Genomic DNA, 57,671 nt, shown 5'->3' with positions numbered 1-57,671 from the left:
TTTTATTTTCGATTTCCTCGCTTCTTAACAATGAAGATAAAGGTAAAGAATACAATCCAAATAAGAACGAGTACCGCGATAAACATAAAGTTAATACCTTTTTTTTCTACAACCTTATAAATTTCAGCGGATTCTCTGTCTAAAGCAAGTTTAAAGGTTCCTTTCTCTGCACGAACAACCCCACCATTTAATAAACCTCTAAATTCTTCTTTATAATTATTTATTTGATCTGTTGTTAGTTTAACAACCTGTGTTTGGTTTGTATTGTTAATTGCGACAATATTTGTTTCATCTTTATATTGCCTTTTATATATAATCATTCCATCTTTTTCATAGAGAACTTTCATTGATCCTTTTGTCAACGCTGGCTGCTGCTGACGAACTCTCCCAATCATTGTCATATCATCAATCAATTCTTTTTGTGTTCTGAAATTCATCATTTTTCGATTATCAGGGATATTGCCCCCATCAATTGCAATTTCAGAACCATAATAGACAATTGGTATTTGTTCTTGAGTATATAAATAGGTTAACGCTAATTTCCACCGTGTACCTGGAAATTGATTATTATTAACCATATCTCTTGTATATCTTTTCATGTAATGATTATCGAAAAAGGCTCCCATTACTGTGGAATTTAGATTGTTTTTATTCTCTTCTTCAATAGCAAGCACAGGTTTCATCGATTGATTTATCGTTGAAAATGCATCACGTAATGGCTGATTTAATCGATGATCTAATGTCCCATCTATCCCAGCTTGTTGATAATTTTTCATTTGCTTAATATCTTTTGTATCTATGTCCGCTAATAAATAGAAATCTTTTTTTGTTGATTTTACAGCTTTAGAAAATTGCTTCCAAAACTGAGTAGGAGATTGATTTGCATTACTTAGTAAATATCCATCTATATTTGTTTTTGTTATCCACCATTTTGCAGCATCAATTAAATATTGATTTACATTAGGATTAGTTTGATCTATTGCAAAAACATGTTCTGCAGCTTTTTCTTTAAACCAATCCTTCTTATCTGGTTCGTTAACTAAAGGACTTTCTGCACTTACTTGATTCGTAGGAAAATCGATGATGATTTTTAAGTTTCTTTTATGTGCCTCATCAACAAGTTTTTTAAACTCTTTTATTGACCCAAAATGCTCATCCGTTTTATAAAAATCTGTGATTCTATATCCATCATATCCCTTATCATCATTTTTAAAGATCGGGCTAAGCATTACTGTGGTGAAACCAAGGTCTTTTAAGTAATCTAATTTATCAATAATACCCTGAAAATCTCCACCTTGAAAACTAAGTGGATCAAGAACATTAATATTTTGATCATTTTTAGAATCACCATTGTTAAATCGATCAATCATTAAGAAATATATTGTCTCATCCTGCCAGGTCCGATTCTCTTTAACTTCAGCATGTGAGGGTAAAGAATAGAAACAAAGAATCGTCATAAGACAAAATGTCAAAGCTTTTTTTAACATTTTCCCCCTCCTAAATATTTCTTCACGAATAAAGTTATGCCTTTCTGAAATGTAACGTGAAGGTTTCCAACTTTCTCTTCTTAATTTATGAATTAATTTTCAGGTTCTTGTTTTGCAAGTTCCTGCATTAAACCTCTTATTTTTTCTACCATTGGAGCTGGCGCTTTCTTTGGTGAACCCGAATCAAACGGAGGAATAGGATCGTATTCCAAAATTAGTTGAGCGGATTTACTGATATCCTCTCCAAATTCCCATGCTACTAGCTGAAGGGCCATGTCTATTCCAGAGGAAACTCCAGCTGCTGTAACTATTTTTCCACTACGAACCACTCTATTTTCGCTTGGGATGGTACCAAGAGAACGAAGAAGGTCGTAGAAACCCCAATGACAGGTTGCTTCAACTCCATTTAACAAACCAACGGTACTTAAAATCAGAGAACCAGTACACACGGATGTAGTCCACTTTGTCGTTTTATGTATTTTTCGAATCCAATTTAATGTGTCTTCATCATTCATTGGAGATTTATAATTTGGCGGACTGCAACCTGGAACAACAAGAATATCAGCTGAAGTTACTTCAGAAAAACAGTAATCGGCATGCAAATACCCCATATTTGAGTCCAATTTAATTAACCCTTTTTTCTTAGCGACAAACTTCACTTCACATTTCGCTGTAGCAGAAAATACTTCGTATGGACCGATTGCATCAAGGGATGTAATCCCATCGTAAAGTAAAATTGCTATTTTCATAATAATCACCTCTTTAAATATCATTACACAGACCGGACCGTCTGGTCTGTGTAATATATTGTACATGATTATCATTTGTTTGCCATCATGTATTTATCACATTTTAATGAACATAATGAAAAAGAACCAAGAGGAATTTAATATTATTCCCTTAGTTCTTAGCAGAGTAGTGCTGTAAAATTATTTTTATTTGCTTAATACTATGGTGCATATGTTCATTATTTAAAGATAAACGACTTACCATAACGGATCCTTCAAAAGTAGAAAATAAAAAAGATGCTAAAGAATAGGAATCCAAATCCGGAAGAAATTCTTTTGAACGAATCCCCTCATCAATGATAGATTGTATAAAAAGTATAATTTGATTAAGGGTCTCAGCAGCTTTATCATGAAGTTCTGGAAAACCATAGTCAGTTTCTATTGCTGTATTAAGCAAAGGACAGCCTCCAGCAACAGGTGGACTATTAACAGCATCTTGATAAACATGAAATATAGCTATTATCTTATCTATAGCCATAACTTTAGATTTCGTTCCTTCTAAAAAGTGCACCCAGATAATACTCAATGAGTATTCAAATGCAGCAATAGCAATTTCGTTCTTATTTTCAAATCGTCTATATATTGCACCTTTAGGTAATCCTGATGCATTCATAATATCTTGGATAGAAGTTTGACTGTAGCCTTTTTTATTAAATAAGGCTAAGGAAGTTTGAATAATAAGATCACGTGTATTATCTACCTTATCCATTTATTTGTTCCTCCATATGCGAGTGTAACACTTATTATATCTAAAAATGAAATAACTTTAAATTAAGAAGTGTTTTTGATATCTTACTTCAATTTATAGTAATGATGGTAGTATAGTCTTGTGGACACAACTAAGTTAAGTCAGAAAAATGTACTTAAAGAAGGAGTGTCCAAAAAATGAAACAAAATTTTAATATTAATATTACTCGGAAAAGAACCAGAATTAGGCTTTTAACTTCAATTGGTTCTGTTTCTTTTCGTTCACAAAAAATTAATAATTCTTATGTAGAAATATTGTTATGCGAGTGTATGATTAATTTATCAAACCGAACGGTCCGGTCTGTTGTTGATTTAAGAATAGAGATAAAGTACCATTTCCACTCCTATTGGTAAACTCTCCGTTTTATTTGATTTCTTACATAGAAGGAACTGCAAAGAAAAGGCAATTAATAATCTATTTTCACTTTTAGGTAATGAATTGAAAGAAGCACTAAAAATGGTATTGAGTTCACTCGTTCTGGTCATTGTGCTTTAGTCCTTTTAATGATCTCTGGAGGTTGGCTGATAGTAGAGCATTTATCTTATCCTTCAATCTTATGGGTAGGGATTGCACTGCTGCTTCTTGTGCTTATCAGCAGCCTGTTAGGAATGATTCATAAAAACATTAAAATTATTAATCTAGCAGAAAAATCCGAGGAAAAATTATTACATAACGTGTTAAAGTTATAATCGTATGGCTTGATAACGTATTTATTCATAATGGCTGCTGTCTTTATTTATGACAAATCGTAGTTTATTTTTTTTATACGTTTAACGGAGGTATATAAAATGAATAAAATTATTAGGGTAAGTATTTTAATCATATCGATCATGTGGGTACTGCATACATTTTCAAAGAATTTTATTGTTGACCCTACTTTTCATGAATTTATTTCTAGAAAGGATCAACTTATAGCAAATGAATCCCTATGGGTATTAATGATTCGTATTCATATTTTTCTGGCCATTATTTCTCTTCTCACTGGCCCTTTAGGAGTCATAAAGAGAATTCGAGTTAAATCTTTAAAGTTTCACCGTTGGAGTGGCCGCTTATATGTCTTGTCAATCATTTTAAATTTCATTCCGGGAGTCTATGTCTCTTTCTTTGCAACAGGTGGATTTCTGAGTACAATTGGGTTTCTAATATTAGATACATTATGGATTGGAACGACGATCCTTGGCTATTTGAATATTAAAAAACAAAACGTAATCTTACATAGTCAATGGATGATTCGAAGCTTCTTTCTTTGTTTTGCGAATATGACCATTTATATCATTGTGGCTCTTGCGTATAAAGTATTGAATTTCCCCTACGGAACTTCCTACACAATAGCAGTCTGGTTATGCTGGATTCTTAACCTACTTATAGCAGAATTAATGATTAGAAAAAAAACTTTCTTATAAAAAATTTTATGATGTGAATGTCCATCACATAACACGAGCTACCATACTAGTTTGGTAAAGCTAAAGAACTATTAATATTTGAAGCTATTTTTTAAATAAATGAACTAAAATGGTAAAAAATGTTTCTTTTGTTCAGTAATCGGTCATTTAATTGAATACTAATGAAACCAAAATAAACATACATTATGCGAACATAATCAGAGGAGAGGAGTTTGAAGTTGATGAGCGATTTGAGTAACGAAAAAATACCAAAGCAAGCGATGCAAGCATTAAAAATCGTAGAGGAGTTGCTTGGTAGTTCGATAGTCGGGGTATATCTATTTGGTTCTGCAGTAAATGGTGGCTTACGCATTAACAGTGATGTAGATGTCCTAGTGGTCGTGAATCATAGTTTACCTGAAGTAACTCGAAAAAAACTAACAGAAAGACTAATGCTTATATCTGGAAAGATAGGAAATACAGATTCTATGAGACCACTTGAAGTCACGGTTATAAACCATAACGATGTTGTACCTTGGCGATATCCACCAAGAAATGAATTTATCTATGGTGAGTGGCTCAGAAGTGAGTTTGAGAAAGGACAAATTCAGGAACCAACCTATGACCCTGATTTGGCTATTGTCTTAGCACAATTAAGAATGAATAGTATTTCTCTATTTGGTCCTGATGCTTCAGATATACTTGACCCCGTTCCGATGATAGATATTCGAGAAGCGATTAAGGAGTCTTTGCCAGGGTTGATTGAGGGTATTAAAGGTGATGAGCGTAATGTAATTTTAACCCTGGCTCGAATGTGGCAGACAGTATCTATCGGTGAAATTTCTCCAAAAGATGTGGCTGCAAAATGGGCTTTACCTCGGTTGCCCAAAGAATATTCGACTTTACTCGACTTAGCCAGAAAAGCCTATCGAGGAGAATATGTTGATAAGTGGGAAGGACTGGAGTCTGAGGTGACAGCATTCGTTAATCATATGAAAAACTCTATAGAATCTTGTCTTAGCCAGACCCAGGGAAAGCGATAACAATACAATCTAAGCCAGTTACTTTGATCACTAATAACCCGAAAAAGTTAGCTGCTTTGAAGGAAGCTGGGCTGACAAAGGATGAACATATCCCGCTTTGGGGTGGAAAAACAGATTTAACTAAAACTAATAGTTTTTCAATATTTTTCAATGAGAATCTTAAAAATCAAATCAAATAACCTTCCGTTAATCTGAAATAGGAAGGTTTTTCGTTATTTAGTTAGACTTAGGTTCTAAGCTACATCTTGGAAAGTAGATCTGCTTTTTAGTAAGGCATATATCCAATGTAAGAGCTTATTTGCACATGCAATAACAGCTATGAGGGAACTAAACGTTGATATTTGATATTGAATTACTTGAAACCTATACAAGAAATCGCTATCTAAATAAAAGTAAGGTGGTTGTTAGAAAAAACGGGGTATTTCTTAAATAAGGACTACCTCGTTTTCTTAAATGGCTTGCTAAAGGAGCAGACTACCCCAAAATTAAACACCGACTAATTTCACTTAGTCGGTGTTTAATTTTATCTAAGTAACTCATGAGGATTATTAGCGAGCGACTGAATGCTATTCATAAACACTCCTGCATGGTAACCATCACAGACAGAATGATGAATTTGTAAAGATAGCGGTAAATAAATTGAACTGTTTTTATTGATAAATCCACCTGCAGTGACAATTGGTAAGAGATAATTAGGGTTGTTATTTATATTTAAGTTGAAACCAGTAAAGGAAGTCCATGGAATCATAGAAATGTTAACGACGTTTTCAGGTATTGGTGTTTTAGGAAACATTTTTCCTGCACCATTGTATAATTCAACATCAGAAACATACATATCATAAAACTTTTTAAAGTTTCCATTTGCATTTGTCGAAATAGCTGAAAATAACTCTGATTTTTTATCAAAGATAGTATACATAGGATCTAGTTTATCCCAGTATCCAAATTCTCCTTCAGAATTAAAGCACATTCTAAAAGCTTTACTTGAATTTACTACTTGAGTAACTAAAAAAATGAATGCAGGATAGAATTTATATCCTTTTTCTTTTGTCATTCGATAAAGTTCACTAATATCAATGTCTCTAGTTATACTAAAGCTCGTTTGTTGATTCAGGTAATGATTAAAAATTTCTTTTCGTTCCCAACAATTTATATCAATTCTATTGAATTTCATCTTCAAAACGCCTCCTAAAATTTAAATACTAGATTAAATTTAGGAGGCTAATTTGACAGCTTTTTTCATTAGATTCATTCCTTTACTTAGAATAAGACAATTATAACAAATTATTTAATATGCTTAAAACTTCTCCTCTTGATAAGCGACACCCCTTCAAGGACTTGGAGTTTTTTTTTAATTGGCAATTAGATAAATTAGCTCTATGAAGCCCATACAAATTAAATCATTTTCACTTTTAATCAGTGGACTTGAGCTTCACGCCGTGTGAGGCATTATATGACTGGGCTCACACGAATGGGTATCAATTTGATCGCCCTTTTATGGAAAAATATTATACAGATGAATTTATTACATTAGATAAAGATGAATATGTCACTGAAGTTGGTATTACTATAAAAAAAGCTAATTATATAATACGAAAAAACTTGACCTTCACACTGTGTGAAGCTTTATAATTTAGCCATCAACTTTTATGAAATTTAGATAAGGCCTGGTTTACTGACTCTCCCTGAATATGATAGTGTGAATTTGAAATAAAGGTGATGATTTGAATAAAGTCGCAATTGTTACGAAGCTTTATCCCCCTTTAGATATGATTGTCTACAGGGGGATTTTTTTGTCTCCAACATAAAAAGAACACCTGATGTTTGAAAAGCAGATTAAAGAATGTTGCATAAATTGTACTCTTTTCAAGTAATATTTTGGAAGAAATCTCATTTATCAATCAAATAGCTCCCTTGGAATCATTTTTTTTGATTCTCGAATTGTAAAAAAATTTATAGGTAATTTTTCTATTGGTACTTCCTCAATTTTTTCTAATCTATCATTGTTAATAGGTAAAAAAGCTATCCCATTCCCCTCAGTGATGTATTCCTCTATAAGTGAATAAGAATCTAACAGTTGAAGTTGGTTTTTAGAGAGATTATTTTCCTTCATGAATTCAATTGTATAGTTTCTAAAGGGACATTGTTTATCATTGCTAACAAAAAAGTACTCTTTTGAATAGTCAATATTAGATTTTCCTTTTGCTTTTAGTAACCCTATAGAAATAGTTGTACTGAATACTTTTTGAAATGCTGGATCGGAATAAATTCCATAAGTTATGACCAAATCAACTTTTTGCTTCTTTAATAATTGTTGCAGGTGACTACTATTTTCCATGTATATTTGATAATTTCTGAAATTCTCTTTGATACGCATACTTAAATAATTTGACAAAATAGATTGTGATGTCGCTATTCGATAAGAATTACCGTACATTTTAATTTCATTTTTTGCTTCATCTACTAAATTTAATATTTTATTTGTGTAATCTAGCAACATTTCACCTGATGGTAATAGTGAAATACCTTTGTTATATCTATGTAGTAGCTGTGTTCCTAATTCTTGCTCTAATATTTTTATTCTTTCAGTTACATTTGGTTGAACATATCCTAGTTCTTTTGCAGCTTTACTGATTGAACCTTCATTTGCTACCTCTTTAAATATGATAAGATCATTTATTTCCATTCATTTCAACCCCTTATTGGATATCATTATAAATGATATCAGGCATAATTTATACCTATTTTACAGTGCTTTATTCCCGAATTATCATAATTTATATAAGAACGAAAGTGAGTGATAAACATGATTGGAATGCAATATAAGGTAATTTTACCAAGAGATTATGATATGGGAATTATTAGAAAAAGGGTGCAAGAAAATGGTCATAAAACGAATGGTTTTCCAGGGCTTAATTTTAAAGCGTATTTAATCACCAAGGCAGAGGAAAATGAAAACTTATACAATTCCTATGCACCGTTATATATTTGGAATAACTATCAAGGAATGAACAAATTTATCTTTGAGGGCTTTTATGACAATATTTTAAAATCCTTTGGGTGGCAACAAATTAATATCGGTGTTCCTTTATCTATTAATTTAGGCAAAGATTTTAATAAAAGTAGATATGTAGTTGAATATGTAGGAAATATTCCAGAAAGCATAACATTAACCAAAACACCATTTAATCCTATTAATCAATATGTGAAAAATGTAGAAAAAAGTTTAGGGGATTTATTGGTTTATAATCCAGATAAGTGGGGCTATAGCCAATTCAGTTTTTATCAAGAAAAACCAAAAATTGACTCATCAGACCACCTTAAATTATATGAAGTTTTATATATTTCACAATAGTAATTAACCTGAAAAACACTTGAATGTTTTGGAGTTTCTGAAAATGATTACTTTCTAATGTTTACTTTCTAATGTTTTCAATATACTTAAGAAAATGAGCTCCGGATTTTGTTGATTATAGCTAAAATATAATTTTCGAAAAAATATGGGGAGATCCTACTTTAACATCCAGAAGAAGTTTATGTACAATATCTGCTTTAATTAGTATCGGTAGTACTGAACATAACTATCAATAAATTACTGTTATTCAACAATCAGGTGCTCTTTAATGGTATACTGGCATTGTGTTGTAATAAGGCATAACTTTTAAGCGATAAATGAAGAAATTAGCTTTCTATATTAACTGGATCATATGTTATATACGGTAATTTATATTAAACAGCATCGATAAGGACACGTAACATCATCGAATATCTATAGAATTTATATATTTATCTTTTCCGTGTTTTGATAGTAGACAAAGGTTTGGGGTCATGATATTATCAGTTTTATGATTTGATCAATAAACTTTTACAAAAGATAAAATTTGTATTATCGCACACTATAAAGAAAGGGAGTGTTCAAGTCATGAAGAAAAAAATACTTATGTTTTTACCTAGGGGCTATGGATACTCTACTGCTGTTTTCTTTTAGATTTTCAGAAATTGGTGAAGTCTGTCTAATTTATTAAGAAAATCAGTAAATAATTTATAGTAAGTGAGGTAATATTGTGCAAAAAATCACTAGAACAAATCCAGAGTTTATGCCTAAACCAGTAGGCAACTACAGTCATATCACTAGAGTGCCAAAAGGTGCGAGTTTAGTTGTAACCTCTGGTCAAGTAGGAACTGATATGGATGGTAATGTTCCTTCAAGTTTAAACGACCAAATAACAAATACTTTTGCAAACATAAAAAAGGTACTTGAATCAGAAGGATTTACTGAAGAGAACGTTATAAAGGTTAACATTTGGGCAACAGAAGAAATAGATTGGGATCATTTTTATCCTCAGTGGGATGAGTTATTTGGAACTGCATTTCCATCTATGACAGTTGCGTATATTTCTGCATTAGGATGGCCTGAATTGAAAATTGAAATTGAACTTTGGTGCGCTGAAGTTTAATAATATGTAAAAGGAACAGTATTGACACTGTTCCTTTTTCAATTTACGAGCAGAAAGAGCAATGCTTTTCTTAAAATACTCCCCATGACTTGATACTCTCAAGGACAAAATTGGCTCGATCACAAACATGGTCTTTAGAGACTTTTATTTGTTCATAATCAAGTTTACGATACATTTCATATATAACTTCAAAAGTTTTAATAGTCTCATCAAATCCTTGTTTCTTTTCATCATCCTTTTTTTAAATAGTTTCCCATAGGGGTAAAATAAAGACTCTTTTGTTATTTTACTCCATCGACATTCATGATGGTTGTAATAATTTTTCTTAACTCAATATTATTAGGTATACTTCCATTAGCATCGTCTCCTTCATCCAAGAGCAAATCCTCTACGAAGTTACAAAGGTAAATCAAGAATTCTTTAAGTAATGCTTCATAGATAAGTCGGCTTGGCAGCTATAATTACATTAACATCATAAATCATTCGTAACTCCTTAATATTATTGCGTGAATATATGTACATATAACGATGTATGTTCAAATAAATATTTTGTCAATTAATTTATTTAGATTTATTATGTTTTAATGAAAAAATAATATATATGAGCAATTCATTATTCTAATGTAAATAAAAGATGGTATTATATCTATTAAAGAGTCTTAATGTATGTGATTTTCAAGTGGTAAGAAAAAAGTCCTCACAATGCAATAAAGATTCAAAGAATATATAAGAAACTTAGAAAAAAATAAAGAAGGAGAGAAGGATCATGACAATTTATAAAATTAAATATATAAAAGAATGCGAATATATCATGGAAGTCAAAGCGGATTCTAAAGAAGAGGCGTTAAAAAAGTTCGTAACTTTTAATTATATTAAAGATTATGAACACCAATGCTTGCATGAAGAAATAATTGATATAGAATACAAATGATATTTTTGGGCGTAAGGAAACCATTTTTTGCTTTTATACATAAGAAAATTTGTCAGTGATGATAGTTTAAAGTTGTTAATCTATTAACTTCAAAAATCAGTAAATCAAATGAATCCATTATAGATTATAAAGGCATATTTGACCGTTCTAGTTATGATAACAGTGCTTTATATGACTGAGTTCATTCAAGTGGATATCGTAGATGGCCCTTTATTTAAAAATATTATTTAGATAAGTTTATTACATTGGATAAATATAAATATGTGAAGTTAGTATCGCTACAAAAACCTACTAATGCTTTTTTAATTTTTAGGTTTGGAAGTGAGGCTTTTTACTTAGAATGGTATAGGCGAGATAAAGAAACTTGTTTGCCAAGCAATTACAATAACCTTGTAGGGGTTTTCCCTCTTTTCTTTTTCTGTATGGAAAGCGACAATACACAAAGACTTGAGTTTCACACAGTGTGAAGCTTTATAATTCATTTATGGCGAACTTAGATGATATCCATTTGATTCGTAATTCACTAGGGGAAGTTATCTGTATTTCACATTAGTATTAACAGGAAGCTATTTTCTATACTGAAGAATTAGAAACGATTGTCCTAATGAAGGAAGAGGAAGATACTCTGCATATTTTTGATATCATTTCATTAACTGCACCAAATGTTGAAACTGTATTAGCAAACCTCATTTTATTTATCGTTACTTTTTTTACTCATATCGGTATAGAAGCATACCGTTTGCAAATGATTCCTGCTTATTTATCACCTGTAGTTTTAGGAGCTTACTATGGCTTGGCTCGTCGTAAAAAACAAAAAGGAGGACGCATTTATTTATGTATCACTGTTACATTACCTTTAATTATGCCTATGATTAATTTTGAAAAACCAACAGGTTCTTATGCAGTTGGCACAACAGTATATCACTGGGTAGATTTAAATCGAGAGGAATGGTATACAAAAAAACCTAAAGATAAACGAGAGTTAATGGTCCAATTGTGGTACCCTGCAAAAGATGATGGAAGCAAACCATTAGCATCTTATATTACGTGAAGGAGATTGCGACCCTAAAGAAACACACCAAATCATTAATGAATTTAGCTTGGCATTTTTCAACCGATATATTAAGGAATTTGATGACGGTCAAGCATTGGAAAAACTCGCGAAGAAATATTCAAAAGTGAATTTCACTTACACTAATCCAAAGTAAGTATCTCTCGCTTCTACCGGAGGTTTCTTATTTACTGTAAAATGCAGATTTATTCGATATTTTTGATCAAATTTTACTTTATTCCAACAGCAGGAAGTCTGATTGCCGCATAGTATCAATGATGTCGGGTAATGACGATAAAGGTAAGGCAGGAGTTACTTCGACATCAATCTAACAAGGGACACATTTACTACACACGGAGGTAGAAGAAGAATTGGAAACAAAACTTGCTACGAATGATACCATATTTTAGAAAGCAAGTTCTCGAACTACTTAGCGAGTTGTCAATTTTATAGAAGGTAAAACATATGTAGTATTCAAATTAGTATAGTTATGGGTTGATGAACATTATCGACATCACGGTTTAGAAAAAAATATAATAGAAAAATTCAGAGTTTTTATGGTACTATTAAACAGAATATCAATTACGGGAGGTAATAAGTATGTCTTTATTTCCTCAAACGATAACTGACTTTTGGCGAGGACAATTCTTGAACGGAGACGTTCTCTATAGCGATGAAGTTTTTACTGTCGCCATCAATCCTAATCTGAGCGAAGACAGTCGAGTCATGGTTCTAGAAACCTCCGACGGCCGGGTTATGGCGGTCCTGACGCCTGCTATGGCAGATAAGATAGGCCTACATCAAGGACAAGATCTGTCTGAGCGGACCTTCCGCCAGAAATTGAATGAAGCGGGAGTCACTCTGCATGGCGCAGATTATCTTTTTTATTTTTCAGAAACAGATAAAAAGGTTTTACTACAAGAGAACTTGGATGGTGGCTTACGCCAATTAACAGAGGAAGATGACACTGTTTTCTCCGAGTTCCAGTCCTCTGCCTCAGAACAAGACTTGGATGATGCTTATGTGGAATTGGATCACTGGGCGGTGTTCGGCTCTTTTGATCAAGACCGCCTGGTCAGCGCCGCCAGCATGTATCCCTGGGAGAATTCACAAATTGCGGATCTCGGTGTACTGACTCTGGCTCCTTTTAGAGGAAAAGGTCACGCCCGCAAAGTGGTACGTGCAATCTGCAAATACGCCTGTAATCAGGGATATGAACCCCAGTACCGATGTCAGCTTGATAACCAGGCATCTGCGTTGCTTGCTAAAGCAGCGGGTTTGACACTTTTTGGAAAGTGGGATGTGATTTCTCCTGACTCCACTGATTGAGCATTTCATCGACAGTCAATTTGATTAATTTAAAAATAACCATTGAATTTTAAACAACTTAATTGTTTCACACATTCCAATTGATACTTCCTAATAGAAATTAATATACCAAAAAGGATGGAGTTATAATTTATGAATCATAAAGAGTTAAAAAAGATCGCAACTACAATTACTTCACCAACAGAATTAAATGATTTTGTAGCGTACGGAGGTGTTGGTGCAGCCATTGAAACCGTAGATGGTAATATATATACAGGGATTAGCTTAGATACAGCTTGTTCTATGGGTTTTTGTGCAGAGCATGCAGCCGTTGCAGACATGTTGAAACATGGTGAGTATCAAATAAAAGCTTTTGTAGCAGTGGACACCGAAGGAAATGCTGTTCCTCCATGTGGAAGGTGCCGTGAATTGATCAGTCAGCTTTCAAAAGAAAATTTAGAAGCTGTTGTAGAGGTTGAAAATGACACGTTTGTTTTATTGAAAGAAATTTTACCGTATGATTGGAAAACCAATCGAGGTAGAGAGTGGTAATTGTTAATTCAGTATTTAATTTTAAATAATTTTAGAGATAGGTATTTTTGAATATTTCTAAAATCAGTTAAGCTATTAAGGTGGGCTATAAACATGATGAATAAAAACTATAATATTCTTGAAATATACAATGATTATACTGATTTACAACAAGAAAAGCTAATCGAACTCAAACAATTGATTATGAATGTTGCTAATAATTTGGGAGATATAACTATTCAAGAGAATTTAAAGTGGAAACAATTATCTTTTTCATCCAAAAACGGTACACCTATTAGAATCGATCGTTTTTCAGAATCACAAATAGGTCTTTTCGTACATTGTCAAACAACTTTAGTTGAAGAATGGAGAGAACTATTTGGTAACTCTCTAGACTTTTCTAAGAACAGAGTAATCTTACTTTCAGTTAACAGTGAGCTACCAATTGAAGAATTAACAATTTGTATTCAAATGGCGTTGACTTATCATAAAAAATAAAGATATTAAAAAACTCGTTCAACCCTAATATTTTAATTATATTTTGATTTATATAAAATAATGTAATTGATGATTCTTCTATGCCGGGGAACGTTGAAAAAAAGAGTGGACAAATACGTCTGCTTTTTCGAGGTTCGGTGGGCGCTAGAGGCTGTTTTGACGTTTGAATATATGCTTTCATACAATATTTAAATAGATTTCTCAATCTTTAGATTTGACATGTGCATGTTCATGCATATATTATATGTACAGGTGGTGAGACAAAAATGAGTAGGGATGAAAAACTTAAATGTTCAAACGAAATTAATAATGCTATTGATTTTGACTTTTATAAAACATTATTTGATCCTGTTAGAATTGAAATTATTAGATATTTAGCTGTTTATGGAGCGAAAAATATAACTGAAATTGCTGAAAATCTCCCACAGGATAGATCGGTTATTTCAAGACATTTAGATTTAATGCATAGATTTGAAATCGTTTCAAAAACTAAAATAGGCAGAAATATTTTCTACGATGTAAATAGCAAAATGATATTTGATAAGTTTAAATTTACGACTGATCAATTAGAAAAACTCTTAAATAATTGCTAACCTTGAGTTTTTCTGCTCAATAGGTGCAAACGTGTGCACCAAAACATATTTGGTAACCGCCTTAATTAAAAGGTAAAGGAGAAAAAGTATGAAAACTATAATATATGTTCACCCATGGGATGGAAGTTATAATCATGCAATTTTATCTAAAGTAGTAGATACATTTAAGGAAAGAAATAAACAGTTTCAATTGATTGATTTGTATCAAGATAAGTTTGATCCAACTTATCACGCAAGTGAGTTGAAATTATATTCGAAGGGTAAGTATGGTAATGAATTAGTGGGTAAGTATCAGTCAATGTTAAAGTCTAGTAATGAGGTAATTTTTATATTTCCAATCTGGTGGTATAATGTTCCAGCTATATTAAAAGGATTTCTAGATAAAGTACTTCTAAAAGATTTTGCTTATATTGAAAATAAGAATGGAACAATGAAAGGGCTACTAAATAATATCCATTCAGTAAAAGTTATCACAACCGGCCAAGCTCCTAAATGGTATATTCAATTTTTAGGAGGTAATGGTATAAAAAAATCTTTTATTAATGCTACATTGAAAGCTGTAGGAATGAAAAACATTCAATGGATACACTGTGGATATGTATCTATAGGTAAGAATAAAAATCGGGTGAAATTTTTAAATTCATTACCTACCAAACTATAAATTTGTTTTAAAAATATAGTGGAGAAGACTACGAAAAAATCACATGCAAAATGTTCGAGTTTTAATGAAGACTTATTGTACCAGATGTCATCTTTTAGGCTGGGAACATATTAAATTACTAGGAGAATACCATTTCAATTCGGTGAAAATGGTCTAATTGGATTCTTTTAGACGACTGAACATTTCTTAACGTTGTTAAAAACTGGGGAGTCGTCTTGATCCGCATTTTCCTTTTACGATATTCTTGGTTGAATATCACTTTAACACAACTGGATGGAAAAACAGGCTGGAACAAGAGTTCAAAGATTCTTATGGTGGCAGATACAAGATTAAGAATCTTGACAAGATAATCCTACCAGGAAAATCTAATAAAAAGGTAGAAAAGTTGTTTCCAATGATTCGCTATGAGAAAGGAATTACTAAAAGTAAAATAATTTTTAATTCTGAAATAGGTAATTCAAGTGAAAAACTAGTGTCACTCAATAATAGTTCGTTGAATTTTGAAATATATATAGTAGACCAAGCTATAAAAGGAATGCAGCCTACATTCAGGAAATTTTGTACGCTTAGCAAAAACGATACTAAAAAAGCCAAATACCTGTACCTTAAGGAATTTGGCTTTTGCTATAGTATTAATTTTTATTTAAGCGTCTTAGTTGAAATAACGGGTAATCTATTTGAATCGGTAATTGATCTTGTATGCCACGTTCTCTAAATTTATCACTTTCATCAAAAAATAAAGCTCTATAATAACGTTTGTGTTAATCCTACCTCGAAGTATGCCTTTTATGTTTGGATAATCATTTGGAGAGTAAATGGTATATAATTTTGCATCACTTATATCTCTTAGACACTCCACATGTGTAGCATGCACCATTTAGTTTGTAGTGAAAACGGGCCCCGTAATAGAATTAATATCCAAATTCCATAGGGATTGCATAAGACTTAAACATATAAAGGAGAGTTTTTCTTTTTTGCTTCAACATTCGTTCTCCATATCCATGGCGATGTTTTTTGAAAATTTATTTTTACGTTGCAATTGTTGAAATTAATTTTCGTTTGATTGATTAAATAATATTATAAATGAATTATATTATGTACATTCAAAGCTAAAAATCGAAGGAGGAGACTTCTATATGACTAATAATAAATTATATAGAGATGATTTTTTTGTAATAACTGGTGGACCTGGTTCCGGTAAAACTACAGTATTGGAAGAAATACAGAAAAACGGCTATAAGTTCGTTGCTGAAGTAGCAAGAGAAATCATTCAAACACAGGTTTCTTCTAATGGTGATTCACTACCTTGGAAGAATGTAAAGAAATATCGGGATCTAATGTTAGATAAATCAGTGGATAGTTATCTATCAGCAGTATCGAATCCTATAAACCAACCCTTGTTTTTTGATAGAGGCATTCCAGATACACTTGGCTATTCACACTTAATTAATCTCCCAATTTCAGAAAAACTTGAACATACAGCTCGGAAATACAGGTATAACAAACATGTTATGATATTACCACCTTGGGAAGAAATATATATTAATGATCAAGAAAGAAAACAGGATTTTGACGAAGCAGTAGAAACTTATTATGTAATGATTGATACTTATAAACAACTTGATTATGAACTAATTGAAGTTCCTAGAATGGGGATTAAACAAAGAGCAAACTATATTATTGAGAATGTTTTACATAACTTTATATAAAATATAAAATATTATTCCACAAAAATATAAACTACTATGTCAAAAAAATCCGCCAAAAGGTGAATATAAACGTTTCAAATGGGATTGGCGTGATGAATTCCAATTTGAGAGGACCAAAAAGGGAATATAATGCTTAAAATTCTGCAAAAAGTTGTCACTTTCTGAAATAATTTGTTTAAATGATATAATATAATTAACAACAAACGACAGATATTTTTTATTAGCAATGAAAAAATAGAAAGGAGCCTTCCAAATGATGACTTTGACTCGGACTAAACCAAGAAAATATAGAATAGGCAAAACTAATTCTATAGTTGAAAATAGATTCCTTTGTTGACATTCTTTTTTCATGTTTTAAGTGAAAAAGAGTATCCCAAGGAAAAGCTATGGTCGTCTTTTCCTTGGGATTTTGTATATGTTGATGAATAATCTAGGTTGATATAATGTTGGTACTTAGAGCAACAGTTAAGAAGAGATTATTAATGAAACTAATATGTATAGGGTGGACAATCAATTATCAATTACGCCAAGGCGAAATTGAAAAACTTAAATCATCTTTTTCAGAACCGAATATAAAAACTCAGCATCTTTTCCTACTCCACAAATAAGTGCCGATCCTCTTTGATGTTGCCACGGTAGTCCAATATAATATAACCCTTGTGTTGGACTCACACCTCTTTTATGAAGAGGAAAACCATTTGCATCTAAAATTCCCTCTATGTCTATCCATTTGTAGTCAGGAACAAATCCTGTTGACCAAATAATATTTTGCACGTTTCTTTTACTATGATCGCTAAAAGTTATTTCTCTTCCTTGTGTTTGTATGACTCTTGGTTTAATATTAATTTTCTCTTTACGAATCAGATGCTTTAATTCAAGACCAAAAATAGGGTCACTTTGTTTTCGAAACCATGATCCGCGCCTTGTATCAGTTCCTGCATATAAGAGACCAATCTTTTCTAACCAGTAAAAAATGCTTTTGCCCATAATATTAAGTGGTAAAAATTTAAATGAATGGCTAATAGCAATGGTTACTTCCCTCTTTTCTGCAAGTTCAGTCGCAATTTGCGTACCAGAATTTCCTCCTCCAATCACAAGAACAGGACCATCTGGAATCATCTCAGGTGATTGGTATTGGGAAGAATGAATTTGAAACACCTCTTGTGAAAGACTTTGGGAAATTGAAGGAATGAATGGCCTCTGAAAAGCACCAGATGCGATGATAACATGTTTAGAATGAAATATCCCCTTATCGGTAAAGACTTCAAATGTACTTTTTATTTTTTGTACTTTAAGTACAGTTGTCTCCATTTTCACCGGTAACAAAAAACGGTTAGCATATGCTTCAAGATAATCCGCGATTTCATCCTTTGTAGGCAATGCGTTTCCATCTCCTTCCAATCTCATCCCTGGCAGTGAACTATATGATTTAGGTGTAAATAGGATCAAGGAATCATACCTATTTCTCCATGTATCTCCAATTCTTTTTTCTCCATCAAGTATTACAAAATTATAGCCTCCTTGTTGCAAATAATACCCCATACTTAATCCAGCTTGGCCAGCACCAATAACAATAATATCTAACATCTCTTTATCTCACTTCCTATTTTAATATTAATACATGATTATCTATTCATATATTCATATATTCTTGTTCATTATAACAATTTCTTCTTACACGTCAAGTAGTTTTCATCAATAGTTCGGAGGTAAATAAATAACTAGGTATAGAAGTAATCTATATACCCAGTTATTTTTTTTTATACAATCGTAACCATATACGATTATAACTATACGAGAATGGACCGAGTCGATGTAATGAGGAGAAGTAGATGCTTTAAAGGGTCATCAATCATGCGTAAACTCCCATATCAGGTTCATAACTAGCGTTTCTTCCAAGGTAATCCATTCATTTCATCGAGGATTTCACCGTCTTCTCATGAAAATTGATTAGTACTGATCACACCAGCTTTACGTAATTCATTGAGCGTCGCATCGTCATTATCATGATCATGATCAATCTCCTCTGGCAAATGGGCCAATTCCCATTCAATTGTTTTTTTTAATCCTTCCTTAAAGGAGAAAGTTTCTCGGTAGCCTAGTTCCTCCCGAACTCGACTGGATTCGACGATGATATTTTGTTGTGTGCGCAAGGGGATACCTAGCTCATCTGGAAGGTGCCCGGATGGGACTTGGATGATTTCACCCTGCCAATCCAGCTGATCACCAATAGCCTGAATGAAATCTAGCATCGTTCTAGTCTGCAGCTCTGCTATGTTGTAGATGCGTCCCGCTGCACGCTCATTCGTAATAGCTAACGCAATACCATAAGCAACATCTTCCACATATCCGTGTGACCAATGCCAATTTGCATAACCTTCATCCAGTAAAATAAATGGACGGTCATTATGCAATGGTTTTAATTTGAAATAATGAAACAGTCTATGCTGCGGATCGTTTGGTCCGTAAACTGCAGGTAGGCGTACAACGGTTGCTGTTAGGTAAGGGTCGTTCATGACTATCTCTTCTAGAGGGATTTTGTCATAACGATTGCACCAATCATCGGGATTCTTGGCAGGGTCTTGGTATGGGTAACGATTGTTTCTAACTGCAGAATCTTCCGAAATCGGCAACGGTTCTAACGGTCCATTGTCAGCCTGTCTGACTACACCATAGGCACGATAAACATCCTGACTACTGATCATCACAAGCCGTTTCGTAATGCCGCGGAATGTATGCAATATTGGCTCGATATCTGTTTCTGTGTAAGCGATCATATCTACTACAACATCGGGAGACAAGGATTGAAATGCCGCCTTATGTTGCTCCAAGTGCATTTTGTCCCCATATATATGCTTTACAGTGAAAGGCAGGTCGACTTCAGTTTTGCCACGATGGAATAAGGTAATATCATGATAACCCATATCATGAAGTTGGCGAATTACGTATGGCCCGATAAAATTAGTTCCTCCAATAATAAGAATTTTCATTCTGGATCCCTCTACTTTCCATTGTTTGTCACTTATTATAACACTGGATTTCTTAGAGAAAGCAAGAACTATTTGAATAAAAGAACTGAACAGAAATTTTAGAAACAGGAGATTAATCGAAGGGGTAGACTGATTTACAGCTAAGATACCCATATTTCTCTTTATCGAGAAATTTACTACAATAGAAAACATAAATGTATTGTCATAAAAAATAGCCAAAGCTTTTTTAGATTGTGCCTATGATCAAGTAAAGGCTTGGGGTGTCCTTTTTTCAGGAAAAATCTTGAGGTTCACAATGTGTGAAGCTTTATAATATTCTTTTACGGGCAGTAAGACTTCCACCTCAAAATTCAACGAAAACAGAGAAAGTAGGTGGGGCTACCCGTTAAAGCCCGATTAGTGAAAACTAATAATCAGTTGGAATGAAAAAACCCCACTGATTTTTAGTTTTCACTACATAATGAAATACACCAAGGCGAAATTGATTTAAGAGATAATAAATGAGTATTAATTTCTTAGACAATCAATAAGGGGAAACTAGATTGGAAATTGAAAAAATTTGAATATGAAATAATGGTCAATTAATAACTAAAAAACAACAATTATTAGTAGAATGCTTTACAGAAGATTATCCAAAAGATAGTATTTACTTTAAGCAATTACCTCATTTTAGGTTCATAGCAATCGATGACAAAAATCAACTTGTTGGACAAGTGGGCTTGGATTATAGAGTAATGAACTTAAACGGGAAACCTATATGGGTTCTTGGCATAATCGACTTATAAAGCAAAAGTGAGGAAAAATGCAATTTGGTTGAGACAATAGAATTTATTATAAAGCGTCTTAGATAAAGGAGAAATGTGATTATGAACGAAAGTGAGTTTGATAAAATTTTCGCGCTTATGGAAGTATCATTCCCAGAAAGCGAGCGAAGAACTTATGGGGGACAGAAGGAGCTAATGGCCGATCCACATTACCGTCTCATTACGGAATCGGATAACAACAACCAAATTGTAGCTTTTTTAGCTGCATGGGAATTTCCTTTGTTCCGATTTGTGGAACATATTGCTGTCAATCCAATTATGCGTGGAAGTGGAGTAGGTGGAAAAATGATGACTGCGTATTTGGAAGAGTTAAAAAAGCCTGTTCTATTGGAAGTAGAGCATCCTGACACGGAATTGGCACAACGGAGAATAGGCTTTTATGAGCGATTGGGTTTTCACCTCAATCCTTTCGAATATGTACAGCCTCCTCTTCAAAAAGGACAAGATAATTTACCGCTTAAACTCATGAGCTATCCTCAACTTTTAACGGACGAGGAGTTTATTCTTTATAGAGAAACCTTGTATAGAAATGTATATAAGATAAAGGATTAACATTACTTCTTATATCCATAAATAAATCGAATCCAATTTTGAAGGAAAACATTTTGTGATTTTTCATTCAATGGAGGAGGGAGTAAGGATACTAGAATAAAATTTTTTGAGGAAGCAAATTATATCTATACCATATATATAGGTTTTAATGACAGTATAAGTTATGCTCATAGTGCTTTATATGACTGGGCTCATACGAATGGGTATCAATTTGATGTCCCTTATGTGGAAAAATATTATACAGTTGAATATTAACAAGTTTGATTGTGAGGCTTTCCTTGAGGAAGTCATTTTAACAAAAAAATTGAATAAAGTAATGGAACAATAAAAAGCCGCATTTAACTAAAAATAAATGCAGCTTTTTTATTACAGTTAATACCAAATATATCTATTACCGCATAAGATGGACTTACTTTTTATTTCACGATTTCTTTTAATGATTTACCTGGTTTAAATGCAGGCATTTTACTAGCTGCTATTTCAATCTCTTCACCAGTTTGGGGGTTCCGTCCTTTACGAGCGGCACGTTCACGAACTTCAAAGTTACCAAAACCGATTAGAGAAACTTTATCTCCGTTTTTAAGAGCTGTTTCAATTGTGCTAAATAAAGCGTCAACCGCTTTAGTAGCATCTTTTTTAGTCAGTTCTGTTGCTTCGGCAACACTATTAATTAGATCAGTTTTATTCATTTTATTCTCTCCCATTTAACAAAATTTCCAATCAAACAAATGACTGTACATTATTTTTATCACATAAGATAGCATGTTCGCAAATTTACTATCTTAATTTAAGAGTTTTTTCTTACCTTCTGGATTTATAGAATAGTTAGAATGCGGATGAGAACCGCCATCTGGTTTATATAAAGCGATCTATTCTTTACTTTGACTCTATTCATTCATCCATGGGCCCTTCTGCTCTTCTAAAAGCGTAAGGAAAGATTGCAACACGGGGGATACCCGTCTAATTTATGATAAATAGCATGACTCTTTATAAATAATGGTGTTCAAAAGGTTTCCATCTTTGGATTGTATCAGATAACTTGTTAAAAAGAGCGGCTTGGAATTCGGTTTAGATTGCAGAGACAATGGTGGAGGAAGACAGGATTTATTATCTTGACCATACTATGTGCTTGTATGCAATAAGATAAAAACTAAGGGATAAAAATAAACAATATCATAATAAAATAAACCAGAATATTGTCTAGTGTTTATATGAACTAAATTAAAAGGAGCTTCTAAATACCAATAAAGGCGATTAGGGAGTTCCTTTTGACATGAATATGTCACTGGATTTGGTATGACCATAAAAACTAACCAAATTTTTCAAGGGCTGACTTTACTTAGATTAGTAGAGAATTGATGAAGATACTTTTTGGCGCTAACAATATCCACCACCTTAAAGACTTTGCCCTCTTATTTATCATTTTTGTATAGATAATACAAAAAAACATGAGGTTCACACTGTGTGAAGCTTTATAATGTGGCAATACCCTTCATGGTAAAAATATTAATAAAATTCTTTTTGAGGTAATGTATATGAATAGCCTAAATAATCAAGTAGCACATGCTACGATTAGACAATTATTTAACAATCTCTCACCAAATGATTCAGGTTGTGCATATATTGCGAGTTTCGATGATTGTGTAACTACCAGATACCAGTAATTGAAAAAGGTATTCAAACTATAGCTTTAAAAATTAATTAGAAATCAATCACTTATAACAGCAAAATGAATCCCTCATTAAATTGGTGATAAGGAGATAAGGCGGAATTATTTCATTGATTGTAAAAATAAGAACTTGGGATTGAATTATCAGGAAGGTTTATTCAAGAAAAAAATATAATACAATTAGTTGTTAAATGTAGTAAGGCAATTAACGAAGTTTCAGTTGATGATGAAGATGGTAATCTTCTATCAGCACCCGAAAGGTACTGAATATAAAAAAACAGAAGGATACCTTTAGTGAGACAATATAAGAAGATAGAATTTGTTAACCATTTAAGAAAACCACCTAATACCCGTAAGTCACTCCTTCCTCTTATAAAAATCCCAATAAAATCCTAAATAATCTAGATCCTCTTATTCTTTCTATGCTATAATTAATTTTCAAATTTTAGTAGATTAATAGAATCGAAGGTGAATAAATGAAGAAACTAACTTGGATGACGATATGTATTCTTTTGATCGCTCTTTTTCCCTTACAACAAACGAATGCTGCTGTTCTTAACCCTAACAAGATGAATACTTATGAGCAATTATCGAAGGATGTCAAACTGTTATCTCAGAAATACCCTTCCATTATTTCTGTTCGTTCCATTGGTAAAACACCTTATGGACGTACGATATGGGCAGTCAAGCTTGGGAAGGGTGATGCAACGCTGCTAATAAATGCAGCACACCATGCGAGGGAATGGCCAACGACAAACTTAACGATGAAAATGATTGAGCAGTATGCGAACGCCTATATGAAAAATACAAACATTTCAGGATATTCTGTGAGAAATGTGTTAAATCAAACCTCGATTTGGTTTGTGCCAATGGTTAATCCTGATGGCGTAACGTTGCAGCAAAAAGGTGTCAATGCCTTTCCGCAAAAGGTACGTAAGTCACTTATTGCCATGAATGATGGCAGTACTAATTTTAAAAGATGGAAGGCAAATGCCCAAGGGATTGATTTAAATCGTCAATATCCTGGTGGGTGGTATAAAAGCTCCATTAAACATAGCTGGTATATGAACTACTCTGGTACACGTCCTCTTCAAGCTCCTGAGGCAAAGGCGATGTACGATTTTACGATGTGGGTAAATCCAGAGACAGAAGTATCTTATCATTCTAGTGGACATATTTTATATTGGGGATATAAACAAACTGGAAGCCAGTACAAACGGGATCTTTCCATAGCTAATAAATTACATAATATAACAGGATATAAGATTGTGAAACCAACTCCAAATCAAAAAGGCGGAGGCTTTACGGATTGGTTTACATACACATTGAAGAAACCAGGATTTACTCCTGAAATCTCGTCCATTGTGAATAACTCAAACCCGCCATTAAGTATTATGGGGGATGAATGGAACCGTAATAAGAAGGTGGGTCTTTACCTGGCTTCCTTAAGCAGTTCATACTGGGAAAAACGTTTAACACAGGTCAAAAAAGTGATTACAACATTTAGCGAAAAACGAATATATAATCGTCCAGAGAAGGAACAAGCGACTAATCAAACACTTCCAGCTGGTACTTATCAGGTGAATGCTACAAAGAGTGGTTGGTATCGTATTTCAAATCCGAAATTAGGACCAATTTGGATTGATGGAAAGCATGTATTGAATGGTGCTCCAAAAAATATAGATGAAACGGTATTGATCAATCAAGATACAACGGTGAAGGATGAACCAACAACAAACTCACATGCTACAGCGATTGGTGTTCAAGTAATTAAAGCTGTACAAACGTGGGGATCTTATATAGGTATTCGAACACAAAGTGGACTAAAATGGATATCTTCTAAAAATGTAACACGAAATTATAATCCAACATCTACTCAAATCACTTTAACAGTAGATGAAAATGTGGATACTTATTCCTATCCGACTACTCGTGCTGAAAAAGTGGGCTCCATTCAGGCAGGAACAACCGTTAAAAGTATCGCTATCTGGAATGGATGGATACAAATAAAAACAGGGCATACTACAGGTTGGATAAAATGGGATGAAAAGTAAGGATAAGGAGTATACTCCTTATCCTTTTTGTGTCTTTAAAAATAACTTATCGCTTGGTTTCCGAATTGCTTCCAGCATTCGATGAAGGATTTCATCGATAGTTTTTTATTTTTCTTGCAGTCAAGAGCTAGGAGTTAAAAAGATTCCTTGCTTTTTTTAATTTGGCATCTTAATATTTATTGTAAACAAGAACATTTGTTTGTATAATTAAGTTAGGATATAAATATGAGATAATAATGTAGTTATTGTACATCAGGTATTATATCAATTAACAAAATTAATTATATATAGGTAACAGGGAGGAGTAATTATGCCAAGAAATCTAGGCATAACAGACGAAAGTATCATTAAGATGTACAAAAGCGGGATGGCGTTCAAAGAGATGATTCCTATAATCGGACTTACAGACCGTGCTATTCGAAATGTTTGTACAAGCATGGAGTGGAAATGAATCGAGAGCAATCGTCAGGACAGCCACGAAAGCATAAAGTTAATGAAGATTTCTTTAAGGTGTGGTCACATGATATGGCTTGGGTTTTAGGGTTATTTGTGACAGATGGACATGTAAGTAATCACCAGCACAGTATCTTCTTTTCTCAGAAGGATGAAAGGATCCTCCGATTGGTATCGAAATACATGAAGGCAGATTATGTTTTAGCACCTAATGGTCCAACGAAATCGACACCAACATTAATTATTAATTCAAAGGAAATCAAAAAAGATCTTGAAGGATTCGGTATCTATGCGAAGAAGTCACTCACGGTTCCATTTCCCCAAGTTCCACAGGAATTTTTATCATCCTTTGTAAGAGGGGTAATTGATGGGGATGGGTGGGTAGGAAGAGAAGGTTATGAGATGAATGTTACTTCAGGCAGCTTGAATTTTGCACAAGGTCTCTTATCAGTCTTTCAATCATGGAAATTGAAATCTGGGATTACGATACAAAAAGGAGTAAAAGGTAACCCGATATATCGTATATGGGTAAAAGGGAAATCCGACCTTCCCAAACTTTCTAAAATTATTTATAGCAATGAAAGTTCTGATAATTTTCATATATATAAAAGAGTCTATATGACCCAGCATTCGGATAATCCCTATGTTATTGAAGACAACATTAGTGTACCTAGATGGAAATTAGAAAATGGAAAAATAGTTCATAAAACAATCAGTTTAAGAACACCTTTCAGAACAAATATAAGTCAAGCAATTTTACAGTCATTAAGCGTAATCGCACAAGAATATGATACAAATATTAATCATTTATTAGAAAATGGTTTAGAAAATCTTCTGCTTCAAAATGTTAATACAAATTTTACAATAACAAGACCTGCTGATCGAATTCAATACAAAACAACATATGATAAAGAGTTACTAGATAATGTTAAGCTGTTTGCTAAAAAACATAAATTATTTATGAATGAAGTAATTGAATATAGTGTGAATTTTATTGATTATAAAAAATTGATTACTATGAAAAGTAGGAGATAGAGATAAATTTACTAACTATTTTATTTTTTTAATTCTAGTTTACATAATATATATACAAAGGACATATTTCGGTGAATTGTGCGAAGGTTACATAATAAGTTGTCTAAATTTCGGGAGTTATGTAGAAGTGCATTAATAATAAGGATTTTAATAAATCCTAATATCAAAATAATACTCTTTACCATTTAAGGTTGCCATTATAAAATTTTTCCATTCAAAGTAGCAAAATTTTTAGTTTAATTTTTCTTACTTGGTCAGGTACAAAAATAACTGATTGATAACGAGCATTACCGGTAGGTATTGCTTTTTTCTTCTACGATTAACTATAATATTGGAAACGAAAAGACAAACATAATAAGAATGAATGTTTTCAGTAGTTCAACAGCTACCGCTATTATGTTCTTCCAAACCTAGTCGTGTTTTTAAAGATTTTTTGCCAAAGTTGTTGCAAAAGTTCTTTTTGTATCTCCTCAACACCTTTTTTAATAATAGGATCAGAATCTTTTGCTGGCCTACTACCTCTTATATTATTGAATTTCCAGCCTACTAATCGCACATTTCCATCAAAATAACCAATATTGTTGTCAATTCGATCTGGAGATACACGCAAGGCACTTCCTTTTTTAAAGTTCATCTGGAGACCGGTAATGGCACATTTGCCCTCTTGTTGTTCCCAAATTTCTTCCAATTTTTGTTCCCAATTGATATTCTCATCGCAACCATTCCGTGAACGACTCATTCTATATGCCAAAACATGGAAATAGTTATTTTCTCTAAAAATATCATTATTAAAGTGACGACATTCCTTGCATTCATGTCTTAAACGACCTCTAGAATTATCCATCAAAAAATGGGTAAGTGGTTTCCAAGAATCTTCATTATCACGACATAAGATCCCGGTACAGGTTTTTCCTTCAATCCCGTTTCTCAAAGTAATTTCCGTTTTTCTTCCTCTCAATTTCATCACCTCATATGTATCTTGAGATGTTTAAGGTCTTTTTATACAAAAATTGTGGAAATATTCCTGTTTATTACAAGGGGGGCTTTTAATTGTTTTTAAAATTATGATATGTGATAGTATGCCAAGTTAAAGGGAGTCTTCTTTACACGATTAAGTCTACTTGATAAGTGGAATTTCAATTATTTTCCATGAATTGAAAATTTGTTTGTTCGCAATAACATTCCGGTTTTTAATATAACTCCAAAAATTTTACATCACTTCTATATCGGGTATTTTTGTTGAGAATGTATGAATTTGTTTAAAATCATACATTCATGGCACTGTTAATATTGCGTTTGTCCATTTTTTGGATTATAATGAAAATATAACAAAAAATCGTACATTCAAAATATTGATTTAATAGCGTTGTCATTACTTGTAGAGAAAAGAGGATAAAAAATGAATCAATTGAAAGATGTACAGCCAATTAGAGATAAGCAACAGCTGGAGGACATGCGATGGGCATTACGAAGACATTGCTCAGAACGGGATTACATTCTTTTTGTATTAGGTTGTGAAACTGGGTTACGAGTAGGTGACTTACTTAAATTAAAAAGAAAACAAATCGTAGAACTGAAATGTAGGAAACAAAAGATGTTAAAAGTGAAGGAGGGGAAAACCCAAAAGATTAGGGAAATATATATTGGAAATTGTTTTGCAGAAGTCTTTAAGTATGCTTCAGAATTAGAAAGTGAATGGCTTTTCCCTTCAAGAAAAGGAAGCAAAGCAATCACTCCTACCCAGGCATACCGTCAATTAAATAATGCAGCTGACTTTGCTGGGGTGGAAAGCGTCGGTAATCATACTTTACGTAAAACGTTTGGGTATTGGTTTTATAAGGCTACAAAGGATATTGCAATGCTTCAGGGAATCCTAAATCACTCTCATCCATCGATAACGCTACGCTATATAGGAATTACCGAAGAAGAGACAAATAATGTTCTAAAAAATTTCAGTGTTTTCAATTGAAAAATTCACAATGGAGGCCACACAAGCTAGTCTCCTTTCTTTTTCATTTATTCAGTAAAATTTACAGATATTTCAAAACTTATAAAATGTGATACATAGTTGATAGTACCACTCTTTGAGGGTGGTTTATCTGTTTTTGTAGAAAAGAAACAAGGTTGGATGGTCTTAATTACCAGTACTGAGAATAGGATTAATTTAAAGATTTTAGACGGGGGATTAAGATATGCTAAATTGGTTGTTTAGTTCAAAAGAAAGGGAAATTATCACAATAAGTGTGGATTATTACGACTCGCCAGCTGATTTAAACTTGTATTGGGACGATGTATTAGAGGTGTTAGCATTAGCTGAGGATGGCAGTAAGGAAAGTGTTACGAAACTAAAAGAAAAATACAAACTCGAAATCCTGTATGGTGACCATTTATATGTAACACTTACTGCTCCTAAAAGCGAAAATTATTCATCTTCAAGAGATCATTATCCTGGGGATTCATATGACTTTTCAGTTAAAATGATACAAGACATTTATGAACAGGAAGTAAAGAATAGGGCCAGAAAAAAGGAATTGGAAGACAAAAAGGAAAAAGAGAAAATGGTGGAACAAGAACGTAATTCAATTGAAAATTTACAAAAACAGTTAACAAAGCTGAATATTAAGAAAAGACCGAACCCTTATCACTAATATGAGTAACCCGCTTCTGATAAAACAGATAGCGGGTTTTGATTTGGCATCCGATAAATCTAAAGTGCATTTGGGATAAGTTTCAATCCTTAGGGTTACGTATGAAAAATAAGTTCTGCATGAGGTTGGCCTTGCTTCATATATCGTGCTGGAATTATCTAATAAAAACGGACATTTAACATCTTGACTTGTATATGCTTGCAACAACCAGAACACTTATTATTACAAAAAGGATAGATATCTATTGTTGTATCTTTACTTTGAATATAACTAACTAGTAATCGTAATTGCTTCATATGAATTTCTACTAGGTAATATTCTTTAGTCCAGAACTGTTAATTATCTACGATATTTGATTTTTTGATAAAACATGCATTACTTCAGAAGCGTTCTGTAAATGAATCTTTTTATCTTTATTCAATAGTATGCCCTCTAATATTCCTATAATTAATACAAAATATCCAATAAAGGACAATATATTCTGCAATTTGTTTCGAAGCTAGAATGGTTTTTGGAATATAAGAAAGGGGTGGACTGTGATATTAATTTAGGATTTTTAATTACATGTATATTTGTATTGTTTTGTGTTTAATATGTTTATGGAGGTGTTATATATTTATGGAAAAAAATATTGAAACTAAATTACACGGAATATTCGATTTACCTGATGAGACAATTTTACATCCGGAGGAAATTTCAGAATTGATAAATATGCATGTCGAGAGTGTCAGAAGATGGTGTCGAAATGGAAAGTTACCTTCTTATAGTTTTGGAGGAAAATACATAATTGTGGGAGAGGATTTTAAAGAATTTATGATGAAGGCAAAAGTAGAGCCTCATTGGTCTAGAGAATAGAATGGGCAAAGAATATGCAATATTATCATTCTTTAAAAAGGAGAAAATTGATTATTTTTATCAACCCTTTATTAGTATAGTAACTTTTCCTTGTCCAATTTGTAATTGTCCGGTAGACATGTGTCTAATTACGTCAGAATGGGATTGTTTGTACTGTATTACAAAAGGAAATTTACTTACATTGATAAAATGCATTGAGGAAAAATCAATAGAAGCTAAAATTTATAATCCAATCCGTGAAAGGAAAGAGATTCTACACCAATTAAATAATCTATATAAAAGTTCAAAAGATGATAAAATATTAAACCTAGTAAAAAAAGTAGATAGAATTATTCAATACTATAAAAAGACTAACCAATAAAATTATTTGATGCGCACCCCAAAAGTTAGACCAAAAATCTTTAACTTTTGGGGTTCAGTACAATTGGCTAGTCTTTTTTTAGAAAGTCGTTCCTATACCATTGATAAATAAAGTCTTTTAAATCTTCACCTAGCACTTTATATGAACCGACTGGGGAGATAATTCTTAATTTATGTTGCCGACACCATCTTCTTACAGTTTCTTCACTAATTACAAGAAGTTCGCTGATATCTTTTGTTTTAAGTATCATATCATCATCTATCATTTCAAAAATTCTAGGTATTTGCCCCGGAAACTCACCAACATTATTTTCAAATTCCTTCCAAGTTGAATAATGTAATAAATCACTGTAGTTATTCCCCATAGTAGTCCCCCAATATTTTACTTTAAGCATTGTATTTTTGAATTTCTTTCTTTAAGCGATTTCTTTCAACTGTCCATTCTTTAACAGTCATTGATTTTGGTCGGGAAGTAAGTTTTTCCAATTGGCTATTTAGCTCTAAAACTATTTTATTTAGTGTGTTTTCGGAGATTTCAATATCTTTTTCAATTGCTGAATTCACTAGATGAGGTTTAGAAATAGTGTTTTCATCCTCATTCTTATAACCATATTGTATTTCCCAATTATTAAGACTTTTTGTAGACCAAGGAAAACCAATTGTGTGTTCTAATACCTCGTAAAATTCGTCTTCCGATATCATTTCTGTATAATGCTTTTTACTAATAGATAGTCTGGGCTTATGTCGCATTTGATAGTTTGCGGCAATTTCTAGAATATCTTTATCGAGCTCGCTTTTATTTAGTTTTACTCTTGGTCCCATAATTAAATTATTCATACTTCTTCTCGCGGCTTTTAATTCAAAGTCTTTGCGTTGATCTAGATCAAGGAAATGTAATTTCGTTTTTATCTTCCTTATGATAGGCTTCATAAAATTAGTTTTGTAAGGTAAATGAATCTCATTAATATCTGGACGGAAAAGATATCCTTTTCCACGAGGCACACTTTTCTCTTGTTTACTATATAGATTCTTTAAATAACGATTTAGTATTGCGACAGTATCATTTGATACAAGCGTTTTGTAAAGAGGATGGGATGGACTTCTTCCTTGTTTACTTGCTGATGCAGGAAGGTTTAAAATGCCCCATCCTTTTTCATTAATTTTTATAAAACCTTGTTCATCGATGTGAAAATACTCAATACGAAGATTCACTAACTCTTCTGGTCGAATTCCGGTTGAACAGGATAACTGCCATGCACATGAATCTCGAAGTGGGTTATGAGATCTAATATGGTTTAGCAATAAATCCCTAACAATGATCATTTGCTCTCTTGTTAGAAAGGATTTAACCTTATGTTTAATTTCAACATGAATTGGGTATTCACTTTCGTTCGTGGGGAACTGATCCAAGAAACTTATAGTATTCTTTTGAACAGTTCTAAACTTTTCGAACTTCTCTTTATCAATATCTGCCTCTTTATCAAGTTTACTTAATATCCAGTAGAAAAATGGTTTAACTTCTTTATATATAGAATGAAGAGTTGAAGGGGATCTTTTATTATCGAGATAAAAGTAATCTTCTTCCTTGATGTCTTGGTGACTGAAAACATCTGGATTAAACCTTTTCTTTTCATCTTCTGTTAATTCCTCATAATGACTTTTGGAACTATCAATAGAGCACCTGCCACAAATAATTCTAAAAAACATACTTCCAATCTGTCCTTTTAATAAATGCAACTGTACATCAATATTTGAGATGTATTTTTTAGCCTTGAATCCGTTAAAAGAGACTACACCTCCTTTTTTTCGAAACTCTAAATATTCCGAAATAATATTTTGCTGGTTTAAATTGAGATAATCAAAATTTAATAATTTGCCCATTAACTATCACCTCATCTACATTCTTTCTATTGTCTTAAAAAACATACTCACACAAATCACATAATTCACATTAAAAGCTACAAGTTTTGTATTTTTGCTTTGCAGGGAAGTAATCTATTTTATAATGGTTTGTGTGTTTTGTGTCTAAATGCGGTTTTATAAAAAATAAAAAAGCACGCAAAAATCTCATAGTGAGATTCTTGCGTGCTTCGCAATCAAAATATTTATTTCGTTGATTTTATTGTAATCCATTAATATCCTGATTTCAAATAGTAGGGAGGGATTTAAAAAAACATTGGCTTATAAAGCAATATTATCAGTAAGAATCCAGCAACATGAAACACAAAAATAATTTCGCTTATCTTAAACAAAAGAAATCCCTAATATACTTAACATGGGTAGAGGGGATATATGGAAATGTATTAAGAAACTTCGAAAAGTACAGTTTATAGCTAAATGTGAAAATGGGTCTATGATAAATCCACACCTTTTTTCAGTTGGGTTAACAAATAGGGATATAGTGAAGATCTTCGTGGGAAATTTGATGATTTGCAAAATACAATATATATGAAGTAAATGAGGATAAGTTTGTTCTAATGGTAAATGTAACTGATTGATATGAAATTGCTGAAGAGTAGATCATTAGTCCGTATTAAGAAGGAGGAAAGACCTTGAAGTATATAAAAGGTAAAAGCAACCTTGTCCCGATCCTTGTAGAGTTAAATAGCTCTAATGTGGTAGTAAACAAAAGAAAATCCAACGCTAAAAATAATTCTAGGGATACGGATAATCGTGGTGGTAGACATAGTAGCAGTAGGGATGATGCAGAACGTGGGAGAGATGCATAAATAAATGGAGCCTTAAATGTAAAACGAAGGAATTAGTCTGAATTATGAACCACATTTAAAAATGTTTTTAGTCAAAAAGTCTCAAAATTTCCTACTATTCCCACTACTTTTGTCGTATAATGATAGATAAGTAGGAATGGAGAAGATATTATGAGTAAAAATGAGTTATCAATTTTAGATAAATTTATTAAAAATAATGTTAAAGAAACTATAATTGAAAATTACGAAAATCGAGCTATTATAAGAACTTTAATCCAACTAATTCCTTACGGAGGAGTAATGGATACTTATCTTACTACTACTTTCAACAATATACTCATCGAAAGGTCTAGAAATTTTTTTGATGAATTGAATTCTGGTAATTTTATTTTAACTGAAGAAATTATCGATAGTGAAGATTTTTTACATTCCTATTTTTCAACTTATAAAGCCGCTATATACACAAGACAAAAATCAAAAATAAGGTTTTTTGCTAGGCTATTAATAAATGGTGTTATCTTAAATGATCTAAGTATAATTAATGAATACGAAGACTATTTGAAAATATTAGAAGATCTGACTTATAGGGAAATTTATATTCTATACACGCTTTATAAGTTTGAGAATAAGTATTGTTCAGATATCTTAGGTGCTGATCGTGCATATATAAAGCAAATGAATTCTAATAAGTATTGGAATGATTTTATTACAAAAATCACAAAGGATTTAAATATTGAAGTAGATGAAATCTTTGGATTAATACACAGATTATCAAGAACAGGTTGCTATAGAGAATTCTCTGGTTTCTCTTTTAGTCAAAATGATGGAAGCGGGTATACAACCCATGTCTTTGATAAGCTTGTAAAACTTATTGCAATGGAAAGAGAAGATTTAAGTGATATTAACAACATTAAAATTATTTAGTTCGAAATTGTAAAAAAATACTTGTCCCACCGTCTCCACCATACATATTCGGTGGATTTCAATGAATGTCATATAACGTAAAGCATAAAATTTCCGTTTGGAAACTTTATGCTTTATTTTTTTTTAGGAAATTTTATGCTTTATTTTTTGTGATCGAATCATAATACTGACACTTAGTAAAATTTCAGTGTCTTTCCTGTGATGTGAATTTGTTCAACAGGATGACGACACTGTACATAGATAGGAAAAATTCAGAGGATGTAAACAACTCTTGTATCTGCAAAAAGTAACCGTAACGTTACAAGCACACTTGGTAAGTAAAAAAGTGGGTTACTTTTATTTTTGGTATGAATTCTTGAATTGTGTATTAAATGTCTAACTAAACATTAATTTGAGTACTAATAATTGTGGTTTGTCCACAATTTCTCCACAATAAAGGATAAAATTAATAAGCAAGTAGCGAATGGACAAGTGGTTATTAATGATGATTTAACTATTACTAATAAATCTAATTTTATAACTTTTGCTAGTAAGGGCTATACTTCTGAAACTTTTTGGTTCGGAGTTAGAGCTACATATTTTAATGCACAATCTAAAGCAGCGGTTAAACAATTATAAGATGCAGCAGTAGATATAGGATTGGTTATAGCTGCAATATTTTGGCTTCCTCCTATGGCTGGTAATACAGCGGCATACTGTGGGAACTTGGGAAAGCAAAGGAATCAAAAAATAAAGGAAAAGGTGTTATTCTAGATATGACTTGGATTTAGGTATATTTTGTTAAACCTGGATAAAATGAGGATGTGAAGATTGGCGTTATCACATGTTTGATCTATATCTAGTATTTTTAGGTATTTTAACTATTATATATATTTTATTCTAAAAAAATTAATTTCAGAAAAAAACATAAAATAATATATCATGTTTTAATATTATTTTATGTTGGGGTACTCACAAAAAAAATTTTCTATCATACTTAAAGATAAGTAAAATATTGTTTGTTTTTCCCTTCTTCAACTGTCTTTGATTCCTCAGCATCCTTTACCTCTTAATTATTGTTTCTAAAAGTGTAACAAGATTGCTGGCATATCCTTCGAGTAAAATTAATTATCTCAAACTTATGAATATTCCATTTTGATGATTAATTTCCTTAATTCTGAGTCCGGATAATTTTGGTTCTTTCCATTTCTAATATAAATTCAGAAAAAGGTACTCCTGCATTATATTGTTCAAATACTTGCAGTTTTGTAATGGTAGTTAACATATCTAACACAATTCCTGAAATGGTAGCTTTTTCTCATAAACATTTTTAATTAATTCTGTATAGTTTCCGATGAGATTGAATATATTCAGCTAGTCTATCTGCGTCCCAATAATCAATGCATGTGATCCATTCCTCTTAGTCTAGCTTTACCTGTAAATGATCATGCATTTTCATTTAATTCCCACGTAACTGTGGTGACTATAAATCTTCCAATAAAGCCAACAGATTTTCCATCTAAGTTATAGATTTCTTTTTCAAATGCTTCTTCTGCCTAATTTCTCTCCTCATTTACTGCCCCTTTAAAACCACCGCTGCGATAGGATAAATTCCGTTTTTTATATTGATTGCCCACATAGCTTTTGCTATTTTTAAGTTGAGTTAGCTCATAATATTCTATATCTATTTCATACACGCTTGGAACACCAGTAAATTTCTCCCCTATAACCTAACCATTTCAATAATTCCCTCTTAAGATGAAGGTAATTTGCTTTGAATATTTCAAAGAATATTATGTTGTAGATGACAGACAACAGTTATACAGAAGTAATAAAAAGGTTTTTTACAATGACAGTACGTAATCCTGAAAACTTAAACGGGATATATATAGAAGGAAAATACAGGTTTTTGTCGAATATATTACGTTAACTTAACAATTTACATGGAAAACGAGGGGTGTACATGGATCTTAGCATTCGACACTTTGATTTTTTAGATTCATTTGATTATTTATGGACTGAGGATGCGGATGATTATGGGAAGAACAAGATGAATCTTTTTATGCTCAAAATCAATGCTAATCAGTTTGATTACAATTTATTACAACAGAATTTGCTTGAGCCTTTACTTGATTTCTCCGTTTCAAGGAAGGCTAAAGAAGAATATAAAAATAAACACATGTCTTTATCTAAACAAGCTAGAGAAAGGTTTGTTGACCATATTCGCAATACAGGTGAATTAGGTGAACTATTGTTATATTGTTTTTTGGAAACACATTTAAATGCACCTAAAATTTTATCAAAACTCGAATTGAAGACTTCGACAGCTCATTATGTAAATGGTTCGGATGGTGTACATTTTTTAAAGTTGGGAAACGGAAATTTTCAATTAATATTTGGAGAGTCAAAAACTGTCGAAGATTTAACGTCAGCGTTAACCCAAGCATTTCAATCTATATATAACTTTAAAAATGAGATTAATGATAAAGGTAATAATAAGAGTGGTATTAGGTATGAACGAAGTTTAATAAGTAACAATCTCGGAAAAGAAACCTTTTCTGAAGAAGAAAAGAGCTTTATTAAAAATATTATATATCCCAAAAGAGAAAATGATTTTGAAGTTGATGATGCATTTGGGATATTGGTAGGTTTTGAAGTTGAAATTACGGATGAAGATATGAAGCTACCCAATGCCCTGTTTAGAGATAAAATTAAAAACATTATAGATCTGGAGGTCAGGAAAAGACTACCTCACATCAGAAAGAAAATAAATGAATATGAATTATGGGGTCATAATTTTTACATATATGTGTTGCCTTTTTCAGAATTAGATAAAAGTAGGAAATCAATTCTAAAGGAGATTACAACGTGAATTTCATGGAAGAGTTAGTTACGGAAGCATTAAAAGACGAATATTTTGAAGAATTATTTATCAAGGCAGAAAAAAGCTATACATTAAACTTGTTTAAACTTGGAGAACCCCTAAATTTATCAGAAAAAGAATATATTGATTTATTACGGTTTGCGGATATCTTGTCACACTCGGAAGACGCTGAATCTAAGAATCTTGCATATAAAGTTCTAAGTTTATTGTATGAATTTTATAAAGATGATGAGAGTTTAATTTATTTTTCGAGAGCAATTCTCACCAAACTAGGGAATTTCCCTGCAATTAGTTTATTAGATGAAAGAAATGATATGAAGATAATAGATCCACTAGATAAAGTCTTTGAAAAGACAATAAAAGAAGTGTTTCAGAAAGATCCGAATAGTGAATATATCTTTACAGATTCACAATATAAAATTTTTGAGTCGTTGAAAGCAAATAATCACTATAGTTTTTCGGGACCAACATCACTTGGTAAGTCCTTTCTTATTGAAGCGTTTATTAAGTTTTTGATAAATGAACATAGTAGTAACGACAATCTAGTAATCTTAGTACCAACTAGGGCATTAATTAACCAAGTTACTAATAGGTTAAAACATGAAATCGGTGTTAATTCAAAATATAAAACATTATCTCACCCCACTATTCCGTCTATCTTTGGATCACTGGATTACAAATACATTTTTGTTTTTACACCGGAAAGATTAATTTCATATCTCTCGGAACCAAACAATCCTAAAATAGACTATCTATTTGTTGATGAAGCCCAAAAAATAGTTGCTTTAAATGATAGTAGGAGTCCTCTTTATTATCATGCAATTGTCCAAGCAGAAAGAAAAAGTGTTAAACTGTTTTTTTCATCACCTAATATTACTAATGCAGAGGTCTTTTTACAATTATTTAAAAAAAGTACTAATGAATCAATAAGCATAAAAGAATCTCCAGTTTCACAAAATAGATTCTTTCTGGATATTGTGGACAACAATCTAAAATATTTCTCCGATTTAGGAAAGGAATTCACATTTGGATTGGAAAATAAAAAAAATTATAGCTTTAATGATTGGCTGCGGGATCTTGGTTCAAATACTAAAAATTTAATCTATTGCAATACTATAAATGATACCATCGAATATGCAATTAAGTTCTCTGAAACTTTACCTCCAAAAAAAGATGAAAAGCTTGATGAACTTATATTATTAATAAAAGAGTATATCCATAAAGACTACTATCTAATAGATTGTTTACAAAAAGGTGTTGCCTTTCACTTTGGCAAATTGCCACAAAGGATTAGAGAGAGAATTGAATTTTTATTTACTGACAAGGTTATTGACCATGTATTTTGTACTTCTACCCTTCTAGAAGGTGTGAACCTCCCAGCAAAGAACATTTTTATTCTAAATAATGCAATAGGATTATCAAAATTTATAGACATAGATTTTTGGAATTTAGCAGGTAGAGCTGGAAGATTAGCTAAAGAATTTTCAGGGAACATTATTTGTGTAAGAGTAGAAGATAAAAAGAACCGGTGGGACAATTTAGATAAAGATTTGGAAATAGTAAGAAATAAAACTATTAAAAATATTGAGCCTGTTGTGATAAAAGGACAAAAAAATTTCTTTGAAAACATAGGTAGATCGTTAAATTCGGACAAGTTTACAGTTAAAAAGCCATCTCAGGAGCAAATTAATATTTGGAATCACTATGCAAATATTGCGCTTATACATGAAGTAAGGAGAGATGAATCAGTACTTAAATCAAATTTTATAAAAAAGAATAAAAGAGGAAGTGAAATTTTACAGGTTGCTCAAAAATATAATAAAATTCCAGATACAATATTAGCTCAGTCTTCAACCATTAAATATAGGTATCAAAATTCCATTTATTATCGTACGGATTTAAATCAGCTTACATTGCCAGCAAAAGTTGATTATACAATATGCAAATATTTTTTGGGTAAATTTTATGAATTTTATAATTGGGGGGAAGAAGAAGCAGGAGGAAGAGATCCATTAGCTAAGAATATTAAAAGGCTAGACTATTTTGCTTATTTAATGAATAATTGGATAAATTCGAAACCCTTAAATGTCATTATTCTTAATTTGTTAAGATATCATGAAAGGGAAGGGGAATTTTGGGAAAATAGTCAATATGTTCCCTTTGTTAAAACTGATAGAAGCCAATTAAACTCAATTATTAATTCAGTTATTTCTGACATAGATAATACATTAAGATATAAGTTAAAAAATTATTTCTTAAACTACTATCTAATTTTAAAGCATAAATTAGGGGAGCAAAACTGTGGAGAGAACTGGGGGGAGTTTTTGGAATATGGAACGACTGATAAAAAACTCATTGAACTTCAAAATATAGGTTTTCAAAGACATTTAGCATCGTACATACTTGACAATCATAATGACTGTCTAGTTTTTGAATCTGGAGAATTAATCGACATCGATGAAGGACGATTAACAAAAAGTATGAATCCATTAATACCTGAGTTTCAAGAGATGTTAAAAGTTTTATTCTAGAAAAGCTATATTAATGAGATACTTTACATACTTATAATAAGGTATTTTTCTTTTTCTAAATGATAGAAAACAGCGCAGTTGTTCCAGTAAGTAAGACCCTATTTATCCTTTCAAAATAAATGTTCGGGTTTAGCTTAATAATATACAAAGGCAGGATTATTGGATTCCATCTTTTATTTAATATAGAAAGTTTCTCTACTGGGACTTTCTTTTTTGTACATAAAACAGAACTAACGTTTTATTACGATGTAAAAAGTCATTATTATGGGACTTAGATTTGTTACACAATAGAATTACATCTCTTCTGAACATAACAATTTGGGAAGACGGAATTGAATTGAATTGGATTACCAAGAGTTGGTACTTACAGTAGATCCGATACTTAAAAAATATGTATTTTGATATGTAAACAAAGGAGATGACACTCTGAAAAGTATTCTAAAAACATGGATTTAGCTAAATAGTGCTTTTATTAAAAGGTCAGTAGAATTTTGACTACCCATTCTGATAAGTTGGCCATTTGTAGAGTTCTAAAATTAAGTATAAAAATAATGAAGGATAAGAAGTGGGAGTCCAAGTATATAATAGTTGATGCGCTGCTTTAATCTACTAAAAATGACTCTGAGGAACTGTTATTCTTGAATAATAAAATAATCACATTCCCACCTGAAGGAGAAAGTGGTTTCGTTTAGTATAAAGCTTATTCAAAGTATGCTTTTTCGGGTGAAAAGACAATTTCCTTACCAATTAGGGACAAGAGAATTAAAAGTATTGAGATAAGTTTTGACCAAGCTGAGCATGGGAAATCTTTGATTACTTTCTATATGAAGAAATAAATCAATGAAGTAAAAGACCCCTGTGATCGGAAAATGGACGATCTAATACGTACATTATCTTTATATAAAGATATTCATTCTTATAAATACTCGTATAATACTACGAATATGATGTTCGAACTAAGGATGGGGAAAATGATTTAGCTATATCCATTAATATCCCAATAAAAGTTACTAATACGGATTTAGAAAAAATTAGTGATAAGCTCTCTTCTAAAAAAGCGATAAAGAATTTGTTAAGACTTTATTATGAGGCAAAAGAGGAGGCTGGGATTTTGGAAAAGTTTGTATTATAATATTCAGTTCTTTCAAAAGTTAAAGGTTCTCAGGCTGAGGTTGATAGATATATCATTAATAAAGATCCTGATGTTAAGCTGCGGAATTCTACTGTCTCACATAAACAGGGGGAAGAGAGAAGATTTATACTTTTTTACGAAATCAAGTTGGGCATCCACAAAGCAATACCAGCTTCTAAAAAAACAAAAAAAATATGACTGATTTAATTGCCGGATTAGATAGACATGTTAAGAGTGCAATTAACCAAGAATGTGGTCTAGAAGATTGAGTATATAACCATTTTTCATCCAACGGGGTTTTGGCTAGTAAGGAGAATGCCTTTTTCTTTTACAAGTAACTGGTGTAATTATTGTCAGTGAGCCTCAGCGGTTCAGTAAATTGGAATACAGCCATTCCAATATAATCGTACAAATCTCGCTTTTTCCTCGATAATACGAAACATTTCAGGGGAGCATAATTTTTGTATCGGGGCATTTTATTTAGAGTGTTGCTGTAGAAACAATAATATTCAAGATTCTGTTGGTAATCTAAAAGGATTAATTGAAGATGTTAATGAATAATTATCTCAATTAATACCACAACTTATTTATTACCCTTACCTAGTAAAAATAATGGTGAAGGTGGCAAGAAAGGTGATAAGATGATTAATCGAATTAATATAAATGTGCCATTTTCTGAAAAAGATGAAGCAAAGAAAAGGGGAGCAAAATGGGATGCGAAAAATAAAACTTGGTATATAATTGAAGGTACTAATTTAAATAACTTTGACAGATGGATACAGCATTTCCCTACTATAAGAGCAAAAGGCTATTCACTGGCGGAAACAGAAATGTCTTGTTGGAAGTGTAAAAAACAAACACTTGTGTATGCTATTTTTCTAGAGGAATATGAATATTGCAGTACTGAAGAATTGTGGTATTGGGAAAAAGTTGACATTCCTAGTTTTGTTTCTTATGTAGATCATCTTGATTATATGGCAGCTGCACATATAAAAAGTATTTCAAAAAATAGTTATTATCTAGATTACTCAAAACATATGAATACTAAATATTATTTAAATCACTGTTCAAATTGTAATATGAAGCAAGGAGATTTTTCTGTTCATGAAGATAATCCAGGAAAAGGCTTTTGTATTTCAAATATAGAGCAATTAAAAAAAATTAAGTTCTATAAATATTATGAATCAATTGAATTAATTGGAGAAACTTCAATAAATTCCGTTCTAATTGATTTCTTTTAATAAAAAAAATTGAGTATTTTTTCAAAAAATATTTCAGCTAGTAATTAAGCCTAATCTTCAAGACTTTTTTTCCTTTAAACCATTTCTTTTAAGCCAAAACCAATGGCAAGCCAAGATGGAGCGCACTTTCAAAACTCGATGAAGAACTGCTCATTAAAAGGATGTTTTTTGATTAGAAAAATTTATTATTTTTAGATAGTAAAAACTAAAAGAAAGTATGTTATAGCTGAAATTACATAATTTCCAAATAAAGAAGTAAGTGGGATAGAAGAGAGAAGATAAAGCTTTATTGCTTTTCTTAGATTAAAAGCGAGATAAGTTATACACTTATCAAAGAATTTTAGATAATTTAACAATTAAGTAATTTTTGAATTTTAATAAAATCGAACTAATTAGTACGAAGCATGGAAAGAAAAATATATATCATAGAGCAAAGAGGTTAAATGAAAAAATTTATAAAAAGAGGCAAGTAAATTCGGTCATAGTATAAATGAGTCGTGCTAGGCCATAAATCTTCTGGACAAGCATATGAGAAAGATGAGGAAATATAATGGAAAATTTATATACAGATAAGTTTATAGAACAAATGGATTTCTATAAGCATGAAAATATATATAAAAAAGATACAAATAAATTTATAGAATATTTAAAAGAAAGTTATGTTAAAAAGGGGATAAACTCGGTAATAAGTATTCTCAAATCTTCTGGATCAGCTATAAATTTTTTTGGAACTAAAAGTCACAACAAAAAATTTGAAAATATTTTAAATAGCTTAGAAGAGACAATTAGCGATGGTGATAAAGAGATTTTACAAGAATTCAAAATTCAAAAAAAATATTGGGATATGTATATAAATGATTTTCAAGAATCGAAGAGTCAATTTTTTGGTGAAAATCCTTCTTCTAGTCCTTGGACTGTAAATTCATACATAATCGCTTTAGAGCTGTATTTAAGAGAATTAAATGGCGACTACTTTAATAGTAGTATTAAAGTAGTTGAAAGAGATGTCTTATCTGATATGCATTTAAAAAGCTATGTTTTTGATCAAGCGATAGAGAGTACAGGGTTAGTATTAAATTATTTTATTTATCAAGGATTTCAATTCTCAAATTTGAAAAGAAATTTATCACCAGATAGTATACTAAAATCTGCAAATCATGTTGCTGCAAGTATAATTTGGAATGAAATAAAAGATCTTACCGAGTATTGGATGTATTCTGATGCATCGATAGAAATTGATGATTCGGGAGAGGTAATGATTGTTACTCTTAATGAAAAATTTGAATTAAATAATCTAATTTCAAATCATAGGTTTAATTCTTTAAGAAATGATTGGCAATATACAACTATACAGAATATGTCTAAAAAAGATATTGAAAATTTAAAGAAATTTCAAATTCTAGAAAATGCGAATAAACATTTAGATATTCTATTTCTGTTTTTATATTTAGGTACAGTAGATCAAGAAGAAAAATTTAATGAGATAGAAATTAAATATTGGTTAGCAGCCTATAAAATCATACAACATGAAGCGATAATGTTTCTAGAAAGAAATAAATCAAAGAGAGTTACAGCACTAAATTTAGATAAAGTATGTCTCTCTTTATCTAGAAACCAATTGATTTCAAAAATGAAACCACTTGGTTTAACTAAAGAACAGCAAACAAAGATAATTGATGGTTTTATATTTAAGAAAGAAAATAATTCTCAAGATTTAGTAGATTGTCCTTTAATACAATATGGAGATAATTTAATTTTAGTTCCTAGTTTAGTGGCAATGTCTGATGCTGTACAAGCTATAACTTCTAATTTTATGAATAAAAATGAGCAATTAAATTTTAAAGGAACATATTTTGAAGATAGGATGAAAGCATTTCTTGATTCAAAATTAATTGTAAATAATTCAATATATAAAAAAGTAGGTGAAGAAGAATATGAGTGTGATTTAGCCTTTATAATTGAAGACGAATTATTTTTAGTAGAATGTAAAGCGCATAGTCAACCATATACTACAAGACAACATACAAAAAATCTAAAAGTATTATATGATGAAACCTTACAATTAAATAGAATTGTGGATTTTTATAAAGAAAATTTAAATATTGTTGAAGAAGCTTTAGGTATTTCTTTTGAATTAAATCCTGATAAGTTAACAAGAATATTATTGGTAACCAACATGGTAGGTTCTCCAATTTATGTTAATGGGGTTTATATAGTAGATGAATCATCCTTTACTAAAATGTTAAATCGTAATCCCCCTACTTTACATTATTTTAATGGAGAGAAAAACCTAATTATTCACTCATCTATTTTTGATATTTATAAAGGGGAACTTACGGCAAAAAAATTAAAAGAATATTTGGTGAATCCACCACAAATTGAAATATCTAAAAGAAAGTTTGCTAAGACTATTGAGAAAGGTTTTAATGTTAGTATTGAGAGATTTAGAGAAGTAAACAAGGATATACATTTTGATTTAGATTTAAGTAAATCAGAGCGTGAATTAATTGAAGAGTATTTTGGGATTTAAGTTTACTTTTTGTAAATGAGTCTCATCAAACTAATTTATAAAAAGATTTATTTTTTTACTCAATCCCCTTCTCCATTAGATCTTCTAATAGTTTGTTTGAATTAAAGGTATTAGTACTTTTTGATGACTATATGGTCAGTTGAAGCTGATGTTTCTATGACATTAAACAGTGTTGATTTGGTTATAATATGAATTCAATAACGGAATTTATTCTTATGATGTACTTGACTAAGGAAATGGAAGTTTACGATTTTATAACAAACTCTAGATCTAGTTTAACATTAATATAAATGTAGAGTCAGGAAATGTATCTTCCTGACTCTACCTCTAATAATCCTTTTTCCAATCCAGTTTTTTTAGGACTAGGAAACCACAAATTACTAACCATAAAATTAGTGCAATGAGAAGTAACCAAAAATGGAGATTAAAATTTCCTGAGAATGCATCAGTTAAACATAGAATTGCTTGCCCTGTGGGTAATACATAACTAGTTAATTTTATAATAAATGGTAATTCATTTAATGGTGCAAATACTGGAGATAAAAAAACAACAAAAACAGTTAACAGATTACTATATAAATTTACTTCACCCATGGTTCTAGAAATACTTCCTAGTGCAGCTCCAACAAATATAAGGCTGCAAGTTGCAATCAAAGTTATTGGAACGGCTATAATAATATTATATAACGGTATTTCTAGAAGTAACTTTCCAATAATAAGTGTAATAGCTAATCCTGGGAGAGAGGAGCATTGGCTTAAAGTAAAAAGACTTAAAATGAATACAATTTTTCTAATTGGTAATGTACCATAGTAATCAAGTTCTTTTCTTATTCTCAACCAAGCCATCCTTGCAATTACAAATCCTGCGCTACCTAATACAACTGAAAGCATTAGGTTTCCAGCAAGATACCACGATGCGTGGTAACCTTTCTCCTGATTTATAGAACTTTGGATCCATAAAAATCCTAATGGCAAAATAATTCCTATTAAAATAAAAAATGGGAAACTAGATTTGTAGTCAGAAAATTGAATCCTCATTAATAATTGATATTGCCGTATCCATGATGTTTCAAATGATTTAGTTTTTGATATTAATAGGCGTTTAGTATTATCCTCTAACGAAGCTTCTGGTTTCAATTCTCTCACCACCACTCATTTTAATATAAACATCTTCAAGGTTTGGTTTTATTATTCGAAAATCTTCAATTTTATCAAAATCGTGTAGAATTTTATGGATATAGTCTTCGACTTCACTATTAGTTACCTCTATACTTATATGTCTCGAAGAAAGTAAGGTAGAGTTTGAAAAGCTATCAATTAAATGTTTATTTTCATTATTTAAATCAGACTTTAATATGATTTCTAAACGAGCATGAACTTTGATTTGATTTTTTAATTCATTAGGTGTTCCCAATGCTATGATTTGTCCAGAATGTACAATTCCTACTCTATCCAAAACTGATTCAGCTTCTAGAACATTATGTGTTACCAAAATAATTGTACAACCACTTTCTGCGTATTTTCTAATTTTTGACCAAACAACTCTTCGAATTTCGGGATCAAGGTCATTTGTTGGCTCATCAAAAATCATTATAGGTCTATCTCCAATTAAAGTAGTAGCTATTGTAACTAACCTTCTTTGTCCTCCTGAAAGTCTTGAAAATGGTGTATGTTGTTTATTAGCTAAATTAAATTCATCTAGTATATCATTTGTGAATTTAGATGCATCAATATGTGTGAGTCCTCGAAGTTGACCTGTAATTTCAATTAAATTTCTTACAGTTGCTTGACTTGGTAAACCCATTTCTTGTGGTTGAAGCGCGATGAAATTTGATACGAAATCTGGGCTTTTAACAATATCAACTCCAAAAAGATTGATAGATCCTGAGTTAGGCTTACTAAGCCCAACTAACTGTCTTATTAAAGTAGTTTTACCTGCTCCATTTTTACCAAGTAGTCCAAATACTTCTCCTTCATAAATGTTTAAATTTATATGATTAGTTATTGGTAAAGGATTGGGTTTTATAAATTTTACTAGGTCTATAATTTCATAAACTATATTTGACATTAAAACACCATCCATAGCAAGTTTTGTATTACTGGTCTAGGTCAATTTTATTAAATATAAAATTTACAGTCAACGAAAAAGTTGAAATATAAAAAAAATTTAAAATATATGTATTGACAAGAATATTCCTTTTTTAGTAAATTAATCACAACAATATATATTAACTATTCTAATTTTTGTGTTAATTTTACCAAATTGAAAATTAATTGCGTAAGTTTAGAGAATTTAAAGTCTAGTAAAAAATAATTGATTTTATAATTCAACTTCTCAAGAATTTATATTTAAATAAGGAGGTGAGAGCATGCGTAAATCCAAATCAGATCTTAAACTTTTTAAAAACGTATGCAGAGTAGTTGATTAAAAAAAATCTATTATTTTATTAAAGGGGGTGAAAATATGCGTAAAAATAAAGCAAATCAAGAGCTTTATAAGAACAAATGTGAAACAACTGGTTAATAAAATCTATTATTTTATTAAAGGGGGTGAGAATATATGCGTAAAAATAAAGCAAATCAAGAGCTTTATAAGAACAAATGTGAATCAACTGGTTGAGAATCTATTTATCTAAATCAAAAGCAGGTTGAAAGAATTCAATTTATTCTCATCGGAACTTTATAATAGCAAATGTAAATCAACTTCATATTTGAAAAAATGTTAAGAAATCTTTTTATTATATTTTTAGCTAGTAAAAAGATTTCTTAACACATAAAAAATCTAAAATTGAAGAGGTGTTTATTTTGTTTGTTAAATGGGATATTACTCAGAGATGTAATTTAAGTTGTTCACATTGTACTGCAGTAGAAACATATGGTGAAATGACTCCAATTTTTAAGGAACCTGAACTTGAGTTTGAAGAAATAAAAAAAATAATAGATGATTTTGCAATTAATGGTGTAAAAGCTATTCATTTTCTTGGTGGAGAACCATTAATTAGAAAAGATTTTTTTGATATTCTTGAATATTGTGCGAAAAAGGAGATTAGATTTGGAATAAATACTAATGGTGGATATTTTGGAATGAAGCAAATAGATAGATTATCTAAAATTTCAGATTACATAGCAGATATTACCTTTAGTATTGATGGTGGTGATGAAGAAACAAATGATTTAGTTAGAAGCAGAGGAAGTTTTAAGGGGGTAGTTAGAGGACTACAAAACGTTTTAAATTCACCGTTAGGCCTTCTCCCAGGAAATCCAGTAAATACAAATACATGTTTAACAAAACCTCTCGTAAAGAATATTGATAAATTATTGAATTTATTTGACACAATGCCAAATTTAAAAAGAATGACTTTTACTACACTTGAAATAGAAGGTGGAGCTAAAGAGACTCAAAATAAATTAGAGGTCGATGATCCAAAAGAATTGATAGATGTTTTAGAGAAAATTGTTGCATGGGCAAGTAAAAGACCGCACCTAACAATTTCTGTACCAGGCGCACCTAAGGTTTTAAACTACTTAAATAAAAAATATAACATGAATTTTCCTATTCAAGAAAATAATTGTCCTGCAGGATCTGTTTTAAGCTATGTAGATGCTAGAGGTAAAATGTATCCATGTAACCGTTGGAATGTAATAAATTTTATAGAAGATAATGGTATAGCGAAATGGGAAAAAAATGATTTACATGATAATAAATTTGAAGACATTTATAACTCTGATTCTTGGAAACAATTTTTTAGATTTGCTCATAATCCAGCTATCATGTCGCAGAGATATCCATGTAATTCTTGTGAATTTGTGTCTAGTTGTTACTCGTGTCCAATAAGTGTTAGTGAAAAAGCGGTCAATGTAGCATACACATGTTTAATTGCTGAAGAGAGGATGAAACAACTTGTGGCAAATTAAAAAAAATGTTAAATGGGTCAACCGAGGAAATGATGTAAAATTGTATAACCCCTTCAATGCCAACTGGTATTATTTGGATAATATTTATCAGGATATCTGGATGACCTTAGCAGTGAAAAAAAATCCTTTAAATTTATCAAAAGCTCTTTCGTTTAAATATGGAAAAGATGAAGATCAGATAAAAGAAGAGATAAACAAGGTACTAAAAGAAATGGTGTCAGAGCAAATTATTAATAATATTTCAGTTGAAGAATTTTTTGAAGATATTGTTTCTAAGAAGGGGTGAGACCACTGGTTACTGATTTAACAAACAGAACATCAAAGTGGAAGCTAAGAAGTCCGACCATTGATGATAGTGAACAATTGATGCAATTAATAGACGCTGTTAAAACTAACTATAATCTGGGATATAGGTGGCCAGCAAATAAAAATAATATTAATAGAAATATTTGTAACAACAAAATTAATTGGCCACTTGATAACAGGTATGTTTTATCTAATTCTTCTAGTATTGCAGCTTTATTTGAGACATATTTTCTTCCTGGAGAAGAAGGTGTAATTTTGGGAACTAACACACTAATTCATCCAGATTATAGAGGTAATCCCCAGATACACATAATTTTATGGAAAGAGATCTTTGAACGATTTAAATCTTCAAGCAATGTTATTAAATCTTATACTACTGATGATCTAGTCGATTATTATAGGAAATGGGGTTTTCGATTATGGAAAAATGGAGGTTTTCAATTATTAAATTATTACCCATTATTTCTAAAAACCCCATTAATAAAAAATTTATTAGATAGGTTTGATCCTATAAAAGACTTATCCTTCGAAGAGGAAGATACAGACTTTTCATTGGGTGAGGAGAATATTTATTATTTTTGGAGAGATAAAGAGGAATTTTTAAAAGTTTGGGTGGATCCTATGTCCCATTCCGTTGTGGCATTTGAAACCAAAGATCATTTTGAAGGGATTCTTTTAGAAAATAATAAAAATCTATATTACGCGAAGTATATTTTAAAAGAAAAAAATAACAATGAACAGATCGAGGAGAGCTTAGAAAGTGACTTTAATGAATGGGAATCAAACACTATTTCGAAGAATCTTTTGGATAGAGAAATAACACTCAAACGACTTGTACCACCTTTATGTAAATGGGAAATAATTGATGTGAGAGAGGAAAATAATTATTTATTCGCTGAAATTTTAAACACGGGAAGTAATCAAATCGTTGTTAGTAATAATGAGGGGGAAATAGTAAATGTAAATCGAAATCAAAAACAGTTGATAAAATTAGGTAATAATATTTCGGGAATATACCATTTATCTTCATATTCAAGTAATTTGAAAACTAAGGGTTTGACTAAAAGTATTAAAGCTGATAAAGATAATTTAGGAAATTTAATTTTAGAATGGGATAAAAAAGTAAAGTTCGTTGGTGAATGTTATTTTATCTATGTAAATAAAATTGGTGGTAATGTTGAAATTTATAATAAACTAAATGAACTAATTATTAAACAACATTCTGACGAATTCGGAAATCCATTTAATGCAAGTTCTAACGGCTATCATTTAACAGAGTTTTCTTCGGAAATATGGGAGTTAACTCTAAATAAGTCTGAAAATGAACTTATATTTAAAACAAATTCACAGGTACGAGACTTATCGATAAAGAAAATAATCAAAATAATAGATAAGAAATCTATTTCTTTAGAGTGGGTTGTAGACGGTGAAGAAAACATAAATTCAATGCAAACTATATTTATGATGAGATATTATTCAAAGACAAATTTGATTCTACCATTAAATAATGGAGTTACATCAATTCCAATTTTATTTCCTGACTTCCCTCGATCAAAGGATATAACTGCAGATAATAATAGATTAACTGAGAATTGGATAAAATGGGAAAATAACAATTCTGTATCAGGCTTGTTTTGGAAAAATGCAAACTATTATTACTTTGATTTTAACCTCCAAGAACCTTCGCCACAATTTGCACTGGAACTGCCAATTCAAAAACAAAAAAGAACAAATAAAATTCTATTTAAATTAGATATTCAAAATAATAATAAAAATTCTTTGGAATTTAGTAATAATAAACACTTTGGATTGAGTCATAGCAGCATTAGTCCTGAAAGTATATTTACAGAAAAAGATGAAATTAATTTAAATTATACAATTAATGATTTACGTGAAACTAGCCAACAATACTATTTGAAATTTAAATCAAACAAAACATTAAAATTACCTAAAGATATTAAAATAAATGCGAAGTGGGGATTTCCTGGAAAGGAAAGAATATCTGTATCAAATATCAATAAAACCGGTATTAATATAGTATCTGTTGAAGTTTCTGGGCCAGTACCAACTTCCAAAAACGAATCCGTTATTTTAAAAACACTTAAAGGAGATCTGTCTATTAATAGAACAATAGAGTCAGGAATAGAAGTTTGGCAAATTAATAACAAATATCTAAATTTTAAGATAAGCCCTGAATTTGGAGGGTCAATTATAAGTATGAAGAAAGGAGAATCTGTAAATTTATTATGTTCTACTTTTCCAAACAAGAAAAGAATGTTTGCAATGAATTCTTGGTATGGAGGGGTTTCTACTATATTAGACGACAAGTTTGATACCATTGAAACTTTTTGCGATAGTGTTGACTACTGTGAACAAATTGGTCCGGATGGGATTTTATTTAAAGGTATTGAAGTTGTTATGAAATTGAAAATGTATCCCTTTAAGTTAATTAAAAGATATTTAACTACCGAATCTAGTCCAATAATTATATTAAAAATATATATAGAAGGACTAACTAATCAAATAAGATTAAATAATTGGATCCACTTTCCAAATGATGAAAATTGGGAATCAGAATTAGGAATATTAAATGAAGATAGAATTATAAAAAGAACTAGTCAAGCAGGTAAAGAATACCATAGCACTTTTGGGCCGAGTGTAATTGGAGCATTTAAACATTCAGAGAAAAATATTATTACTGCTGGGAGTCCTGATTGTCTTACAAAAGCAAGATTGTCTCCTTTTGGCACACGTCTCCATATTCCTATAGAATTTAATAAAAATAAGCAGGAGTGTACTATTTATCTTGGGGTATTAGAGTCGTGGGAAGAAGTAAGGGTTTTCAATAAATTAATGAAGACATTTTAATAACAAATGCCTTTTGGAGGGTATTATGAGTCAAACAATTGAAGTAACAAGGTTTAAAGGGTCAAGAATCAGGGGAGATATTAACAGTTTTAACTGGGAAAATTCTAAACATCCTAAGCTAGATATTCTTAGAGAAAAGTATGCACTTGATAAATTAATCAGTTCTAGAGATGAAGAGTTTGAAAAGGTTTTAAAATTAATGAACTGGGTTCATAATTGTTGGAAACATGACCCACAGAATGCTGCATCTAATCAGAACGCACTTGTGATCTTGTCAGAGGTTGAGAAAGGCTTCTCTTTTCGTTGTGTTGAATATGCAACATTGCTTGTGCAAATTTGTACTTCATTTGGGATACCTTCTAGACATGTGAGGTTAATTCAGCCGTATCCTAGTGGACCAATTGAAGGGGAAGCACACTTTGTTACAGAAATATGGATAAATAAGTTCAATAAGTGGATCTGTTTTGATCCACAAACAAATTCTTATTGGACTTATAGGGGAATTCCATTAGGAGTTCTTGAATTACAGGACATTGCATGTAAAAAAAAGACACAGGGGTTGAAATGGCATAGAAAATCACCTTTAAATCTTTATAAGTATTTTGAGATTAAACTTTCGGAAAAGAACATTCCAATAAAAATTACACCAGTGTATCTGAAATTGTATAGCCTATTTAAAGCAAAAAAAGAATTTTTGAAATTTTTTATTCATCCAAGATTCTATCCTGCAAATATGTTTGATAAAGACGGTAAACTTAATGTAAAGGAAATAGAATTTGTAAATACAAATGGTGAACCACCACAATTAGTATATTTAAATAAATTTGAGAATTATAGATTTACTGGAGATCCATCTATAATAAATTTTTCTTGTAATTTAGTTGATATTCAAATTATGCAGTTAAATTCTAGGAAGATATCAATAAAATTAAAGCACTGTGTTCCTTGGTTTAAACAGTTTTTTATAAGATGTAATAAATCAGATTGGGTTGCTTCTTCAGATTCATTCGATTGGTTACTAAGTAAAGGGGAAAATTTATTAGAAGTAAAAGCCGTTAATAACTTTAATATGGACACTTCAACTAGTTATATAGAAGTTATTATCACATAATGTGTATTTTTAATAATATTAGAAAAATTTTAAGGAGTAAATATTTATGCGCGAAAAAGTAGTTGTTACTGGGATAAACACTCTTACAAATTTGGGCATGGGTATAAATAGCATAATAAATAGTTTAGATAATTGTCGGCTTGACACTAATAATTTTCCTTCTGGTAAATTAGAAAAAGAAATTGGTTATATTTTTAGATGTAAAGATGATTATTTTAAGGAAAAGATTCCGTTGAATGAAATTAGAAAAATCGATCGATTTACTGCAATGGTTATAGCTACTGTTGACCAGATATTATCCGAAAATGTTTATGACGAATATACAGGATTTATTTTAAACACGGAATTTGCTTCATGGTCATCAGTAAATGATTATATCCAAACATTAGAATACAAGGGCCCAAATTATATTAGTCCACGACTTTTTTCGAAAATTGTTCAGAATTATGCTCAGGGTAAAATATCTATATTATATCAATTGAAAGGTCCATCAACTACATTAACGGGTAATTCATCTGTTGCATATGGGTTTGACCTGATTCAAAGTAAGTTTACCGATCAATTGATTGTTTCTGGTGTAGAGGAAATAAATGAAGATTTGATTTTTGCAATTAATAAAGTTGAGAAATGTAAATATGCTGGAGAAGGGGCCGGAACACTATTAATTGAATCTGAGAATAGTGCAATAAAGAGGGATACGTATATTTATGCAGAAATTTTGGACTATAAAATAAAATTTTATTCTAATATTAAGACTGTAGATGAACGTAAATTATTTATCGTCGAAATGATAAAAGACCTTTTAAAAAAGAATAATATCAATTATCCTCCATCGGTAGTTATATATGGTGAAGGATATATGGATGAAAATAATTTAGAAATAAATGAAGTACTTAATATAATATTTGAAAAGGAAGTTAATAGTACCAAAATTTACTATCCTCAAAGAATTATAGGGGAAACATTTGGAGCAGCTCATTCTATATACTGTTCTATAGCATGTGAGATGCTTTCCAACACAATTGAAAAAAATTGTAGGAGTTACGCTATAGCTTGTAATGTGGAATTTAGTGGAAATATAATTCTTTTCCTATTAAAATCATATGTTTCTTAGTTTGAAGGAGGATTTCTAATGTTTAGTGAAAAAGATTTAGAAATTATGGTAAAAAAAATAATTATTGATACATTAAAATTAAATAATAATCTCGAAGAAATTCCGAGTAATGAGTCGTTGAAAGATAGTATTGGACTTGATTCTTTAGATATGATTGAAATTCAATTAGTATTGCAGGAAGAATTTAATATTGATATTACGGATGAAGATTTGAGTACTATGACTACTATAGAAAATATATGCAGTTACATTTTGGGTAAAAATAATATGCTCGTAAAATAGTAATTTAAAATAATATATTGAGGTGTGTGGACATTGAAACGGGTGGTAGTAACTGGTATAAGTGTTTTATCCTCCATAGGGAATAATAAAGAAGAGTTTATAAATGGTTTAAAACATGGAAAATGCGGAACAAAGCCCCTATCTGAAAGGATAGATCCTTGTTTATATAGTATAGATATTGCTTCATTAATTGAAGATGATTTTTATTTTAAACAAATATTAACTGAGAATCCTGTCGATTTTATCAATGGCATCTCTATCTCAATTGCAAAAGATGCAATAAAAGATAGCCGATTTTTTGAGAGTATGGACTTCAACAATATGGGTGTTGCCATAGCAACTTCTCAAGGAGCGAATGAACTGCGAAGGATTTTCTATCAGGAAGAAAAAGAGGGAAAAACCCCTAACTACCACCTTCTTTTCAATGCACCTAGTAGTCGTATAGCTGAAAGCATATGTAATAATTTAAAAATAAACGGTTCACATGCTACATTTGTAACTGCATGCGCAGCTGGTACAAATGCAATAGGGTATGCTTTTAACCAAATATGTACTAGTAGAATGAAGAGTGTACTAGTTGGGGGAGTTGATCTTTTTTCAACATTGTCATTTAGTGGATTCTCATCCTTAAAAGCTGTATCGAAGACGACTTGTAGACCTTTTGATGCAAACCGTTCAGGGCTTACATTAGGAGAAGCGGTGGCATTCTTGGTTTTGGAAGAGTTAGAACATGCACTTGATAGAAATGCACTTATATATGGTGAAATAGTAGGATATGGATTTAGTAATGATGCATATCATGAAACTGCTCCCGACCCAGATGGAGGGGGAGCAATAAGATCAATGAAAAATGCTTTATATAATGCAGGTATTTCCGCTTCAGATATTGAATATATTAATGCTCACGGGACTGGAACAATACAAAATGATATAATGGAAATAAAGGCAATTAAAAGTGTATTTAGAGAAAATCTCACAAGATTGCATGTTAGCTCATCAAAATCACAATTTGGACATACAATGGGGACGGCAGGCATTATTGAGGGAATTGTATGTCTTATTGCTCTTAATCAAGGGTTTATCCCTCCAACAATTAATTTAGAATCCTCTATTTGTGAAAACTTAGGTATTGTTAAAAATCACTCTATTGAGAAAGAATTTGAATATGCTCTATCTAATTCATTTGCATTTGGAGGAAATACAGCTTCAATTATTTTTAAAAGATACAAGTAAATATCGATATATTTATTCATACTTAGAAAGACTAAATCGTAAACACACAATAATAAAGGGCTTAAACGACCACCTGCTAAAGTGGGTGGATCTTGATATAAGTATATAGAAATAAATGTATGTGAAAAAAATCAACAATGAAACGATCCTATATTAGCAGATGTAAAAAAAGCATGATATGCGTTGGATAATATAAATTGGAATTAAAAATTGTAGATGTAAACGATACTTACTTTCGTTGCCATAAATCAGACTAAGATGCCCACTGGAAAATGACAAGGTTCAGAAATAGTCTAACTTAGTGGGCTTGAAGGTGCTTACTCTTGTTATTTTAGAGAGAAATTCATAGAAGATCTCAAAAGTGGTTTGGAGTGAATTTCTTCCGAACCACTTTTGTCGACAATCTTTAGCGATTAATCATTATTTGACTAATCGCTTTTTTTCTTAACAACATTCTTTGTAATTATTTCAAGAAAATTGTGTAATGCCTCTAATTCCTCATTGTTTAGATTACCTGCCGCTCTCATTACTTTATTTAGACTTATCACGTCACTAAAACTGTCTTTCTGAGAGAAGAACTGTTCTAATGTCATTCCAAATACATTACAAATATTAATTAAAATATCAACTGATACAGTTTGTTTGCCACGCTCTATTTGTGATAAGTATGGCTGAGATATTTGAATTTTTTGGGCAAGATCTACTGAAGTCATATTATTTTCTTTTCTAAGGAAGCGTATCCTGTTTCCGATGTCTTCTATACTAAACATATCTCTCCTCCTATCACAGTAGTTAATCTCAGACTACAATCCAATATTATTGGTAGGCAACATTTTTTTGATTTTATTATGAATAGTAATATTTATTAATGGTGATATTCAAGAAGATTGATTAATGATGCTCTTTACGTTGAACACGTCGATATTAAGGGGATCTCGTCTATATATAATCGTTTAGAGAACACCCAATTTCCCTATCACATGAAAAGAATGAACGTCAAGGACTAGTAGGTGAAATTCCTGACGATTGGAAAACGAGCTTCTTTGCAACTAATAAGTACAGTTATTTTTTGAAGGAAGCTATATTCATCGCTGACTAATAAATGTATTAAAATTCATTAAAAGGGGTCTTTAAGCAAAAAATTAGTCTCTACCTTGAAACAGTAGATGAATACATTTCGTTACTAATGGATTTTTTACCAAACCGATGCCTTAATTAACTTTATTAATATAATTAAGAAAGGAGAAAGAGTTAATGAAATTAGTATATTTTAATGACACCAGACGATTAGTAAAAATTCATCCTGCAACAAATATTCACGGTTGCAATGTAAAAAATGAACCTATTAAGCCTTTGGAAGAAAGATTATTTGAACTACCAGAAGGTACATTTCCGTGGATTAAAATGTGGGATAATGGGCAATTTGGGTTAAGTATCTTAGTTTCACCGAAGATTGTAAATAAATGATAGGGCGTGAATGTTTAAATGTAATAGTGCTTTAACAGCAAATTCAAATTGATGAACAAAATAATTAAATTCTATCAAATAAGAAAGGAGAATAATTATAGGAACTTATATTAGTTTGTCTATTTTACCAAGTAATATTTCATTTTCGACATGGGAGTGTGTTTATGCGGAGAGTTTAGAACTAGTAAAGGCTTTTCCTTTTGCACATATAGGAAAAAGGGAATTTTTTGGATATGAAGTACCTGTCTATGTTCAAGCCATTGAGAATCCTGAACTGGAAAATTACTGGACATTAATGGGTGACTTACACAGCAAGCGATATGGGGAGACTTTTAGGCTGTATAGAGATTTTAATAAATATCAGAATTCTAAAGGATCAAAAGAAGCGAATGAAATTTTATTGGAAGAAGATCGCCAAAAATTGGTAGAGGTCTTTGATGCTAAAACTCAGGGATTTGATTACCACATTTACATATTAGCAATTGCTATGTTAATTGAAAGTCGTTTCCCTAACAGTGCGCTTGTAAGTGGAGATATAGATTATGCTCAATGTATTAAAGCGAAAGAGTGGGCTGATAAGTATCTGGATTTACCAATTAAACTGCCAGTAAGAGTGCAGTGGGACAAATTACTTTTGCGAATTCCAAATCGGAATAATGAATTAGAACAGATTCATTTCTTAGAAAAATGGCTTATCTCAGACTCGGAGGAACTGCTCAAGATAATTTATACCAATTTTTCTAGAAAAACCTTTCTACATTGGTTTTCTTACAAGTTGCAATCTTTTTCCTCCCCTAAGCAGTTGGGGGCTTTAAAATT

Annotated in this window: 52 protein-coding genes and 2 pseudogenes (1 of these 54 only partly in view); 40 read left to right on the top strand and 14 right to left on the bottom strand. The window is 31.2% G+C overall.

What is annotated here, in order from left to right; translation table 11 throughout:
• Positions 1 to 2: 2 nt before the first annotated feature.
• The 3 genes from ACQKP0_RS15145 to ACQKP0_RS15135 all read right to left on the bottom strand — a co-directional run bounded on the left by ACQKP0_RS15145 (position 3) and on the right by ACQKP0_RS15135 (position 2,984).
• Positions 3 to 1,487 (bottom strand): alpha-amylase family glycosyl hydrolase, encoded by a 1,485-nt coding sequence (locus tag ACQKP0_RS15145; protein WP_427406692.1) that lies wholly within the window; start codon positions 1,485 to 1,487, stop codon positions 3 to 5.
• 92 nt (positions 1,488 to 1,579) lie between these two features.
• The gene (locus ACQKP0_RS15140) at positions 1,580 to 2,236 is read right to left on the bottom strand and encodes a DJ-1/PfpI family protein (RefSeq protein ID WP_427406691.1); all 657 of its coding nucleotides are present in this window, start codon (positions 2,234 to 2,236) and stop codon (positions 1,580 to 1,582) included.
• A 151-nt stretch (positions 2,237 to 2,387) separates the two neighbouring features.
• The gene (locus ACQKP0_RS15135; protein ID WP_427406690.1) at positions 2,388 to 2,984 is read right to left on the bottom strand and encodes a TetR/AcrR family transcriptional regulator; all 597 of its coding nucleotides are present in this window, start codon (positions 2,982 to 2,984) and stop codon (positions 2,388 to 2,390) included.
• A 542-nt stretch (positions 2,985 to 3,526) separates the two neighbouring features.
• Between ACQKP0_RS15135 and ACQKP0_RS15130 the strand changes: the two genes are divergently transcribed.
• The 4 genes and pseudogenes from ACQKP0_RS15130 to ACQKP0_RS15115 form a co-directional block, all read left to right on the top strand.
• The gene (locus ACQKP0_RS15130; protein WP_427406689.1) at positions 3,527 to 3,712 is read left to right on the top strand and encodes a hypothetical protein; all 186 of its coding nucleotides are present in this window, start codon (positions 3,527 to 3,529) and stop codon (positions 3,710 to 3,712) included.
• Positions 3,713 to 3,811: 99 nt separating this feature from the next.
• Positions 3,812 to 4,426 (top strand): DUF2306 domain-containing protein, encoded by a 615-nt coding sequence (locus ACQKP0_RS15125; protein WP_427406688.1) that lies wholly within the window; start codon positions 3,812 to 3,814, stop codon positions 4,424 to 4,426.
• A gap of 221 nt (positions 4,427 to 4,647) precedes the next feature.
• The gene (gene ant(9), locus ACQKP0_RS15120) at positions 4,648 to 5,448 is read left to right on the top strand and encodes an aminoglycoside nucleotidyltransferase ANT(9) (protein WP_427406687.1); all 801 of its coding nucleotides are present in this window, start codon (positions 4,648 to 4,650) and stop codon (positions 5,446 to 5,448) included.
• Positions 5,448 to 5,627 (top strand): annotated as a pseudogene (locus ACQKP0_RS15115) (hypothetical protein); the annotation flags it as partial. The gene ant(9) and the pseudogene ACQKP0_RS15115, both read left to right, overlap by 1 nt.
• 344 nt (positions 5,628 to 5,971) lie before the next feature.
• Here the strand turns inward: ACQKP0_RS15115 and catA are convergent.
• Positions 5,972 to 6,622 (bottom strand): type A chloramphenicol O-acetyltransferase, encoded by a 651-nt coding sequence (catA, locus tag ACQKP0_RS15110; RefSeq protein ID WP_427406686.1) that lies wholly within the window; start codon positions 6,620 to 6,622, stop codon positions 5,972 to 5,974.
• Positions 6,623 to 7,345: 723 nt separating this feature from the next.
• On the bottom strand, positions 7,346 to 8,134 hold the full coding sequence (locus ACQKP0_RS15105; protein ID WP_427406685.1) for a LysR family transcriptional regulator: 789 nt from the start codon (positions 8,132 to 8,134) through the stop codon (positions 7,346 to 7,348).
• A 120-nt stretch (positions 8,135 to 8,254) separates the two neighbouring features.
• On the opposite strand from ACQKP0_RS15105, the gene ACQKP0_RS15100 reads away from it, so the two are divergent.
• The 11 genes from ACQKP0_RS15100 to ACQKP0_RS15050 all read left to right on the top strand — a co-directional run bounded on the left by ACQKP0_RS15100 (position 8,255) and on the right by ACQKP0_RS15050 (position 17,187).
• Positions 8,255 to 8,803: a DUF4865 family protein gene (locus ACQKP0_RS15100; protein ID WP_427406684.1), complete on the top strand. Its 549-nt coding sequence runs from the start codon at positions 8,255 to 8,257 to the stop codon at positions 8,801 to 8,803.
• Between the two features lie 709 nt (positions 8,804 to 9,512).
• On the top strand, positions 9,513 to 9,905 hold the full coding sequence (locus tag ACQKP0_RS15095) for a RidA family protein (RefSeq protein ID WP_427406683.1): 393 nt from the start codon (positions 9,513 to 9,515) through the stop codon (positions 9,903 to 9,905).
• A gap of 766 nt (positions 9,906 to 10,671) precedes the next feature.
• A complete protein-coding gene (locus ACQKP0_RS15090) occupies positions 10,672 to 10,836 on the top strand; it encodes a hypothetical protein (protein ID WP_427406682.1) in 165 nt (54 codons plus the stop codon).
• A 604-nt stretch (positions 10,837 to 11,440) separates the two neighbouring features.
• Positions 11,441 to 11,887, top strand: coding sequence for a hypothetical protein (locus ACQKP0_RS15085; protein WP_427406681.1), 447 nt, complete (start codon positions 11,441 to 11,443; stop codon positions 11,885 to 11,887).
• 600 nt (positions 11,888 to 12,487) lie between these two features.
• Positions 12,488 to 13,216, top strand: coding sequence for a GNAT family N-acetyltransferase (locus tag ACQKP0_RS15080; RefSeq protein WP_427406680.1), 729 nt, complete (start codon positions 12,488 to 12,490; stop codon positions 13,214 to 13,216).
• Between the two features lie 132 nt (positions 13,217 to 13,348).
• Positions 13,349 to 13,747 carry a cytidine deaminase family protein gene (locus ACQKP0_RS15075; RefSeq protein WP_427406679.1) on the top strand — a complete coding sequence of 133 codons (399 nt, stop codon included), beginning with the start codon at positions 13,349 to 13,351 and terminating at the stop codon, positions 13,745 to 13,747.
• Positions 13,748 to 13,840: 93 nt separating this feature from the next.
• Positions 13,841 to 14,224, top strand: coding sequence for a hypothetical protein (locus ACQKP0_RS15070; protein WP_427406678.1), 384 nt, complete (start codon positions 13,841 to 13,843; stop codon positions 14,222 to 14,224).
• Between the two features lie 266 nt (positions 14,225 to 14,490).
• Positions 14,491 to 14,817: an ArsR/SmtB family transcription factor gene (locus tag ACQKP0_RS15065; RefSeq protein WP_427406677.1), complete on the top strand. Its 327-nt coding sequence runs from the start codon at positions 14,491 to 14,493 to the stop codon at positions 14,815 to 14,817.
• Positions 14,818 to 14,905: 88 nt separating this feature from the next.
• Positions 14,906 to 15,478 (top strand): NAD(P)H-dependent oxidoreductase, encoded by a 573-nt coding sequence (locus ACQKP0_RS15060; RefSeq protein WP_427406676.1) that lies wholly within the window; start codon positions 14,906 to 14,908, stop codon positions 15,476 to 15,478.
• A 244-nt stretch (positions 15,479 to 15,722) separates the two neighbouring features.
• Positions 15,723 to 16,193, top strand: coding sequence for a hypothetical protein (locus ACQKP0_RS15055; RefSeq protein WP_427406675.1), 471 nt, complete (start codon positions 15,723 to 15,725; stop codon positions 16,191 to 16,193).
• Positions 16,194 to 16,614: 421 nt separating this feature from the next.
• Entirely contained in the window at positions 16,615 to 17,187 is a 573-nt protein-coding gene (locus ACQKP0_RS15050) for an AAA family ATPase (RefSeq protein ID WP_427406674.1), read from the top strand.
• A 546-nt stretch (positions 17,188 to 17,733) separates the two neighbouring features.
• Here ACQKP0_RS15050 and ACQKP0_RS15045 read toward each other — a convergent pair.
• Together ACQKP0_RS15045 and ACQKP0_RS15040 are read right to left on the bottom strand one after the other, a co-directional pair.
• A complete protein-coding gene (locus tag ACQKP0_RS15045) occupies positions 17,734 to 18,774 on the bottom strand; it encodes a flavin-containing monooxygenase (protein ID WP_427406673.1) in 1,041 nt (346 codons plus the stop codon).
• Positions 18,775 to 19,124: 350 nt separating this feature from the next.
• On the bottom strand, positions 19,125 to 20,396 hold the full coding sequence (locus ACQKP0_RS15040) for an NAD-dependent epimerase/dehydratase family protein (RefSeq protein ID WP_427406672.1): 1,272 nt from the start codon (positions 20,394 to 20,396) through the stop codon (positions 19,125 to 19,127).
• Between the two features lie 647 nt (positions 20,397 to 21,043).
• Here ACQKP0_RS15040 and ACQKP0_RS15035 point away from each other — a divergent pair.
• On the top strand, positions 21,044 to 21,553 hold the full coding sequence (locus ACQKP0_RS15035) for a GNAT family N-acetyltransferase (RefSeq protein WP_427406671.1): 510 nt from the start codon (positions 21,044 to 21,046) through the stop codon (positions 21,551 to 21,553).
• A gap of 416 nt (positions 21,554 to 21,969) precedes the next feature.
• Here the strand turns inward: ACQKP0_RS15035 and ACQKP0_RS15030 are convergent, their stop codons facing one another.
• On the bottom strand, positions 21,970 to 22,242 hold the full coding sequence (locus ACQKP0_RS15030) for an HU family DNA-binding protein (protein ID WP_427406670.1): 273 nt from the start codon (positions 22,240 to 22,242) through the stop codon (positions 21,970 to 21,972).
• A gap of 314 nt (positions 22,243 to 22,556) precedes the next feature.
• Here ACQKP0_RS15030 and ACQKP0_RS15025 point away from each other — a divergent pair.
• From ACQKP0_RS15025 to ACQKP0_RS15005, 5 genes and pseudogenes are all read left to right on the top strand, one after another.
• A pseudogene (locus tag ACQKP0_RS15025) lies at positions 22,557 to 22,625 on the top strand (Asd/ArgC dimerization domain-containing protein); the annotation flags it as partial.
• Positions 22,626 to 23,088: 463 nt separating this feature from the next.
• Positions 23,089 to 23,217 (top strand): hypothetical protein, encoded by a 129-nt coding sequence (locus ACQKP0_RS15020; protein WP_427406669.1) that lies wholly within the window; start codon positions 23,089 to 23,091, stop codon positions 23,215 to 23,217.
• A 481-nt stretch (positions 23,218 to 23,698) separates the two neighbouring features.
• Complete coding sequence (locus ACQKP0_RS15015) at positions 23,699 to 25,276, top strand: M14 family zinc carboxypeptidase (RefSeq protein WP_427406668.1); 1,578 nt, start codon at positions 23,699 to 23,701, stop codon at positions 25,274 to 25,276.
• A 310-nt stretch (positions 25,277 to 25,586) separates the two neighbouring features.
• A complete protein-coding gene (locus ACQKP0_RS15010; protein WP_427406667.1) occupies positions 25,587 to 25,727 on the top strand; it encodes a hypothetical protein in 141 nt (46 codons plus the stop codon).
• Entirely contained in the window at positions 25,724 to 26,764 is a 1,041-nt protein-coding gene (locus ACQKP0_RS15005) for an LAGLIDADG family homing endonuclease (protein WP_427406666.1), read from the top strand. The genes ACQKP0_RS15010 and ACQKP0_RS15005 overlap by 4 nt, the downstream gene beginning before the upstream one ends.
• Before the next feature lie 394 nt (positions 26,765 to 27,158).
• Here ACQKP0_RS15005 and ACQKP0_RS15000 read toward each other — a convergent pair whose 3' ends face one another.
• Positions 27,159 to 27,722 (bottom strand): hypothetical protein, encoded by a 564-nt coding sequence (locus tag ACQKP0_RS15000; RefSeq protein WP_427406665.1) that lies wholly within the window; start codon positions 27,720 to 27,722, stop codon positions 27,159 to 27,161.
• Positions 27,723 to 28,163: 441 nt separating this feature from the next.
• On the opposite strand from ACQKP0_RS15000, the gene ACQKP0_RS14995 reads away from it, so the two are divergent.
• The 3 genes from ACQKP0_RS14995 to ACQKP0_RS14985 all read left to right on the top strand — a co-directional run bounded on the left by ACQKP0_RS14995 (position 28,164) and on the right by ACQKP0_RS14985 (position 30,267).
• Positions 28,164 to 28,733, top strand: coding sequence for a tyrosine-type recombinase/integrase (locus ACQKP0_RS14995; RefSeq protein ID WP_427406664.1), 570 nt, complete (start codon positions 28,164 to 28,166; stop codon positions 28,731 to 28,733).
• 223 nt (positions 28,734 to 28,956) lie between these two features.
• The gene (locus ACQKP0_RS14990; RefSeq protein ID WP_427406663.1) at positions 28,957 to 29,412 is read left to right on the top strand and encodes a hypothetical protein; all 456 of its coding nucleotides are present in this window, start codon (positions 28,957 to 28,959) and stop codon (positions 29,410 to 29,412) included.
• 618 nt (positions 29,413 to 30,030) lie between these two features.
• Positions 30,031 to 30,267 carry a helix-turn-helix domain-containing protein gene (locus ACQKP0_RS14985; protein ID WP_427406662.1) on the top strand — a complete coding sequence of 79 codons (237 nt, stop codon included), beginning with the start codon at positions 30,031 to 30,033 and terminating at the stop codon, positions 30,265 to 30,267.
• A gap of 428 nt (positions 30,268 to 30,695) precedes the next feature.
• On the opposite strand, the gene ACQKP0_RS14980 is transcribed toward ACQKP0_RS14985, so the two are convergent.
• Both ACQKP0_RS14980 and ACQKP0_RS14975 read right to left on the bottom strand, forming a co-directional pair.
• A complete protein-coding gene (locus ACQKP0_RS14980) occupies positions 30,696 to 30,992 on the bottom strand; it encodes a helix-turn-helix domain-containing protein (protein ID WP_427406661.1) in 297 nt (98 codons plus the stop codon).
• A gap of 22 nt (positions 30,993 to 31,014) precedes the next feature.
• On the bottom strand, positions 31,015 to 32,508 hold the full coding sequence (locus ACQKP0_RS14975; protein WP_427406660.1) for a hypothetical protein: 1,494 nt from the start codon (positions 32,506 to 32,508) through the stop codon (positions 31,015 to 31,017).
• A gap of 671 nt (positions 32,509 to 33,179) precedes the next feature.
• On the opposite strand from ACQKP0_RS14975, the gene ACQKP0_RS14970 reads away from it, so the two are divergent.
• From ACQKP0_RS14970 to ACQKP0_RS14940, 7 genes are all read left to right on the top strand, one after another.
• Positions 33,180 to 33,356, top strand: a complete 177-nt coding sequence (locus ACQKP0_RS14970) for a hypothetical protein (protein WP_427406659.1) — start codon at positions 33,180 to 33,182, stop codon at positions 33,354 to 33,356.
• A gap of 150 nt (positions 33,357 to 33,506) precedes the next feature.
• Positions 33,507 to 34,259 (top strand): hypothetical protein, encoded by a 753-nt coding sequence (locus tag ACQKP0_RS14965; protein WP_427406658.1) that lies wholly within the window; start codon positions 33,507 to 33,509, stop codon positions 34,257 to 34,259.
• Between the two features lie 405 nt (positions 34,260 to 34,664).
• The gene (locus tag ACQKP0_RS14960; protein ID WP_427406657.1) at positions 34,665 to 34,877 is read left to right on the top strand and encodes a hypothetical protein; all 213 of its coding nucleotides are present in this window, start codon (positions 34,665 to 34,667) and stop codon (positions 34,875 to 34,877) included.
• A gap of 1,324 nt (positions 34,878 to 36,201) precedes the next feature.
• A complete protein-coding gene (locus ACQKP0_RS14955; protein WP_427406656.1) occupies positions 36,202 to 37,110 on the top strand; it encodes a HamA C-terminal domain-containing protein in 909 nt (302 codons plus the stop codon).
• Between the two features lie 5 nt (positions 37,111 to 37,115).
• Entirely contained in the window at positions 37,116 to 39,653 is a 2,538-nt protein-coding gene (locus ACQKP0_RS14950; RefSeq protein WP_427406707.1) for a DEAD/DEAH box helicase, read from the top strand.
• 1,773 nt (positions 39,654 to 41,426) lie between these two features.
• Positions 41,427 to 42,026: a DUF5710 domain-containing protein gene (locus ACQKP0_RS14945; protein ID WP_427406655.1), complete on the top strand. Its 600-nt coding sequence runs from the start codon at positions 41,427 to 41,429 to the stop codon at positions 42,024 to 42,026.
• 550 nt (positions 42,027 to 42,576) lie between these two features.
• A complete protein-coding gene (locus ACQKP0_RS14940; protein ID WP_427406654.1) occupies positions 42,577 to 44,556 on the top strand; it encodes a hypothetical protein in 1,980 nt (659 codons plus the stop codon).
• 327 nt (positions 44,557 to 44,883) lie between these two features.
• Here the strand turns inward: ACQKP0_RS14940 and ACQKP0_RS14935 are convergent, their stop codons facing one another.
• Together ACQKP0_RS14935 and ACQKP0_RS14930 are read right to left on the bottom strand one after the other, a co-directional pair.
• Positions 44,884 to 45,693, bottom strand: a complete 810-nt coding sequence (locus ACQKP0_RS14935; RefSeq protein WP_427406653.1) for an ABC transporter permease — start codon at positions 45,691 to 45,693, stop codon at positions 44,884 to 44,886.
• Positions 45,665 to 46,624: an ABC transporter ATP-binding protein gene (locus ACQKP0_RS14930; protein ID WP_427406652.1), complete on the bottom strand. Its 960-nt coding sequence runs from the start codon at positions 46,622 to 46,624 to the stop codon at positions 45,665 to 45,667. The genes ACQKP0_RS14935 and ACQKP0_RS14930 overlap by 29 nt, the downstream gene beginning before the upstream one ends.
• 737 nt (positions 46,625 to 47,361) lie before the next feature.
• Between ACQKP0_RS14930 and ACQKP0_RS14925 the strand changes: the two genes are divergently transcribed.
• Genes ACQKP0_RS14925 through ACQKP0_RS14895 form a run of 7 tightly spaced genes read left to right on the top strand, consistent with a single transcriptional unit; the run spans position 47,362 to position 55,385 of the window.
• Positions 47,362 to 48,471, top strand: coding sequence for a radical SAM/SPASM domain-containing protein (locus ACQKP0_RS14925; protein WP_427406651.1), 1,110 nt, complete (start codon positions 47,362 to 47,364; stop codon positions 48,469 to 48,471).
• On the top strand, positions 48,458 to 48,757 hold the full coding sequence (locus ACQKP0_RS14920; RefSeq protein WP_427406650.1) for a hypothetical protein: 300 nt from the start codon (positions 48,458 to 48,460) through the stop codon (positions 48,755 to 48,757). The genes ACQKP0_RS14925 and ACQKP0_RS14920 overlap by 14 nt, the downstream gene beginning before the upstream one ends.
• Positions 48,754 to 51,645 carry a hypothetical protein gene (locus tag ACQKP0_RS14915; RefSeq protein WP_427406649.1) on the top strand — a complete coding sequence of 964 codons (2,892 nt, stop codon included), beginning with the start codon at positions 48,754 to 48,756 and terminating at the stop codon, positions 51,643 to 51,645. Before ACQKP0_RS14920 ends, ACQKP0_RS14915 begins: the two co-directional genes overlap by 4 nt.
• A gap of 25 nt (positions 51,646 to 51,670) precedes the next feature.
• Entirely contained in the window at positions 51,671 to 52,756 is a 1,086-nt protein-coding gene (locus ACQKP0_RS14910; protein WP_427406648.1) for a transglutaminase-like domain-containing protein, read from the top strand.
• A gap of 46 nt (positions 52,757 to 52,802) precedes the next feature.
• On the top strand, positions 52,803 to 53,870 hold the full coding sequence (locus ACQKP0_RS14905) for a beta-ketoacyl synthase N-terminal-like domain-containing protein (protein WP_427406647.1): 1,068 nt from the start codon (positions 52,803 to 52,805) through the stop codon (positions 53,868 to 53,870).
• Between the two features lie 18 nt (positions 53,871 to 53,888).
• Positions 53,889 to 54,152: an acyl carrier protein gene (locus tag ACQKP0_RS14900; protein WP_427406646.1), complete on the top strand. Its 264-nt coding sequence runs from the start codon at positions 53,889 to 53,891 to the stop codon at positions 54,150 to 54,152.
• 42 nt (positions 54,153 to 54,194) lie between these two features.
• On the top strand, positions 54,195 to 55,385 hold the full coding sequence (locus ACQKP0_RS14895) for a beta-ketoacyl-[acyl-carrier-protein] synthase family protein (protein WP_427406706.1): 1,191 nt from the start codon (positions 54,195 to 54,197) through the stop codon (positions 55,383 to 55,385).
• Between the two features lie 428 nt (positions 55,386 to 55,813).
• Here ACQKP0_RS14895 and ACQKP0_RS14890 read toward each other — a convergent pair whose 3' ends face one another.
• On the bottom strand, positions 55,814 to 56,155 hold the full coding sequence (locus tag ACQKP0_RS14890; protein WP_427406645.1) for a helix-turn-helix domain-containing protein: 342 nt from the start codon (positions 56,153 to 56,155) through the stop codon (positions 55,814 to 55,816).
• 484 nt (positions 56,156 to 56,639) lie between these two features.
• Between ACQKP0_RS14890 and ACQKP0_RS14885 the strand changes: the two genes are divergently transcribed.
• Complete coding sequence (locus ACQKP0_RS14885) at positions 56,640 to 56,852, top strand: hypothetical protein (RefSeq protein ID WP_427406644.1); 213 nt, start codon at positions 56,640 to 56,642, stop codon at positions 56,850 to 56,852.
• 295 nt (positions 56,853 to 57,147) lie between these two features.
• A protein-coding gene (locus ACQKP0_RS14880) for a hypothetical protein (RefSeq protein WP_427406643.1) crosses the window boundary here: on the top strand, positions 57,148 to 57,671 show its 5' portion. It continues 565 nt past the right edge of the window; the window shows 524 of its 1,089 coding nt (coding positions 1–524); the start codon lies at positions 57,148 to 57,150; the stop codon falls past the right edge of the window.

This window comes from Heyndrickxia sp. NPDC080065 (assembly GCF_050281185.1).
Classification (GTDB): Bacteria; Bacillota; Bacilli; order Bacillales; family Bacillaceae_C; genus Heyndrickxia.
The sequence above is the reverse complement of the archived record's forward strand: the minus strand, read 5'-3'. Positions and strand labels throughout refer to the sequence as shown.

Coding starts and splice junctions, on each gene's coding strand:
- ACQKP0_RS15145 (WP_427406692.1), bottom strand. CDS start 1,487: ATGTTAAAAAAAGCTTTGACATTTTGTCTTATGACGATTCTTTGTTTC.
- ACQKP0_RS15140 (WP_427406691.1), bottom strand. CDS start 2,236: ATGAAAATAGCAATTTTACTTTACGATGGGATTACATCCCTTGATGCA.
- ACQKP0_RS15135 (WP_427406690.1), bottom strand. CDS start 2,984: ATGGATAAGGTAGATAATACACGTGATCTTATTATTCAAACTTCCTTA.
- ACQKP0_RS15130 (WP_427406689.1), top strand. CDS start 3,527: ATGATCTCTGGAGGTTGGCTGATAGTAGAGCATTTATCTTATCCTTCA.
- ACQKP0_RS15125 (WP_427406688.1), top strand. CDS start 3,812: ATGAATAAAATTATTAGGGTAAGTATTTTAATCATATCGATCATGTGG.
- catA (WP_427406686.1), bottom strand. CDS start 6,622: ATGAAATTCAATAGAATTGATATAAATTGTTGGGAACGAAAAGAAATT.
- ACQKP0_RS15105 (WP_427406685.1), bottom strand. CDS start 8,134: ATGGAAATAAATGATCTTATCATATTTAAAGAGGTAGCAAATGAAGGT.
- ACQKP0_RS15100 (WP_427406684.1), top strand. CDS start 8,255: ATGATTGGAATGCAATATAAGGTAATTTTACCAAGAGATTATGATATG.
- ACQKP0_RS15090 (WP_427406682.1), top strand. CDS start 10,672: ATGACAATTTATAAAATTAAATATATAAAAGAATGCGAATATATCATG.
- ACQKP0_RS15085 (WP_427406681.1), top strand. CDS start 11,441: ATGAAGGAAGAGGAAGATACTCTGCATATTTTTGATATCATTTCATTA.
- ACQKP0_RS15080 (WP_427406680.1), top strand. CDS start 12,488: ATGTCTTTATTTCCTCAAACGATAACTGACTTTTGGCGAGGACAATTC.
- ACQKP0_RS15075 (WP_427406679.1), top strand. CDS start 13,349: ATGAATCATAAAGAGTTAAAAAAGATCGCAACTACAATTACTTCACCA.
- ACQKP0_RS15070 (WP_427406678.1), top strand. CDS start 13,841: ATGATGAATAAAAACTATAATATTCTTGAAATATACAATGATTATACT.
- ACQKP0_RS15065 (WP_427406677.1), top strand. CDS start 14,491: ATGAGTAGGGATGAAAAACTTAAATGTTCAAACGAAATTAATAATGCT.
- ACQKP0_RS15060 (WP_427406676.1), top strand. CDS start 14,906: ATGAAAACTATAATATATGTTCACCCATGGGATGGAAGTTATAATCAT.
- ACQKP0_RS15050 (WP_427406674.1), top strand. CDS start 16,615: ATGACTAATAATAAATTATATAGAGATGATTTTTTTGTAATAACTGGT.
- ACQKP0_RS15045 (WP_427406673.1), bottom strand. CDS start 18,774: ATGTTAGATATTATTGTTATTGGTGCTGGCCAAGCTGGATTAAGTATG.
- ACQKP0_RS15035 (WP_427406671.1), top strand. CDS start 21,044: ATGAACGAAAGTGAGTTTGATAAAATTTTCGCGCTTATGGAAGTATCA.
- ACQKP0_RS15030 (WP_427406670.1), bottom strand. CDS start 22,242: ATGAATAAAACTGATCTAATTAATAGTGTTGCCGAAGCAACAGAACTG.
- ACQKP0_RS15020 (WP_427406669.1), top strand. CDS start 23,089: ATGAATAGCCTAAATAATCAAGTAGCACATGCTACGATTAGACAATTA.
- ACQKP0_RS15015 (WP_427406668.1), top strand. CDS start 23,699: ATGAAGAAACTAACTTGGATGACGATATGTATTCTTTTGATCGCTCTT.
- ACQKP0_RS15010 (WP_427406667.1), top strand. CDS start 25,587: ATGCCAAGAAATCTAGGCATAACAGACGAAAGTATCATTAAGATGTAC.
- ACQKP0_RS15005 (WP_427406666.1), top strand. CDS start 25,724: ATGAATCGAGAGCAATCGTCAGGACAGCCACGAAAGCATAAAGTTAAT.
- ACQKP0_RS14995 (WP_427406664.1), top strand. CDS start 28,164: ATGAATCAATTGAAAGATGTACAGCCAATTAGAGATAAGCAACAGCTG.
- ACQKP0_RS14990 (WP_427406663.1), top strand. CDS start 28,957: ATGCTAAATTGGTTGTTTAGTTCAAAAGAAAGGGAAATTATCACAATA.
- ACQKP0_RS14985 (WP_427406662.1), top strand. CDS start 30,031: ATGGAAAAAAATATTGAAACTAAATTACACGGAATATTCGATTTACCT.
- ACQKP0_RS14980 (WP_427406661.1), bottom strand. CDS start 30,992: ATGGGGAATAACTACAGTGATTTATTACATTATTCAACTTGGAAGGAA.
- ACQKP0_RS14975 (WP_427406660.1), bottom strand. CDS start 32,508: ATGGGCAAATTATTAAATTTTGATTATCTCAATTTAAACCAGCAAAAT.
- ACQKP0_RS14965 (WP_427406658.1), top strand. CDS start 33,507: ATGAGTAAAAATGAGTTATCAATTTTAGATAAATTTATTAAAAATAAT.
- ACQKP0_RS14955 (WP_427406656.1), top strand. CDS start 36,202: ATGGATCTTAGCATTCGACACTTTGATTTTTTAGATTCATTTGATTAT.
- ACQKP0_RS14950 (WP_427406707.1), top strand. CDS start 37,116: ATGGAAGAGTTAGTTACGGAAGCATTAAAAGACGAATATTTTGAAGAA.
- ACQKP0_RS14945 (WP_427406655.1), top strand. CDS start 41,427: ATGATTAATCGAATTAATATAAATGTGCCATTTTCTGAAAAAGATGAA.
- ACQKP0_RS14940 (WP_427406654.1), top strand. CDS start 42,577: ATGGAAAATTTATATACAGATAAGTTTATAGAACAAATGGATTTCTAT.
- ACQKP0_RS14930 (WP_427406652.1), bottom strand. CDS start 46,624: ATGTCAAATATAGTTTATGAAATTATAGACCTAGTAAAATTTATAAAA.
- ACQKP0_RS14910 (WP_427406648.1), top strand. CDS start 51,671: ATGAGTCAAACAATTGAAGTAACAAGGTTTAAAGGGTCAAGAATCAGG.
- ACQKP0_RS14905 (WP_427406647.1), top strand. CDS start 52,803: ATGCGCGAAAAAGTAGTTGTTACTGGGATAAACACTCTTACAAATTTG.
- ACQKP0_RS14900 (WP_427406646.1), top strand. CDS start 53,889: ATGTTTAGTGAAAAAGATTTAGAAATTATGGTAAAAAAAATAATTATT.
- ACQKP0_RS14890 (WP_427406645.1), bottom strand. CDS start 56,155: ATGTTTAGTATAGAAGACATCGGAAACAGGATACGCTTCCTTAGAAAA.
- ACQKP0_RS14885 (WP_427406644.1), top strand. CDS start 56,640: ATGAAATTAGTATATTTTAATGACACCAGACGATTAGTAAAAATTCAT.